This is a genomic window from Thalassobacillus sp. CUG 92003, from assembly GCF_013618635.1.
In the GTDB taxonomy this organism is placed as follows: domain Bacteria; phylum Bacillota; class Bacilli; order Bacillales; family Halobacillaceae; genus CUG-92003.
On the sequence record NZ_JABLSJ010000010.1, the window covers coordinates 112,987 to 158,896 of the forward strand.

The following is a 45,910-nucleotide window of genomic DNA, read 5'->3' on the forward strand; positions in this document are numbered from 1 at the left end:
CTTTAACGAAACCTTGAATGAAAACCCTGAGATTGACCGCGCGCGCTTTCATCGATTTGTAGAAGAGACATTCGAAAAAGCGGCCGAATTAGAGATTAAATGGGCGCATCACATTATCGGAGACAGTTTCCCAGGCATCCCCATCAATGACCTGGAGGATTACATTTACTTCATGGCTAACAAGCGTTGTAAGCTATTGGGAGCGAATAAACCATTTGAAGGTTATTCAGAGAACCCATTGAAATGGCTCCGTGCTTATCAAGAGGTTGACGAAGGGAAGTCGGATTTCTTTGAACAGAAATCCCGACAGTATACGAAAGTATCCGAAGATAATGGGTTTGATGAATTATAGAAACGCCCACATTTCAATTCGTCCAGCACGACAATATGCTGGACAAACCAAACAAAGCCGCCTGGATTTTAATCATCCTGGCGGCTTTGTTGTTATTTTGCTATTTTCAAATGCATTCTGATCCGGTCAAGCCCTCAGCCATTTCCATATTTCTGCCGGCGTGGCGTTCTTGCCATACATCAGAATCCCCACTTTGAATATCTTGCCAGCAAGTTTCATGAACAGCCATACACTTACCAGCAGAATCCCGAGGGAAACCACGATCTCTGTCCATGGCCACGTTTCTAGTAACGAGAGCCGGATCAACAACACACCTGGAGCCGTGACAGGAATATAGGACCCTACCACAGCAGCTATACCATTCGGATCGGCCAGAATCGGCCCGATAAATATAAACGGTAAAAACGGCAGCATCAGCACAAGACCTTGAAAATTACTTGAAGAATTGACGTCTTCAACAGTTGCGCCAAACCCTACAAACATGGCAGCAAACAATAAATATCCGGCGACCGCAATCAGAATGAGCAATAACAATTCAGGAACGAATAAATACTCGATAACTGGAATGTCGTCCAAACGCCAAACCGCAATCGGTAGAGCAACGGCAGCCCATACAAACACCTGAGTCAGCCCAAGCCCGAAATAGCCGATGATTTTACCTTGCATCAGCTCGCCGGGTGTCAGAGAAGATAACACGATTTCCGCTACCTTTTCCTTTTTCTCCTGGGAGGCGCTTTGGAAGATCATCATCCCTGTCATGAGAATTGAAAAAAGAATGATACCTGCAAACGCGCCAGGGACGACTCCCTCCATGGGATCCTCTGCCACTTGCTGATTACCCTCCGACTGTTGCTCTGGTGCTCCGCCTGTATCCTCCACTGATACCGAATTCAAGGTAACCCCGTTTGTAATAACGTCCATTTCCTGCTCTGTTAAATCTAATTGTTGTAGTTTCATAGACTGCAAGGGTTGCTGCAGCATTCTGATTTCCTGTGAAAAACCGTCGCTCATCCCTTTGCTTGTGTAGACTGGGATATCACCCTCTTGAAGAGCCGATTCCGTCACAGGGATGTAGGCTGTGTTTTCAGTCCCTTCCAACCGTTCCATCATCGCTTCTTCATCGGAAGGAGCACCTTCTATGTTCCAATTCATTTCATTACGCTGATTGAGTTGTTCGATTTGGGACGTCACACCGACTTCATCTTCAATGTACACCGTGACAGGATCATCTTCGCTGTCCATCCCGGCCAAAAGGGTTGGTAAGGTAGCGAACAAGATAAACAACAGCGGGGTTAGAGCCAAGGAAATGAGAAAGGACTTATTGGTGATATTACGTTTATATTCCCATTTAGCAACTTTCATACTATTACGCATGGTCAACACCTTCTAACTGGTCCGAGTGGTTACCTGTCGCCACATCAACAAATATTTCGTGCAATGAGACACGATCTATCGATAATTCTTGGATATCTAACTCTTCCGGGATGTTTTGCAGCCAACGTGTAATGTGGACATCCTGTACCAAATGGATGACCAAGCTATGCGCATCCTGCTCCACACGTTGGACCTGCGGAAGCTGTTCCAAAACTGCACGGTCATTTTCGCCATAGATCGTACACTTGAAGTTAGCATACTGCGCCTTAACGTCCGCCAACGCCCCCGAGATCACTTCCTTCCCCTTATGCATCATGAACAACCGATCACAAAGCTCCTCAACTAAGTTCATTTGGTGGGAGGACAGTAATATGGCAGTGCCGCCATCAGCTAGTTCCTGTATTTCACGTTTGAAAACTTCCTGACTGACCGGGTCCAAGCCCGAAAAGGGTTCATCCAGTATTAATAACTCCGGCTCATGGGTGATCGCCCCAATGAATTGCACTTTTTGTGCCATCCCTTTTGATAACGCTTCGACTGAGGTATTTTCTTTTCCTTCCAGGTCAAATTTAGCTAAATAGTGCAGGACACGCTGTCTCGCTTTTTTGCTGGGGTAATCCTTGAGTTCAGCAAAGTACAGCAGAATATCCATTACTTTAACGTTTTTATATAATCCACGTTCTTCGGGTAAATAGCCGATTTTGTGACGAGGGATGGTTTGATTATCATGGTTATGGAAGATCACGTCCCCTTCATCTTGATACATGATTCCCATAATACTGCGGATCGTTGTTGATTTCCCAGCCCCGTTCGGCCCTAATATGGCCATGACCTCTCCTTTATGTACATCGAACGAAATATTCTGCACGACGCGCTCCGATTTAAAATGTTTCCCTAACTTGCTTACAGACAGTATTGCTTTTGACATGATCCCTTCTCCCTCTCTAAATGAATGCAATGAATTTTTCATTATAAGGTATTACGTTTCCACCATCTTACACGTTTCAGGAAATTAACACTTTGAGCCCTCTTTTTTTCCTCTACAAGACATCTTGACTAGGTCTATTAAACCGATTTCATGTTAGGTTTCTTCACATAAATTAAAATTAACGGTTGATTTTTCTGAATAATTAGCCTATTATTATTTACATAACATTAAATGTTATAAAACCTAACATAAATGAGGGGAGGAGCATTACGATGAAAAAAATTGAAGCTATTATCCGTCCTGAAGCCTTTCAAACACTAAGACAAAGGTTAGACGATCACAATGTGAAAGGGTTAACCGTCTCTGAGGTTGCCGGATGCGGCCAACAACAAGGTCAGCAGGGCGTTTTTCGGGGGAATCGATTTGAAATAAAGCTTTACCCGAAGGTGAAAGTTGAAATGGTAGCTGAGGACGATGAAGTTGAAACCATCGCGGACGTCATTATGGATACATGCGCAACGGATCAAGTGGGAGATGGTAAGATCTTTGTTTCCGCTATCGAAAATGTCTATCGTATTCGCACACGGGAAACTGGCAAATCAGCACTAATCTAAACTGAAAGGTTGATGACGAATGAAGAGAAAGATCGCTTTATTAATTCCGGCATTATTACTCCTTCCTACTCACGTATTCGCCCAAACCAGTGTAACCCCAGAATCAGTCTTGCAATCTGTTGATATGGTTTGGATTATGATGGCTGCCTTTTTAGTCTTTTTCATGCACGCCGGCTTCGCCATGGTGGAGGCTGGATTCACTCGGTCTAAAAATGCGCTGAACATCTTAATGAAAAACTTTATGACCATCGCAATCGCATCGGTTCTCTATTTCCTAGTCGGGTACGGCATCATGTTTGGTACCTCAGGGAGTGGCTTTATCGGGGTTGACAGTTTTGCTTTAACAGGACAAGAAGATCAAATTGGATTCTTTGTGTTCCAGGCTGTTTTCGCTGCCACGTGTGCTACCATCATTTCAGGTGCTGTAGCAGAACGTATGAAACTAAGCTCTTACTTGCTTCTGACCGTCATGATGACCGGGTTCATCTATCCCGTTGTCGGTCACTGGGTTTGGGGCGGCGGCTGGTTGTCTGAAATCGGCTTTGTCGACTTTGCCGGCTCCACCGTTGTCCACTTGACAGGTGCATTAGGAGCTGTCGTAGCTGTTATGTTCTTAGGACCACGCCTCGGAAAATATACAAAAGGTAAAGTAAATGTGATTCAAGGTCATAATATACCAATTGGAGCACTAGGCGTCTTCATCCTGTGGTTTGGCTGGTTTGGTTTCAACGGGGGGAGTACCCTTGCAGCTGATCCGGAGTTGATTCCGCACGTTGTGTCCACTACACTGCTGTCAGCTTCTATGGCCATAATTGCCTCGGCTCTGTACTCTTACGCTAAATTCAAACAAATTGATGCATCACTGACACTTAACGGAGCATTAGCTGGCCTTGTCGGTATTACGGCTGGTTGTGCAAATGTATCACCAGTCGGGGCATTATTTATTGGATTGATTGCAGGAATTGTACTCGTCGAAGCTGTTCAGTTCATGGATCAAAAAGTCAAATTGGACGACCCAGTCGGCGCTATTGCTGTCCATGGCATTTGCGGCATTTGGGGAACACTTGCTGTTGGTCTCTTCTCTGTTGAAGGCGGACTCTTCTACGGAGGGGGCGTAGAATTGGTCGGTATTCAAGCACTTGGAGTGGCTGCAGTCATAGCATGGACCATGTCTGTAACAGGTATCGTTGTCTTTTTGATGAAAAGCATTGCAGGCATTCGTGTTTCCCGGCAGGAAGAAGTGTCAGGGCTTGACTTCGCCGAACACGGATCAAGCGCGTATGAATCAACCGGCGGCATCTTCAATGAAAACAACGACGTCGACCCTGGTCAAGACTTCGGCGTTGGTTTACTCAACCGATTAGACGGACTTGGATCAAATAAATCACGCACCAAAACCACCCATTCATAGTTCTGGGGACGAACCTTTTTTCCTGGTTCGTCCTATTTATTTTAATAAAAATACGAACACTTGTTCTTATTTCTTGTGAAATATGGTATTCTTATACATAGATACCGTTCCAGGAGTGAGGTCGGCTAGTCCCCGGAAAGGGGGTGATGCCTCTTATGAGCACGTACGAAGCCTTGATGATCACGTTAGCTTTCTCAACCTTCATTATTACGCTGCTCGCGTTGATCCTTAAATTGAACAATAAAAAATAGACCTCCCATTAACCCGAAAAAGTTGAGTGGGAGAGGTCTATGCATTGAATAAAGGCCGATCCCATGGGGGAACGGTATCGTGAGACCGCAGTGGCCGCTGCGGTCTTTTTCATCATATGTCTGTATACTTTCTATCATACCACAAAAACGTAAAATTGAAATGCTTGTTCGCCATCCAAAACATGGATTCGTTCGTTTAGACTAGGCCACGGTCAATCTTTATGCACTAAATGGTAATCAATTTTCACTAAAGGAAGCCCGAAAAAGGTCATCGTCTGTCGTGCGGTTAACCTGCCCTCGTCCTCCAATTCAACATGGAACGATTCGTTTAACAGCAGGCGAAAAGTCCAATCCCCTAAGGTAAAATAAATCCCTTCATCGCCGTTCGCTTTCTTTCTTTTATAGCTTGATAACACCAAATTGCCGCCCTTTTGGTTAATCGGGCGAAGCACACCAGTCATCACACCTAAGGGAAACGGAAGAGCAATGTTCATATACGTCTCCCCGGCGTGATGATGGGTGGCGTACAAAGCTGTAAATATAGGATCACCAGTGGCTTTGTTTTTCCTTAACCAGGCACGTACGTTACCCCGTCCATCTTTATGGTCGTTAATAGGTGTGATGTCACCTTCCATGGCCATTTTATCAGCGGGCAAATTCACTTGCCCCATTTTAGTGGTCATTTTTGCGATCAAGGGATGAAGCATGTGGAAAGGCTTCTCCCACTGGATATCAGCTGTCATGTGATAGCGGGTGGTATACATATAGAAGTCGCGAATATCTCGATGCAGCGCGTCCGGCGAGAAATATTCACTTTGAAAGACTCCCCAATCGTCCACGAGCCCATGCCTAACCTGATGTTGAGCGTCCCATTTCTGCTTGTAAATGATATGATTCCCTATATAACCACTTCCTCTAAGCTGACTCACAGGAAAAGCCGTGAAAACATGCCGCTTGATAGGATGTACATTTCGCCAAATCAAAACAGACAAAAATGAAAATCCGAATGCATTGACAGCGCCATGCCACCTCAACATTTCCGAGATGCTCAACCAATGTGACTCCGTCATCAACCCCATTCCATAAACGGCCGCCAGACCGATGGTGAGCAATAACAAGCCTGACGATAGTTGCAGCCCCCACTGCGCCCAACCTCGAAAGTAAACCGAATTCCAAATCCACCAGGTACATAACCACACAACGAGACACGTATATACCCCTACGGCCACCATTTCGACAGGCTGCCCCTGGTGCAAACCCAGCGCGACGAGGAAAGGCCCGATGATAATGCCGACACCCAGGTACGTAAATGGTTGCTCCGTCATAGCTGTCGAGTCCCGATTCATCTCAGCACGCCAGCGTCCGTAAAAACCGACTACCAACGGAATGACAAAAGCAGCATAATGAAAATGAACAGCTGTCAGTTGGACGATAACGTCTGAGTAAGGGAGCCATAGGGCTGCTTCACTTTGATAAAGCAACAACCACAGGCCCCCTATCGATATGTACATAAGACCAACATCAATAACGGCTTCTTCCACAGGCTTCCACCCTCTGCCTAACAATCGCATGGCCCCGCCAATGGCAATTAACAACGTATAGATGAACCATAGCAACGCCCACCAAAATGCTTCTTGGCCGGGTAGCAACGTCAGTGAAATCGTCCCCGCCCCAGCGAACGGCAACGAACAGACATTTACATTTTGCAGCCACTGTTCAGCACGGTTTACGTCTGCATCGTGGCACACTTCACCAATCAGCAAGGGCACAAGCACAAAAAAAGCAAACGCAAGGGCAGCATCTATGATTGTCACATGGAAGACAGACCCCCACACGCATATGAACAAGATGCCTACAACAGCATTAAGTCCTCCATTTGCTCCCATACTCTATTTCTCCAATCTCTGTTATATTTACAGGGCTTTATCGCCATATGTCGAACATCATTATAGCAATTACGTGACCCATTCTGATTGATCTGTTTATTTTTGCCGTTTGTGAAACCCTACCCTTGCGAATATCGACTTATAAGATGAGTCGGACGTAAGTGGTGTGCCGAACGACCAATTATGTAAAGCTGCTAGCTGGCCCAAAGGAGGTCCACTTTGACAAATCTTAATGGTAACCCATTAAAGGAACGCCATAACAACTCGAGCTTATGTGTTGCATTACGCGCAATGAATAAACATAATATGACCATGTGGTTGAAATACGCACTGCCTCTCGTTGCACTCATCTTAATGACTGCATGCTCTCTTCCAGGGCAAAAAACGCCGCCTTCTGTAAACCAGGCCGAACCTCATTCGGAAAAACACGTGGATTCCGATTTGAAGCACCACCGTACATCCCATCCATTCGAGAAACCATCCGAATCAGCACGAGAACTCCGTTTCCAACCACTTGCGTTCACATTTGAAGGAAAGACATTTTATCAAACCCAGCAAACCGTTACTGCTACTGAATTAGGGGACGTCGTTGGCGAAGTCGATCAAAATCAAACGACTCACTCAACGGCACGAAGCGCTTTAGGTTCCAAAAAGGTCTACACGATTCATAATAAAGACCCCGATCAGTTCCTTGCGATGCGAGGCTACCATAACGGGATAAGACCTGCCGATACTGAGCAGGGCCAAACCGGTTATTTCGTTTTCTCAGTCGATGAAAGCATTCCGCTCGCTCGATAACGGATTTAGCCTATCACCTGGTCCCGCTCATATTAACGCCTTGGCTGTCAAATATCCCCTCAATTCATCAAGCGCTTCATAAATGGTCGATTTTATAGTCGGGTTATAAAACACGGCCGCCGGGTGATAGAGCGGGAATATAACTGATGATTGCTCCGTCTCCACATATTCTCCTCTCTCCTCGTCTAATTTTTGCAACTGAGTGGTAATGGGTGTCCCTAATACATCAGAGAGTTTATCCTGTCTTCCCGTTAACCGTTGATAAGCAACCCCACCAAGCGCAATAATGACCGACGGGTTTATCGTTTCAATCTGGTAATCGAGGATCGGAGCATGAGCAAAGATTTCCTTTGCATTCGGTTTGCGATTGGCTTTGCGCATGCCTCCGCTGCCTTTTTTATTCGTTTTCACCCATTTATATGGTCTGCTCCTCACCACACTCGTAATGTACATATCGTCACGTTCGATGCCTAAATAATGCAATTGTTTGTCCAATTCATTGCCAGCACGCCCCACGAACGGTTCTCCTTTTTCCGCTTCTAATTCACCTGGGGCTTCACCGACGACCATAATCTCAGCGTCTTGTCTGCCGCCGCCTAGCACAAACCCTTCTGTATCGAAAGGCTCCATTCTTTTTTCAGCTTTTCGCATAACCTCTTGAGGAATTTCCATTTCATATTACCCCTTTTTACTTTACTACACCTATTCCTCTTTCCCTAGCCCTTTACACCTATAAGTCATCTCACATGGCACAGGAGTGAGTATATTAGTTTTCAATAATTTACAACTAGCGTATCATAAAATACGTGAAATTCACTGAAGGAGAGATTGGAAAACCATGAAAAAAATGGGGCAAATGATTGTTAAATTCCATAAATTATTTCTATTTACATGGCTGGTCGCAGCCGTTCTATTAGGTTATTTTGCGATCCAATTGCCCTCCTTGCTCGAAGGAGATGGCTTTCGGACAGATGGAGAATTCGAACAGGTTGACCAGACATTGGTCGAGCAATTCAATTTCCCTGAATCAAGCATTCTTGTTCTCTTTGAACAAGAATCCGGCACGTCTGACGAAACGTTTGAAACAACTGTAGACGAAACAATCCAAGACATAGAAGAGCTGGACGTTTCGGACCGTATCGATTCGCCACTGAATGACGAGGAGATGCGGAATGGCAATTCAGCCTATGCTGCTGTGCATTTTGACGAAGAGCCGTCAAACATGCCTGAGGTGATTAAAGACATAGAAAATATTACCAGCGACCAATCGAACGTGACGGTCACTGGGCAGCCTGTCATTTCTGAGGATATCAATAAGGCAAGCCAAACCGACTTAAAAAATGCTGAGTTAATCGGGATGCCTGTTGCTTTAATTGTCCTGGTTTTTGCTTTCGGGACGTTGTTAGCGTCCTTACTGCCTATGATTATCGCAGCTGTTACCATTATTTTAGGCTTTGGCATTCTCGCCTTGATGGGGGATGAGATCCAGCTTTCCATCTTCATCTTAAATATCGCCCCGATGATCGGGATTGCGTTGAGTATCGATTTTGCTTTATTGTTCATTAACCGTTACCGAGAAGAATATGAAAAACAAGAAAAGGGTGATGCCCTTAAAACGACCATCGAAACGGCCGGACGCTCCATTATCTTTTCGGCTGTGTGTGTATTTATTGGATTAGGTGCTATGAGTGTCATCCAAGTTGATATATTTATGAATATCGCAATCGGCGGAACCGTGGTCATAGCGTTAGCAGTTTTATCATCACTAACCCTTTTACCTTCTCTCCTTTATCTGATAGGGCCGAGAATCAATAAATGGCGGCTCATTCCCGCAGCAAAAGATGCGACACCACGCTGGAGAACGTTTGCCCGGCGGGTTATGAAGCGCCCGATTACCATTACCGCTACAGCGCTCGCTTTGTTATTCATCGGGATTATTCCGGTTACGAATATGAACCTTTCCATTCCTGATGTGGAAGCTTTACCGACAAGTTACGATTCCCGCGGAGCCTTTGAAACGATTCAGGACGACTTAATGACCAATGGTGAAAGCACCATCTATGTCGTAGCTGATCGCAGCGGCGATTGGTTGAACGAAGAAGGTTTAGACAAAATGAAAGACTTGCAGGACACATTTGCTGACCATGAACACGTTCAGTCTGTCGATACACTTTATAACGCGAGTGAAACGGAGACCCCCGAGGAGCTCACTGCTGCGCTCGAGCAGCCTGAAACGCGTCAATCATTAGAACCCGCAATCGAGCAATTTGTACAGGATGAGCAGCTGATGATTCCCGTGAATTTATCTGTGGAAGCAAGTTCCGATGAAGCACAAGACTTAGCCAAGGAATGGAGCCAGAAAGACTGGGATGTGGCGATGGATTTCGGCGGCCAGCCGAAATTCAATCAGGAAATCTATGATGAGATCTACGATAAGCTCGGACTGACCCTGGCCATCATCATCTCATCAACGTTCCTCATCCTCATGATCGCTTTTCGGTCAATCATCATACCATTAAAGGCGATTTTAATGAATATTATCGGTCTGGCTTCGACATTCGGCATACTCGTGTGGCTGTTCCAGGGTGGACATCTAGGCTTAGAACCGTCAACAATTGCCTTGATTCTGCCTGTCATTGTGTTCAGCCTCGTCTTTGGTCTCAGCATGGATTATGAAGTCTTTTTAATTTCCCGAATCCACGAATTTTATCTGGAGACAGGCGATAACAGCTATGCCACGGTAGAAGGGTTGGCAACAACAAGTAAAATCATTACCTCAGCCGCGCTGATTATGATTGTCATCACGGGAGCCTTCGCCTTTACAGGGGTCGTACCCGTTAAACAAATTGGCATCGGGATCGCCATTGCCATCTTAATTGATGCCACGATCATCCGGCTGTTGCTTGTTCCTAGTCTCATGAAGTTATTAGGCAAATGGAACTGGTGGTTTCCGTTCCGGTCCAGCCGTAAAGACAAGAAACAACCTTCTCGTGCCCATTAATCTCTCTCAATAAGCACGCTGTCAATAATATATCTGGGGGCTTCCTACCTTGGAAGCCCCCCTTTTTTTTTGCCACCATGGTTCTCACGCATGAAGTGCTCTAGTCACAACAAGCAGCTCATCCCATGTCACCACCGCTTCTTACAAAGAGGTGGTCCTTGAATTTTTTTTCACAGTTGATGTAATCTTTTATAAAACTAAATCTCCCTTCCTTTCAGGATCTACCGTATTTATATAATAATCTTCCGCTTTCCAATATCTGTTTCGGAATTTCTCTACATTCTGTTGTGTATCCTGACTCTCTCGATTAAATCGTTCTTCTTTCGAACATTTTAAATAGACGACATAATCGATATAATCTCGCCATTCTTTTCGTTGGAGGAAGACACCTTCTACGATGATCAGCGCACCCTCTGATTCTCCTCTTAAGTTTTGGAATAATTCCCTTTGCAGCTTTTCGACATCCCATTGTAAATAATAATACTCATACCATTCTTCATACCCTGTATGATAGCGGCGCGCGTGATCAACGATATAATCATCGATATGGTATATAACAATCGGATAAGGTTGATCTATCAGAGAACTTTTCAGCTTATGTGCAAAGGTTGTCTTACCCGAACGACTTAGACCATCCACTCCGAGGATACACCTTTCGCCATTCTCCATGGAGGACAATTTACGAACCAATTGTTCTGTCTCCAAAACTGTTCCTCCTTCTTGATCTATTTCTCATTGGAACTCCCGTAATAAGGGGGCAAAACCCCAGTACTCCCTTTTGTTGTTAAGCTGTTTCGGTTAACTTTATAAGCTGTCGACCACGTCCCTTGATTCGAACCCTTACGCCAATGCTCCGAAAAACGAACGATATACACCTCATCCCTTATTTCTTCGGCCTCTGTTTCCCTTACGACGTGATAGCCTTCAAATTCACGCGTTCGCTTACCGATTTCTTGCGGGAAGACTGTGCTTTCATCTTCTATTACGTTGTCCACAGCATCTTGCTTTGTAAAAGGGGGCAATGAGGGAGAACTTAATTGCAATAAGCCCCACGTAATAATTAAGCAACCGATTGGGAGAAGGATAAACGCTCTCCTTGTCTTGTTCTCCCTGTTTCTCTTATTAAGCCACTTATCAATGATTCCATAAAGAACAGCAGCTGCCATACCGCAATAAGCCATGAACCATTCCTGAAAGAATAGTCCGTTTCCTAAACCGAATACTCCAAGAATTAAAATATGTAACCAATCCAGGTTCGGAAACCATTTTCTATGTAAGCATGCTATGCCGGCTGAGACTATGTTTCCATAGATTAAAATAATGGCCCCGACATAGAGAAAATTAAGTAAGAACCAACCAATGAATTGGTTACCGAGATTATAAACAAGGTTATGGTCTTGCGCTATGTAAAATAATCCTAGCACGTACGAAACCACCGTACTAGAAAAGAACGTTACAATAAATTTTCTAACCATAAAAGCTTCTATTTTTGCATACATGACCTTCCCCGATTCCACTCCTTCACTAGTTTAAAAAGAATGCCGCAATGAAAAATACGATGATGATCATAATGACAAGTATGCCTGTGCCTTTCCAACCTAAGCCCCCAACCAAATCAGAAAGTATCCCCCCATGACCACTGCCAGCCGGATTTCTTTTTAATTCCTCCTGCCTCATTCTTTCTCTTTTTCTCTCAGGTGTTTCTTTATCTTGGCTCAAGTGCTCATCTCCCTGAATTGTTTATCGGTAAAAAGTCAAAGATTTCCCCAGACTCGATGGAATCCACTAGTTGTTGAAGCCAGTAACAGTATTGTTTATATTCCTCTAATTGTTCAAGATCTTGCCTGGCTCTTTCCAGTAAATGTTCGTCGTCTTTCTCATTTTCAATAACCTCGAGAAGTTGATCCTCTGCTTGTTTGATAGCGAATAGATTTATGTCAGCTTCCCTTTTCCATTTACCTCCGAAAAATCGGTTGAAATAATTGAAAAAGTTTTTCTCAGCCACAAAATGGTCCTTCCTGGAACCTTTTTGCCATACTTTCCGGACGATGTTAATCTCCTGTAAATTGCGAACCGCAGTGCTCATACTAGGTTTTGTCATACCAAGCTCGTCTTTCATTTCATCAAGGGTCATGGGATTCTGTTTAAAATACATGGTGGCATAAAGTCGACCAATTGACGGGGTTATCCCATATAAATCCATCGTTTCTGCAATCGCATTAATGACTTCCTTCTCGGCTTGGTTAATTTTTGATTCATTAGATAGCTGTTCGTTTTCTGCCATGGTCCTCACCCTTTCGCTTTTCTTTGTATTAAAAAACCAAATATGTTGTCATTCAACTCTTACTTTAATTGTATCATTACACTTTCCGCTTTACTTTCTATAAACTAAATCGCTATTAGAAAACGCTTACTCCTTGGTAAGAATTACTTTATTCATTAAAGAAAAGGTGACTATTATGATTCAATAATCGCCCGCTTCATGATTTGTTGTTTTGCTCCCTGTATGGCCGATTTAAATTCAAGGTATTTTAAGTGAAATTCTTGCAAACACCTTCGTTAATTAAATAAATTTCCGAACAGTAATATACAACTTATAAAAACAGCCAAACCAATTGCTATTACAACTGTGAATAAACTTCTCGTCATGCCTTTCCAGTTCCTAATACCTGCAAACCCCCATACGCCAACAAGAAATGTAACTAACGAAAAAGTTAAAACGATTGTTAAAGGATGCACCCACATTATGGAATTACTGAACCAACCTGAGAACGATACTATTAGAAATAAGAACACACAAATAAATGAACCGATAAATGACCAATAGTGGATCTTCTCTAGCACCTTATCCTCCTCCAGAATATAGCCTATTTATTTTCGACTAACTGCCCTCAGTGAAACAAGTTTAAATACCGTTAATCTTCGCTTCTTTTTATGTGAACCCATTTCCTTTTTTTTGACTCAATTTCGATATTACCCCTTGCTACGACCTGTTCATTCAATGAAAAAATAATTAATAGTTTTGTAAGGATTTCTTAAGTAATCTGTAAGTCCTGCCTCGTACACTTAAATCAAATCGAAAGGAGGTAACGTAAAATGAAAAAGTGGATGCCAATGATTGGTCTTATGTGTGTATTGGTTTTATCTGCCTGCGGGACAAGTGGGGAGGACAACAATAACGGGGAGGAACAGATGGATAACCAAGAGCAGGAAAATATGGAGAGCGATGACATGAACGAAGGTGAGATAAACGACAGCGACTCTGACATGGAAAACGAAGATGATATGGGCGACAGTGACTCTGACATGGAGAGCGAAGACGACATGAGCGGCAGTGATGAGATGGATAATCAGTAATTGAATTAAAAATTCCCTTTTCCGTTCATGCTATGATATAGAAAAACAACGAACGTTAAGGGGTGAAAACATTGGAGAAGAAGTCCGTGCTTATTGCCGATGATGAAGGTTCCATTGTCGATGTGTGCAGGCGTTATTTAGAACGTGAAGGCTACGACATTTATACAGCTGCAAACGGCAGAGAAGCTTTAAATATGTGGAGAAACCACCACCTGGATTTAATGATTCTCGATTTAATGATGCCGATTGTCGATGGTTGGCAGGTTTGCGAAACGGTCCGTGCCGAAGATGAGATGCCGATTTTAATGCTTACAGCTAAGTCAGAAGATTATGATCGTTTGTTTGGCCTGACCATCGGGGCGAATGACTATATGAGCAAACCTTTTAATCCACAAGAATTGGTATTGAGGGTTCGCTCGATTTTTCGTCTGATCAGCTCCCAAACATCGGACTCAACATCGAACACTAACTTTAGGATTGAACGTGGTGGGATTACTTTAGATACAGGGACACGAGAAGTGATTGCGCACGAAAAGCCTGTCTCTCTGACCGCGAAGGAGTTTGACCTTCTGTTATTGCTTGTCTCTCATCCGCGGCAAGTGTTTTCCAGAAGCCAGCTCCTTCAGAAGGTTTGGGACACCGATTACGATGGGGACACGACAACGGTGACGGTCCACCTTCGCCGTTTACGGGAGAAAATTGAACAAGATCCCTCCCACCCCTCTTTACTGGAAACTGTGTGGGGAGTTGGCTACAAGTTTGACCCGGGGGAATCATCATGAAAATAAAAACTATATTCCTGCTCGCAAATGGCAGCAGTATTTTGCTCATGACGACTTTCTTAATTATTTGCTATTTCTATATGATTTTGTCGGTATCGATGATTGGCTGGCTTTCCCTGCTCACCGTGCTATCTGCTTTTATTTCTTTTTTGGTGTATTACTTGCTTACGTCTCCCGTAGAACGCTCAATAAAACGGTTAGCCGGAGAAGCTTCTCATATCAGTGAGACTAATTTCGGAACAAATATTCCAGAAGAAGGACCTGTGGAAATCCGCTCTCTGACTCGACAATTTAACGAGATGAGCGCCCGGTTAAGTCACTCGTTTCAGGCGATTCAACAAGCAGAACAGTCAAGACGGGAACTCGTTGCGAATATTTCGCATGATTTAAGGACCCCCATGGCTTCCATTCAGGCCTTCATACAGGCGATTCAAGACGGCATCGTGGAAGACCCAAAATCCAAAGCTCAGTACATGCGCACTATCTCTCTTGAAGTCGAACGTCTTGATCAAATGATCCAGCAGTTATTTGAACTTTCTGTATATGATTCTGGAACAATGCAGCTTCATAAAGAATGGACGGCACTCGATCAATGGCTGCTTGAAGTCATGGAACATAAGCGGTTTATTTTAGAGGAACAGGATAGAGACGTGCACATTGACTTCCCAGAAAGAATAGAGGACGTATATATGGACCGTGAGAAAATGAAGCGCGTTTTATTAAATCTGCTGGATAATGCCCTCCGTCACTCGGAACCAGATACGGCTATTAGTATCCGCTTCTGTCAGCAAGACCGGTTCATTGTTATAGAGGTGGAAGATAAAGGAGAAGGCATAGAAACTGAGCATTTAGCTCATATATTTAAGCGTACCTATCAAGTGGAGGCTTCGCGAAATCAACAGTATGCCGGAACTGGACTTGGACTCGCTATTGCTAAACACATTGTTGAAGCTCATGATGGGACGATTAGTGTGGCAAGTAAATCAGGGATTGGATCCACCTTTACCGTACAGCTGCCTAGATAAGGACGGAAGGAGTGTTAATAATGGATAAACACGTGTTGTTCAAATTGCAGAATAAATTCGGACAAAAACTGAAACAGATTCACCATTGGAACGCTATCCTTTTTACTATTCTGGCTGTAACCGGGTTTGTGCTCGTTTCCTCAAGTTTTAGACAGTGGTTCCCCCAATTACGGATTTGGGTTCGAGAGGGCCATGTTTGGATTGGATTCCTCAGTATACTTCCTTTGTTCCTGTACGGACCTAAACTTGCTAAACATTTGAAGACTTTGAGAAAACGGAAACATAATCGGACCAATTTATACTTTGTGCTATTTGTGCTGATTTCTCTCATTGTTTCAGGATTAGTTTTAACGTTTCACAGAAAGGTCGGCCCAGGATTAAGTTCTATTGCCCTCGTCATTCACGACCTCTTCACTTACATTGGTGTCCCGTACTTAATTTACCATAGTATTACCCGGGCTCAATGGTTTAAAAATTGGGAAAAGCTTCGACAGAAAAAACAGCAGGAGAAACATATGGTAATTGAAGAAGGCAATCCGATCATGGATCGCAGAACCTTGCTGCGCAGAGGAACAGGAGCGACGATCGCCCTTATCTTTACCCCCTTTATTTATCAATGGCTTAAGCCTTATTTTGCTTCTTCTATCAGTTCGAGTTCACCTTCTTCGACACTGCCGCTCACTGAGACCTTCTCTCCCCTTCCCGATCCCTTACCTAAATCAAAACCGCCCGTCGGTGGAGGAAGACAAGGAAACTTTCGATATTATACCGTGACTCAGATGCCTGAAATTAATGATAAAACCTTTTCTTTCAAAATAGACGGATTGGTCGAACAGTCTCAGGAGTGGAACTGGGAACAGTTTGTGAACCTAAATCGTAACGTTCAAGTCTCTGATTTCCACTGTGTGACTGGCTGGAGTGTCTATCATGTGACGTGGGAAGGCATCAAAATGAAGGACTTGCTGAATAAATTCGGGGTTAAGGAGGAAGCAAATTATGTGAAATTCTATTCGCAAGACGGTGTTTATACGGATACGCTGACTATCGAGCAGGCAATGGCTGACGATGTGCTCGTCGCGATGCTTATAGACGGAGAATTAATTGATAATAAAAATGGCGGTCCAGTGCGCTTAATCGTGCCAAAAATGTACGCTTATAAATCTGTTAAATGGCTAAACAGGATCGAGTTAATTGAACAAGAGCACACCGGTTACTGGGAACAACGAGGCTACAAAAAAGACGCCTATGTTAATGCATAACGAACAAAGCTATAAAAATAGCCTCAGCATTTAGCAGCCGAGGCCATGTTCATTATTTCAGCTCAAAGACGAGATAAGTTGCTACAAAATAAAATACAATAATCAAAAGAGACGGGATAAGGTAGACCCACATCCTTCGCTTATGCCTTCTTGTAATGCTATAAAGCAGTAATAGAATAAAGAGAATGGATACGGCCGCTGTGATAATATTTGCCTTGCTGGCTTCATGAAGCAGGTTCCCTTGAAAATAGATGCCATCCGTAAAAGCCAAGATCATAAGGTTAAAAGCATTACTGCCTAGCAGCGAACTGATAGCCAAATTGAAGTTTCTCATTTTCAAGGCGGTCCCCACGCTTACCGCATCAGGGAGTGAGGTACTCGCCGCCACTAGAAATGAGCCAACGAAGGATGCCCCTAAACCTGTCATCACAGCTAAACGATCGGCTACTATTGTCAGGATGCTGCCGAGGACCATGATCCCAATCGCTCCGGCAATAAAACGCACCATTACTTGCTTATATGAATAACGGTCAAAATAGCCTTTTCCTCGTGATATTTTGCGCCCTTGATACTCAGTCCGATTATTTATATAGTGAGCGCCGACAAAATAAATTAAAACGATCAAAATGGACGTATAACTTATATGAAAGAAATGACTCGGTAACGTTAACGTGAGTCCTAACATAACGGCCAGCGTTATGAGAATAACGAGCCATCCGTAAAGCTTACTTTCTTGAGTGGCATAACTCATGATTTGATGCTTGCGATAGACGACATCAAATATGGCTAAGCCCATTATATTGAATAAATTACTGCCGACAAGATTACCCACTGCGATATCCGGACTATCAATTGCAATGGCCGTCACACTTGAAGTCAATTCCGGCAAGGAGATGGCCACCCCAATAAGAAAGCCAATAAAGGCGTAGGACGTGCGTGTTTTTTCTTTAACGCCCTCTGCATAAATAGCCAAGCGCGAGGCTGCAAATCCAGCCCCTCCCCCAACCACAATAAATAACCCTAACATCAAAAGTATATCCATCCGCGAACTCCTAGAGGTAGATTTATGAACGCATCATATCACATGTTAATACCTCAATTCATTTCCACTCCATGCGGTCATATAAACACACAATGACAATATGTAAAAAAAAGGAGAAGACAATGCCCCTCCTTTTATAATTTAGATCTATTTGCGCTGACGATTTACCGCTTCACGTATGTGGTACAACTCCGCATACATAGCAGATAGAAATACACATATGATACTGAGGAATAATGCAACGACAAAGACAGAGCCGTCTAAACCGAAACCAAGGACTGCGCTGAAACCAATGATAACGCCAACAATGATGCCTATAGCTATAAATTGCAAAATTTTACTGAATGTGACCGAATACATACCATCACCTCTCCCAACTGAACGTTCATTTACTATTACCTTACCCAATTTTGTAAGGAATCACACAAAAAGCTGGACATCGATCAAGGCGATGTCCAGCTAAGGATAATAGGGTAGTCTTGTATTATTGTTTTTGGTGATGGGTTTTACGGATATAGATACCCGCTGCACCTAACGCAGCCATAATCGAGGCAAAGGCCTAAATGTCCGCATTAGAACCGGCCGAGCCACCCATGCCGGTATCTGGCATCTCTGATGGCATCTCTGAAGCGAACTTGTCAGGGTTTTGGGCTACAAAACCGGAGGATAGGGCTTTAGATGCTGCAAACATATGCGCATAAGATTCTCTTAATGTTTGATATGTCATTTCATAATCTTCAGCTGCGTACTGATCGAAGGTGTTGAATAGATAGTCAGCATGCTGTTGGAGACTCGGCGCAAGTGCATCGGCTTGAAGTTCACCGCCCGTCGCCTCTTCAAGGAACATAGCGAAGTTATCACGGTAATCTTCCAACGCTTTCATCGCTTCTTCCTGTTTTGCTTCGTCTTCAGCTGCCGTACCTTCTACATAGGCTACGAAATCTTCAATGTGCCCGGTCCATATCTTATTGAATTCTTGACCAGCTTCTTCTCCGTAGATGGAAGAAATGGCAGCGGTCAGATCATCTGTATTATTGGAAAGAGCTTGAACCGAAGCATCGAAATCTTCAGATTCATCCAGGCCATTCTGCATAGCCATGGAAGCTAGTCCAGTGTGTTCGCTCAATAGATGGTTCAAATTGGAGCGAAGATCAGCTGCCGGTGTCACGGCTTTTGTATTGTTGAATTTGTCAGGGAACTGATCGACAACGGCGCTCGATAAGCCTTTACTTACACCATACATATGATCAATCGCTTCACGTTCTTTCGCATAGGCTTGCTCGTAATCCCCTGCTACATAGCTGTCAAAAGCACTAATCAGTTGGTTTACGTGCATTTGAAGTCCTTCAGCAAGCTCATCGGATTTTAGGCGATCATCCGTCGCACCAGCCATGAATTTTGAGAAATCCTGGCGGTACTGATCAAGCTCATCTAAAGCCAGCTTTTTCGCTTCTTCATTTTCGTTGCCTGTTGCTTTAACGTAGTCTACAAAATAACCGATATGTTCAGACCACATTGTTTTGAACTTCTCCCCTGCTTCGTCCCCATATACAGAAGCTACAGCCTGCGAGAGCTCATTCGTATTGGCGGATAATGCATTGGCGGAAGCTTCAAAATCAGAAGCACCTTCTGCACTTTTTCGCATCGTTTCTACGGCAAGATAAGCATGTTCACTGAATAACTTGTCCAATGAAGCCCGCAGTTCAACAGCTTCCGTTTCCACTGTCGGCATATTGTGCTCATCTGCATTCACCACGTCCATCGAGGTAGGCACTAACAAAGCTGCACTTAACGGTAATGCCAAAAATGTTTTTTTCATGTTCATGATTAAAAATCCTCCCTTATTATGATGATTCACTTAGCTATCGAGGAGGATTACAAATTGGATCACTCGTTTTCCAAAAAAAAATTAAAATTCGGGACTTTTCGTCTTAGACTTTTAAATAGCTCGATGCCTATTTTTACCACCTGAGCTCTCTCATCCAAAGGCCACACTATTAACGACATACATAAACATCAGCCATAAAAAAAACAAGCAGCCTAAGAATAAATCAGGCTGCTTGTATCACGTTTACAATTCTGAACTCATCATAACTTCGCCTTGAGGAGTTTCACTATTGGCATTCGGTTCCTTAGAAATAGCAATCGCATCCCAATCACCTTCACTTTGCAGTTGGGCCATTGAATAGGCGACAGCTCCTTCACCTTGCTGATTCGATTTAAATGAACCGGCGCGATAAGGCTGATCATCGTTAATTAGCCAAACTTGGTAAACTTCATCTCCCTGCAAGGGGTCGAGTGAGCCGGCTTGAACCACCAACATGTCTTCTGTCCCTTGATTGATCATGGCAGCTGTAGCATTTGCGTTCGTCCCTTCACCTTGAAGCTGGACACGCTGCAGCACTTCATCAGTGGATTCCACGGGTGGTGCTTCGTCCTCATCAGACTGAGTCGTTTGAAACACAGCGTACATATTGCCCATTAAGGAGAATATCAGTCCAGCAGCTAACACTGGCATGAGCCACGCTGGTTTATCCAGTTTTCGCTTTTCTGCTTGCTTTTCTTTATAACGGTCGACTGACGATGAACTCTTATCTTCATTCGCCTCCGGTTCCTCATCGGTCGTTTCACCGGCGGTAAATGCAGCATCCAACACATTCTGTTTCATTTCAGCCGGGGGTTCAACTGGTTCAGATGCTAAAGGAAGATGCTCGGTCAGTTCTCGTAGTTCCCGTAATTCTTCCTGACAATCTTCACACGTTTCTAAATGTGCTTCAAATGCCTGCGCTTCTTGCTCTGTGAGGTGACCATTAAAGTAATCGATAACTTTCTCGCATTCTTTATACATCGTGAACGCCCCCTTTCTCTTGGATGTTCGACAGTTCACTGTTTAAATGCTTTAACGCTAATCGTATTCGCCCTTTAACTGTTCCCAGCGGTAGGTTACATTCCTCCGCTATCTCTCTTTGGGTCAAGCCTTTAAAATAAAATAAATCCACCATTATTGTTTGCTCTTCTGCCAAGTTGCGAATCGCCTGACGTATGAGTTGCCCCTGTTCACGCCATTCCGCCAGGTCTTCAGTTGAAGGATCCTGCTCTTCAGGAATGTCAGTTTCCTCTTCCAACGAAACGTTCTCATCCTTACGCTTTCGAATCAAATCAATACATGTGTAGCGCGTCACGGTCACGATCCAGGATGAAAACTTTCCTTTCTTTTCCTGATATACAGCCTTATGTGTCCATATTTTAATAAATACTTCTTGCAAAACTTCTTCTGCTAATGTTGCGTCCCCTGATAACTTAATGGCAAAGGAATACAGTAGTTTTTCATATTTGTCATAAATTTCTTCTAAAGTACCTTTGTCACCATCTGCTATCAGAGCATAGAGTTCTTTATCAGTCCTGCTCATAGCACACTCCTCACCGGTGGATACTGCTATCTTAGCATATTTCGAGCTGTTTTTTCGCTACGAAAGGTTATGCTGCCTAGCTATCGGACACTAAAGCCATTCGGATCACCTGCGCCTCACTTTTCCATTAGCAAGCCACGAGGAAATACAAGTTAGATCCCCATCCAGTCCAAGCTCTTATACCAGAATATCTCGGGATCCAAACATTCAAGAAATGTCAACCTTGAGGATTAAACTTAGCTTTCCATTTAAATACATATTGATGAAAACACGGTAAACACTACCCATATGCCATATAAGGAGGGATCGGCTATGCCACACTCAAGGAAGTCGGAAGAACCAGAACTTATTGTGTTTAAGGATGAATTTGGACGAGACGTGGAATATCATGTGGACGCCATTATTGAAATGGACCATAAGGAATATGTCCTTTATTCAGGAGGCGGCGACATGCTATTCAGTCGTATTAAACATATCGGCGATGACGTTGAACTGTGTGATATTACTGAAGAAGAAGTTAATGCACTTGCGAAGGCTTATCAAGAAGGGATCGCCATGGAGAACGAATGATGGTGAGTTTAAAACACATGTACCGCAATTTCGTGTTTATAGGTGTTTAATCCGTGGAATTCATTCATTTAATAAGCAGGGACTGGGTTTTACACTAATAGACCTTCCATGTACTGGGGGTCTTTTTTGTTGATGATAAGAACTGAAGGGCTTTTATCTTCTGCCCTATCCCCTATTATTCAAAAATATCAGAGAATTTATCAAAAATACTTTGAACTTTCCGTACATTGTATGTTAGAATTCCTTACATAGGATAGTAAAAGTTATCTTTCCCCTCCAGGATAGGGTGAAGATCTTATATCAAACTTAAAAAGTGAGGTATCGGAATGACGTACACGAAAGAGACAATTAAACAGGAAATCAAGGAACAAGGAGTCGAATTTTTACGGTTAGAGTTCACAGATATGCTCGGCGATACGAAGAATGTGGAACTCCCAGCCGCAGAAATCGATTCCGTACTCGAGGAAGAGGCGATGTTTGACAGTTCCTCGATCACTGGATTTTCTGATATTCAAGAGAGTGATATGTACTTAGTCCCTGACTTGGATACGTTCAAGGTGTTACCAATCAGTGTAACCGATGACCATATCGCACGTTTTATTTGCGACATCTATAAACCAGATGGCACCCCGTTCGAAGGTGATCCGCGTTATATTCTGAAAAGAGCTATGAAAGAAGCCGAAGAAATGGGTTATACAGTCAATGTAGGACCTGAACCAGAATTCTTCCTCTTCAAATTGAATGACGAAGGCTACCCAGTACGCAAGATGAATGACCGCGGCGGTTACTTCGACGCGTCTCCAATTGATAAAGGCGATAAAGTGCGCCGGGATATCGTGAGAACCTTGAAGGATTATGGATTTGAGATGGAAGCCTCTCACCACGAAGTTGCTCAAGGGCAGCATGAGATTAACTTCCGATTTGATAATATGCTGAAAACCGCTGATAATATCCAGACTTTCAAAGGTGTCGTTAAAGATATCGCGACGAATCATGATTACCATGCTACATTCATGCCGAAACCAATTGCTGGCGAAAATGGTTCCGGGATGCACTGTCACTTATCCTTATTCACAGATAATGGCAGCGCATTCTATGACGAAAACGGCAAAGATGAACTCTCGAGTACAATGAAGCATTTCATTGCCGGGATTCTTCATCACGCAAGCGGCATCACCGCTATCACGAACCCTTGCGTCAACTCATTTAAACGCCTTGTACCAGGGTACGAAGCTCCAGTCAGTGTGGCTTGGTCCCACTCTAACCGAAGCTGTATGATCCGCGTGCCAACTACCCGCGGCAATGGTACACGCTTCGAAGTACGTAACCCTGACCCGACCGCCAATCCTTACTTGGCACTAGCCGTATTGATACAGGCAGGTCTTGAAGGTATCCGCAACAAGTTAGCACCAGGTGAGCCGGAAGGCCGTAACCTTTATGAAGTTACTGACGACAGCGTTCCAACGCTCCCTACTAACTTAAAAGAAGCGATCAAAGCCTTGAAGAAGGATGAGGTATTGATTAAAGCTCTTGGCAATCATACGTCCAAAGTCTATATTGAAGAAAAAGAACAAGAATGGACGAATTATTCCTTGCAAGTTACCCAATGGGAAGTCGAGGAATACATGAACAAATAAAAGCGCGATTGACCTGCTCCTACTGAAAGGAGCAGGTCTTTTTATGTTTCATCTCCTAGCGCATGATGATAGCATAAAAGCATGACTGACAAAGGAGTATGCTGTATGAATAAACAACTCGACCATATTGGTGTCGCGGTTCGTCAGATTGAAGAGAGTATCGCATTTTATCAAAATGTGTTAGGCGCAACTTTAATCGATCGCTACATCAGTGAAGCAACCGGCGTTGAAAGCGAGATTGCCATCATGGATATCAATGGCGCCCGAACAGAACTACTTGCACCGACCAATAACACCACCTCACCGATTGCGCGCTTTATTAAACAAAAAGGTAAAGGCGTCCATCATATCGCCTATCGCGTTGAGAATTTGGATGATGCCCTGGAGGAATTGAAGCAGCAGCATATTCGGGTGCTCCATAATTCGCTCCGCACCAATAAACACGGACGGCGATTGATTTATTTGAACCCGGCTGATACAGAAGGCACCATTATAGAGTTTTGCGACTACCCCCATGCGTGAAGCGTGCGGGGATTTTTATTTGTTTTCAACTTCCTGCGATTTGTAAGCAACTTTTATCGTTTTCTTGTCAACTTTGGGCGAATTCGGGGCAAAACAGCACGCATTGCAAACGACATCATGCTGTTTCCAAGCAACTGAGCAAAAATAGGCCCCGGTTCCAGTATGATAAGCTGAATCCGGGGCTCTCGCGAATCAGCGCAGCGTCAAACTGCTGAGCTGCCCATATTAAATTTCACATGCATACGTTTCAATTGTTCCTCGCAAACGCTGAGCTTCCTTGTACGTACAGCGATTGTGAACAACTTCAAGACCGGCTTCACTAGCAATTTGAGCGGCTTCAGGCGCAATCACGCCTTCTTGCAGCCAAAATACTTTCGGCTTAATCGTGGCGGCTTCCTTCGCAATTTCAATAGCAGCTTCCGGGCTCCGGAAAACTTGCACGATATCAACGTCAAACGGAATCGAACTCAAATCAGGATAGGCTTGTTCCCCAAGCACTTCGTCCTCTCTCGGATTGACCGGTATAATCTGATAGCCTAACCGCTGCATTTTCCGTGCCAAGCGATGGCTCGGCCGTGACGGTTTTCTACTCAAACCGACTACAGCAAGTCGTTTTTGCCGCGTTTCTCCTTCAGGCTCTGATTTGACATTCGGGGACTGCAGCGCCCATTTAATAATGCCTTCATCATTTTCCGTGATGGATTGACGGCCTTCATTGTTGCCGGTTGCAATACCGATGGCCCGGTCTAAATCGTTAATCAAGTCCTTGGTCGATTCAATCCCTACCGACAAGCGAATCAGCTCTTCCGTTACGCCACTTGCTTGCAATTCTTCCGTGCTCAACTGCTGATGCGTGGTGGAAGCGGGGTGAATGATCAAAGACTTCGCATCCCCGACGTTTGCAACGTGCGACCAGAGCGCAATGTTATCAATGACCGCTTTGCCATTGTCACGCCCGCCTTGGATGCCAAAGGTCACTAATGATCCGTAACCTCCATCCAAATATTTTTGTGCAAGGTCGTGAGCAGGATGATCTTTCAAGCCCGGATACGTCACCCATTCTACAGCGGGATGGCCCTGCAGATACTCGGCAATTTCAAGGGCATTGTCATTGTGACGCTCCACGCGCACGTGAAGTGTTTCTAAGCCTTGAATCAATAGAAACGCATTTTGCGGACTCAAACTAGCCCCAAAATCGCGCAACAATTGAACACGGAGTTTCGTGCTGAAGGCGAGTGTTCCGAAATCCGATGCATAGACAATGCCATTATAGCTGGGATCAGGTTCCGTAAAAGCCGGAAACTTGCCGTTGGTCCAGTCAAAACGACCGCCATCGACGACGACGCCTCCCACAGTTGTGCCGTGACCTCCGATCCATTTCGTTGCGGAGTGGATGACAATGTCCGCCCCCCACTCAATCGGCTTACATACATGAGGTGTCGCGAACGTGTTATCAATCAACAGAGGCAGGTCGTGGTCATGGGCAATGGCTGCGACTGCTTCAATATCAAGCACGTTGAGGCTCGGGTTACCAATTGTTTCACCGAACACCGCTCTCGTTTTGTCATTGATCGCCGCTCTGAAATTCTCAGGATCACCCGGATCCACAAACTTCACATTAATCCCATAGCGAGGCAACGTGACCGCAAACAAATTGTACGTCCCTCCGTATAGATTCGAAGCGGCTACAACTTCATCACCCGCGCTGGCAATATTCAAAATAGACAAGGCGATAGCCGACATTCCTGAAGCTGTTGCTACAGAAGCCACCCCATTTTCCAGAAGCGCCATACGTTTTTCAAATACCTCTACCGTCGGGTTACCGATACGTGAATAGATGTTACCGGGTTCATCCAATGCGAACAGGCTTTGGGCATGCTCGGTATCATGGAAAACATAGGATGTCGTTTGATAGATGGGAACCGCACGCGACCCCGTCGTAGGGTCAGGCGCCTGCCCGCCGTGAAGTGAAACAGTTTCTAAGTCATAGCTTTCAAAAGACATGATCTCGTCCTCCTCTAAATATTAAAACCCCTCTTCCATATAAGAAGAGGGGTGAATGTCATCATTCCTCCTCTTATCTGCCGGATATCTCAATCCGTAGGACGTAGCACCTTTTCAGGCACACAATCACCTGAAGGTTGCCGGGCTTCGCAGGGCCTAATCCCTCTGCCGCTCATGATAAGAGTCTCGATTAAATTTTATTCATGTAAAGCATTATAAGATAAAAGGACGCATACAGTCAAGAATTTTTAGAATATTAGTTTATTTGACCTCTGCTGCGGTAAGCGCATGTTGGAGTTCGGCTTTAATATCTTTTACGTCTTCAATTCCCACTGACAGCCGGACAATCTGTTCATCTATCCCAACAGCCTCTAACTGCTCATCGGTTAACGAACGGTGCGACGTCTTAATGGGATACGAAACAGTGGTTTCAACGCCTGCAAGCGTCGGGGTGATTTTGATCCATCCGAGCGACTCGAAGAAACGTTCTACCGAAATATCTTCACCCAATTCTAGCGTGATGATTGCGCCATTACCTTTTTCCGACACGTAAGCGGGGTAATGGACATCTTCCACGAGAACCTCCTCACGCAGAAAATCCGCCACAACTTGAGCGTTAGAGGATTGTTTGCTCATTCTCAGAGACAGTGTCTTCAGACCTCTTTGGGTCAGCCACGCTTCATGAGGACTTAAATTAGTTCCTAAAGCGACGACTTTTTGTTCAGCTTCAGCTACCAACTGTTCTCGTCCGACCACCACCCCGGCTGTTATGTCGCTATGACCACCCAAATACTTGGTTGCGCTATGGGCAATCAAGTCAACTCCGAGCTCAAATGGATTCAAAAGATACGGCGTTGCAAATGTGTTATCCAGCATGGTATAGAGTTGATAGCGATCAGCTAAGGCGACCAGTTCATACACATTTTCCACCCGTAAAAATGGATTGGTGAGCGTCTCGCTATATAACAATCGTGTGTTCGTTTGAATAGCCGCTTCAATGCGTTCCAACTCAGAAAAATCCACTAACGTCACCTGGATACCAAATGCGGGTAACTCTTTTGATAATAGGTGATGCGTCCCACCATAGACGTCCCAAGCCGCGACGATATGTTCTCCAGGTTTAACGGCTGCAAGAATACCTGCTAGAATAGCTGACATACCCGAAGATGTCGCGACACCGCGTTCGGCCCCTTCTAATTGCGCAACTGAGGCCGCTAATTCGTCTGTGTTCGGGTTCCCCATACGAGAATAAAGATAATCAGACTCCCCTTCGAAATACTTCTCAAGCTCGTCAAGGTTAGCAAAACTGAATGCAGAAGTTTGATAGATGGGCGTCGTCTTACTTTTTACGACACTTCGTTGATTCAACGTACTATGTACAACTTTGGTATCAAATGAATGGCTCATCATGATCCTCCCTTCACGTAGCGAACCCTGGCTTTGTTCGTCTATTAAAAAATCCTCTTTTTCAACAAGAGGATCTACTGCAGCGAACACGTTCGCATACCTTATAAAGCATGTTAGACTACTATGATTATAGAGGCGGGTGTATCCACTTGTCAAAAACGGCAGCCCTACATCCGGGCGACATATTCCAACAAAGCCTGCACAATAAAAGGAAGATAATCCGGGTGATGAGGGCAAATATTTTTCTGATTCAACTGATAGGAGCGCTCAGTCATAATTGAATATGCCGTTACCATTGATTCTTTTTTAGATAAATAAGCAAGTAAATGTTCAGCATCCACTTTGACGACATCCTGAACCTCGTCCCCCGGTCTGAAGGCCTGTTCATCAATCACTTCAAATAAAAACACATGACAAATCTCCCTGTCGAGGAGGCCGGGTGCTGTTAATTCTTCTTTTATGAAACCTTGATACACTAATTCATGCTCTAAAACAATGAGACCTAATTCTTCGTTAACCTCACGCAAACCCCCGTCAAGCACATGTTCGTCAGCTTCGATATGACCCGCTGCTGTAATATCAAACATGCTAGGGAAATCTTTTTTATCATCGGAGCGTTTCTGGAAATAAAGGTAGGACTTCTCCCCTTCCACTTTATATCCCCAGCCGTGAAACGTTTCATGCCAATCGCCTTCTTCATGCACTTTGTTTCGCGCTTTCTCTCCTACCGGTTTCATGTCTGCGTCAAAAATGGTTAATACTTCTTCCATAGGCCCTCCTTACCCTTCCTTGGACGGCCTGTGCAAGGAAGAAGTTATGTCTTAGCATGCATTATACCATGGCTTTCATTTTTATATAACATCTAACACATATTCTTCTACTTCATGATCGGGCAGCGGCTTACTGAAATAAAATCCCTGAAACTCTGTACACTTACGATGCCTTAAATATTCAATATGCTCATGGGTCTCGACCCCTTCGGCAATGATGCGCAATCCTAAACTTTTTGCCATCGCAATGATGGCATTGACAATCGCAGCATCGTTGGAAGCTTCACCTATTTTTGATACAAATGAGCGATCGATTTTGATGGCATCGACCGGCAGGCGGCTCAAGTAATTCAACGATGAAAAACCGACGCCGAAATCATCTAAGTGAATTTCGATGCCTTTTTGACGCAACGTGTCCAGCACCTCAATGCTTTGCTCAAAATCATGAAGAACCATCGTCTCGGTTATCTCAATGATTAGATTTTGGGGTGAAAGATTCGCTGCTTTTAGGGAATTCAATGTCTTTTCAATCAAATGCCGATCGTTGAACTGCTGAGCCGACAAGTTCACAGAAACCTTCAAATCAGGACGTCCATAGCCCCTCTTCCACTTTGTAATTTGTCTGCAGGCCTCTTCAGTCACCCACTCCCCAATTTGAGTAATCAACCCGCTTTCCTCCGCCAATTCGATAAAATGATGCGGAGACATCAAGCCGATGTTGGGCTGCTGCCAGCGAATCAATGCTTCAAAGCCGAGAATTTCACCTGACTCTACATCCACTTGAGGCTGGTAGTGCAACACAAACTCATCATTATCTAACGCATGGTATAAAGCTTGCTTTCGCTGCATTTCTTGATGCAGTTCCTCACTCATATTACGATTATAGAATTCGTATGTATTCTTGCCCCTCTCTTTAGCCCGGTACATGGCAGCATCCGCGTAACGCAGCAGAAGATCCCCCGTCACGGCGTCATCGGGACAAAGGGCGAGCCCTAAACTGGCGGTATGATAATATTCTTTATATTCTACGAAAAAAGGCTGCTTCATCGATTCTAAAATTTGTTCAGCATTTTCTGCTAAATCCTCTGCCCCGGTTATGTGAGGAACCAGCACAAGGAATTCGTCGCTGCTAACCCGTGATAGTATCGCATCCGTGTCTGCAAAAATCCGCTGCAAATGCATGGCAAACTGTTGAAGCAGCTCGTCCCCCCGGTCATGCCCCAGCGTATCATTCACCATTTTAAAATTATCCAAGTCGATGAACATTAATCCGAATCGGCGTGTACGGCCGTGATGATGGGCCACTTCCTGTTTCAACAGCTCAATGAAATGATCCCGGGCAAACAAGCCGGTCAATGCATCGTACTTGGAAAGTGCATGCAGCTCTTGTTCGACCTGCTGCACATAAAGGTCGCTGACCACACGTCCCGCCACCATTTGGAAAACCAATCGCATGAAGTCCACTTCTTGCAGAGGTTTATGATCAAATACTGATATGAACCCGACCGTTCCACCTTCCTGGCTGATCAACGGCGTTCCAATATAAGACTCATACTTGCTTTCAACTTGGGGAAAATGCGATCCCAGCCCTTGATTGATCGTGAGCGAAGACCCCTGCGCTGGTGTACGGCAAGGCTTTCCCTTTAACGGATAAGAAAAATGACCGTCCACTTTCCCGCTCTGGCACATCGCCATGATGTCAGCCACCTCAGGTGCGGTATCGCTCATTTTCCCGATCAGAACCGTTTCCACGCTGAACTGCTCAGCTAAATAACGCGTCAGAAACTGCAGAAACGATTCCCCAGATTCACTTTTCCGCTCCCGCTCCAAATCAATAATCATGTCTCTTATGCGACGTAATTTTATCTCTGTCTGTCTCTCCTGTTTCTCAAAACCGGTAAAACCAATCACAGAATCATGAGCATCAAAGACAGACGCCACCTGATCATGGTCATCTGGAGCACAGCCACCTGACTTAGCCCTCTCTATTTTACGACTTAAGTTTTTTACATCATCGGAACCGACATAAGAACCCAATTCAGCTAACGTTATCGAAGCCTCCATCAGACCTGTCTGTTCACGAAACGATTTATTCAAACTGACCATTTGGCTTTCCAAATCGAAAAACCATACAGGCAAAGCAAGTTGTTTAAGGATATTCCACGGATGCTTATGATCCAATATTCTCACCTACTCCATCCCACTTAAGATGTTCACTCTACTCACTATATCGGAATAACCAGCTATAATTGGAGTATATTTGAAAATTTGTATAAATAATTGAGTTGACCCCTTGTTTACCAGCAGCTTAAACAGGAAAAATACATGAATGAACGCCTCCCTCTAGCAGACACTAATCAAAACAACAGAAGAAGGTGATCGAATGTCCCATCAAAACCGAAAGAGAGGCAGAGTCCAAACAAGTAACCAAATGGCAAAAGTCTTTAGCCAAAGCATGAACTTCACCCGCCAATATGTACAATCTAAAGTGGACAAAGCGCAAAGCGAAGGAGCCAGCCTCGCGCAACATTATAATTCCCATCGTGAAAGTTAACCCCCTTGCCGTGCTGTCGGCAAAGGGGCATTTTTTTCTTCTATAAGTAAAAAAAGAATTAGTGCAGGGCCTTGCTTGGGCGATTCTCACCTCTACTTGGGCGATTATGCTCCTTCCTTGGGCGATTCTACACCAACTTGGGCGTTCGCACGTTCACTTAGACCGCCAGCATTCTTATGAAGGTTAATTATTGTATCTTTGTTCAAAGAAATCATCTTCCAGTTGATAGTCCCCGTTATCAGGATCAAATATGTAGGTGCGATACTCTTCTTCTGCTTTCCCTGCAATAATATAATAGGTGTCTTCTCCTCTGATATTCACTGTGTCATCCTCTTCTTGCTGAAATGATGCAGGCTTAAGATTTTCTTCTGTTGTAACGATTTCTTCTGCTTCCAGAAATGTATAGTCAGGGAGCTCGACCCAATACAAATAGGGAGCGCTCAGCAAAAAGATGAAACTCATAATTAACATGACATTTTCGCTTTCCTCTATTTTCAAATTGAGTTTCCCGGCTACGCCAAAGCAGGACCCGACGATAATTCCGAGCAGAGCCCCGTAATACGAAATCATATCGGAAAAATACTTGTAAGGAAAAACGAGTAATACAAACAGCACGAGCTCAACGACAGCAATAACAATAATCAAAATAAAGAGTTTTCTCTTCTCCTCCATCATATCCCCCTGCGCTTTCCAGTAAATATGGTAACTATTATAAAAACAATCGACAAATTTTACAATAGTATCCAGATTCCCTAACAAAAAAGAGCCACCCTGCTTCGTTAAGAAGCGGGTAGCTGCTTGATATTATAACGTGGATGCAAATTGCTTGATAGCACTATTGAATGTGTGCCAGTGAGTGGCAGGTAGCTGGTGAAAGCTGTCGTCGATCACAACCATGCGCGCATTCTCACAGACGCGAAAATAACGGGCATGTGCGTTGATCCAATTTGAACGCCCCCCATATAGGAGCAGGATCGGCATGGTCAATTCAGTTAACCGGTCCGTGCAATCGTGGTGCAAACATTCCTTATAAAAGTGATACCAGACGTCTGGATCAGCTTTAAGTATATGATGGCGCACATTGTCCCGAACCAATTGTTCCGAAAAGTGTGAGGTACATAACATTTGAGCTAATAGCTCCGGGCTTTTTTCCAGGCAGTACATACCGAGATGGAATTCTTTCCGAAGTCTCCAGGTGGCGACCTTGGGAAACCCTCCTGATAATACCAGGGCCTTCACTTTTTGAGGATACTGCAAGGCGAACTCCATTACAATCGAACCTCCGCATGAATACCCGCACAGGATGGCATGAGAAATATTCAACGTGGTCAACAGATGATTGATTTCCTGCACGTAGAAGTCAATGCTTGGCTTCTTCTCCCTCACATCTGAATCTCCGTGACCGCTCAAATCAGGCATAATCAAGCGGTAGTCAGACGCTAAAGGATGCTGGTACGTAAATGCTTTTCTCCCCATACCGGGCGGATGAATCCATATCATCGGCCATCCTTGGCCCACATCATCAAAATACAATTGGTTTCCTTGTAAATCCCTAATCGATGGCATCAAATCATCCCTGCTTTGTTAAGTTATGTGAAGTCTTAGCTTAACCTAACAAAGATGGATTATCATGATTATTCCACTCTCGGCCGAGTCGGATCGCATTCGGGATGAGGTTGGTGTGTAGATTGAGCGAGTTTATGAAGGTAGTAGCATTCTTCGCGCAGCATATGATCGGCCATTAAAACGGGAAACATGCCAAGCACTTGCTTGGAGATCCCCATTTCTTTCAACTCCTGCAAAAAGGTGCGAAATAATTTCATTTCGATGGCAGTCTGTTCATTGAACCGCTGGAGTGCGGGGAAGGCAGCAATGTTGGAACGCAGATACCCGGTTAGTTCCACTGCTTTTTGATAAAATTGATCAAAGTCTTTAACAAATCCTGCACTTTGCTGCTTGATAACCGCTTCCACACCATCCATCTGATCATTAATTGCACCCGCATGACCAGAGGCATCCATTAACCAGAGCATATGGTGATGCAATTCATGAAACACAGGTGGTGATTGACCTTTACTGAAGTAGCCAAGAACAAGCAGGTATTCCTCTAATTCGTTGACCATATGATTCAAAAAAGTAGGCGTTAAATGAATAAAGACCTTATCAGTCAGCATCCGCTTTAATAAGCCTAGTTTAAACGTTCTGAATTGTCGCGTCAGTTCACCGGCTTCATGGGTTAAGGATTCCACATTATTGGAATTAAGATCACGTGCCTCTTTAAGTAAACGATCAAATTGAGTGATGAACTGGCTGGTTACTTTTAAGTTCTCTTCTTCATCAGGGTATAGCGCACTATGGATGAACCGGGCATGGTCCCCCATAATTTGAAGCCAAAACTGATGTTCAAAAGCCGCATCCTGCAAATAAGATGGCAAAGAATCGCTCCCTTCTGTTCATTCTCTTTACCACCTTATTCATTCATTCCTTAATTTAGACAGCCATTCACCTTTACAGGATCGATTGAAATTGCACCTTTTCCTTATGCGATAAAAATTCCTGTTTCAACAAAGAGTAGACGATAGTATCGTGGTATCTTTCGCCATCAAAGTCTGTTTTTCGCAATTGGCCGTCCTTATGAAATCCATAGGCTTCGAGTAGTTTTTGTGATGCTTCATTCTCTGCAAAAATGTCGCCAACGATACGGTTCAATGACAAATCCACGAACCCAAATTCCAAAAACCTCGCCATCACTTCTTTCGTCACGCCTTGCTGCTGAAATTCACGGCCGATCACCACACCCATTTCAGCCTTTTTGTGCCACAGATTCAATTTATGGAAGCGAAACACCCCTACGATGCGACCACTGCTTTTTTCGATGATGGTCCAGGGGATTTCTTTATGCTGATGATAATCATATAAACTTTCTCGTATGTCTTTCTTATATTCTTCGATGGATTGCACGGGATGAGGCGTTATATATTTCATGGTCTCGTCATCGTGAAAAAAATAAAATAACTCGGACGCATCCTCGATTTGCAACCCGCGCATCCTATAATGGCTCGTTTCAAGTTCAGGTATATTATCCTGCAGTAAGACAGGCACATTTTGCTGCATGAATGATTCTCCTTCTGTCCTTTGTTTTGTCCTTTACAAAATCGTCGGACATTTTCATTAAATACGATAGGAGCAAGATTGTAAATACTTTTGTTTGGATGATATTCCCTTATTAGAAAACGGTGTCGTTACCCTTCCGCTTGCACAGAAGGTGTCGCATCTTTTGTTAAGGTGAAAAAGATGACGAAACCGATAAATGAGGTGATAAACAAAGTAGCTCCCATAGGGACCGCTGTTGTCTCATCCAATCCAACAAGAGGCGAAACGATGGACCCGAATAATAAAGGAAGCATGCCGAGCACGGCGCTGGCACTTCCGGCACGATGCCCCTGGTGTTCCATCGCGAGTGTAAAGGTGCTGGTTAACACCATACCCATCGAGGTCATGTATATAAAGATTGGGATGACCAGCAGTGGCAGAGGTCCTTCGATGATCGTCATGATCAACAGGAACGAGGTGGCACTGACTGCCGTAATGACAGCCGCTCGCAACAGTTTCCTTTCGTGAATGATTCCTCCTAGACGGCCGATGATGGTACTTCCGGAAATAATCGCCAAGCCGTTAATGCCAAATAACACACTAAAGACCTGGGGGGAGACGTTATAGATCTCCTGATACACAAAGGGCGTACCTGATACGTAAGCAAAGCTGCCTCCGTGAACGAATCCAATCGTCAATGCATAACCAATGAAGGAGCGATCCTTCAGCAAGCTCCCCATGGTGCGAACAGAGTTGCCGAGTGAACTGGGCAAGCGTTTCTCTGGAGCGAGGGTTTCCGTCAATTTCAAGGATATGACCAGCGTTATGATCAGGCCCAGGAGACACAAAAAGTAAAAAATGGTATGCCAGCTTGCAAAAGGCAATAGTAAAATGGCGCCGCCTGTCATAGGGGCGATCATCGGGGCCGTAGCATTAATCACCATTAATAAAGCGAAGAATTTGGTGAGCTCCCTTCCGCTAAACACATCACGCACGACCGCACGGGAAAGCACAACGCCAGCTGAAGCTGTAAATCCTTGTAGAAATCTGGCCAGCACCAACACATAAATATTCGGGGCGAGGGCACAGAAAAGAGACGCCATCGCAAACAAGAAAATGAAAATCAGCAAAGGCTTTTTTCTGCCCTGGGCGTCGCTGATCGGCCCTACCACGATCTGCCCGAACGCAAGTCCGATCAAACACGTCGTTAAACTAAGCTGCACGAGCGTCGCGCTTGTTTCTAAATCCTCAGCAATACCGGGAAAGCTGGGTAAATACATATCTATATTAAGCGGACCTAATACGCCAAGCATGCCGAGAAGAAAAGCTAAGCCTAGACGTTGTTTTCCTGTTGGATTATGTAGCATAAATCTCAGACACCTTTCTCTTATGACGTTCAACTTCTAAACTATGATTTTATCTGTTTTCTCACCATAATGCCATCTTTAAAACTGATGTCAGAGGTGAACCTACCAATCTCCATTAAAATACCCGCATCAGCTTACGCGCTGATGCGGGAGATGTGAGATGTTCTATTAGGATGGAAATCCGAGAATGGATTTTTTCTCTAGATACTCATCAATACCATAATCGCCCCATTCTCTTCCGATGCCGGATTGTTTAAAGCCGCCAAATGGTGCAGCAAAGTCCATTTCTGCATCATTCACTTTGACGCGGCCGGCGCGAATACGTGTGGCTACCTTGCGGAGGGTATCCGGGTCTTTGCCATAGACATAACCGGCTAAGCCGTATTCGGTGTCATTCGCAATGTCAATCGCTTCATCAATGGTGTCATACGTTAGAATCGACATGACAGGACCAAAAATTTCATCTCGTGCGATCGTCATATCATTTTTTACATCAGTAAAGATGGTAGGCTTTACGAAATAGCCATTCTCAATTCCCTCTGGCTTTCCTAATCCGCCGGCTAGCAGGGTAGCTTCTTCCATGCCCTTTTCAATGTACGACTGCACGCGGTCGTACTGTTTTTCAGCGACGAGCGGTCCTACGTAGTTATCCTTCTGTGGATCTCCTACCGGAAACTCTGGCAGAACGTTTTTCACCGCTTCTTCAAACTCCGCTTTCATGGACGATGGGATGAGCATGCGGGTTGCAGCTGAACAAACTTGCCCTGAATTCAAAGCAATATGCTTTACGGCCGCCTTTGCAGCTTCATCTACATCAGCATCTTCTAAGACGACAAGCGGCGATTTCCCGCCAAGCTCAAGCGCGACGTTTTTGATTGTTTCGGACGCGTTTTTCATCACTTTTCCACCGACAGCTGCTGACCCTGTAAACGAAACAAAGTCAATGTCTGGATGGGAGCTAACGCCGTTCCCGATCGTTTCCCCTGTTCCATTAACAAGGTTGAAGACGCCTTTTGGCACGCCTACTTTGTCAAAAATCTCAGCGAGGATGATGGCTGCAAAAGGAGTCAGTTCGGCAGGTTTTAAAACGACCGGGCTGCCTGCAGCAAACGCGCTGGCAATTTTAGTGGACGTCTGGTTAGTTGGGAAGTTCCACGGTGTGATGAGACCGCTGACCCCCACGGATTCCTTTACCACGGTATGATCACCGCGATCGTCCATAAATGAGAAGTCTTTCAGCGACTCTGCCGCTTGAGCGAAATGGTTGTAACCCATGTTATAGTGTACTTTCTCAGAGATGGATAAAGGTGCACCCAATTCTTCGGTCATGACCTCAATCAGTTCATCTTTACGGTTAGCGTATTCTGCTGCAATGTTTTCCAGCATTTCGATTCTCTCTTCTTTAGAGGTCTGAGAGAATGATGGATACGCCGCACGCGCTGCTTTAACTGCTTTATCCAAGTCTTCCTTCGTACCTAAGCTGATTCTCCCCATGACTTGTTCTGTTGCGGGGTTGATCACGTCATATACATCAGATCCGGTCGATTCAACCCATTCTCCGTTTATGAAATGGTTTAATTGTTCACGCATATTATTTATTCTCCTTTTTAAACGAGTATTTTAAAAAAAGACGCAACTATCGTTTCTTTATATTTACTTGTCTAAGACATGTAACCTGAATCGGTGAGATTAAAACATTTCGATACGCTAAATATTTGCTTATTCTGTTTTATAGTGGTGGTAAGCGATAGTTTTCGGCGGGAATTGCGAAGATCATATAGATTTGAAATAATTGTAATTATCTTAGGCAGGGGGAGTTAATGACAAACATAATAAGAAACAAATGACCTCACTCAAAATGGCTGCATACTGGTTTTCGCTCCCGAGGACCTTGCGAAGAAGTCTATTTTGGTTGATTATGTTCATCATTTTGATATGGAGTTGGAAAGAACTATTTTAAATTTTTTCTGAGGAATTGCTAAAAAACGAGACAAAAAAGGAGCTGCTTAAATGCCACATTCATCATATACAGACGATGCTTTATTTTTGCAACTGCTACAAGACGGAAACGAGCCCTTCTCTGGATGGGGACTTCTCCTATTTAACCGAAACAGGACGGCTGCAAACCGAATTATTAAACTGGTCTTATGGCAGCGAAGTCATTAAATTATTGGGAATCAGTGATTCCTTGCTAGATATGGGAACAGGCGGAGGGGAATTTCTAGATCAGGTACGGCCTCTACCTTCTTTGACAATGGCCACAGAAGGGTATGAACCCAATCTTCCTGCCGCCAGAGATTGTCTTGAGCCAAAGGGGGTATCAGTCGTGGAAGTCCAGGAGGATGATCAGCTTCCTATCGAAGATGAACGATTCAATTTAATCATAAACCGACATGAATCCTATGATCCGAAAGAAGTAGATAGAGTGCTGCGACCGGGAGGGTATTTTTTAACACAGCAGGTTGGAGGGTCCAATGACCAGGAGCTGAATGAAGCATTGAGTGCTCCGTTGAATGACGACTACCGTCATTGGAATTTAGAGTATGCTGTTAACGAATTACAAACATCAGGTTTTATATTCTAAAGGCTTGTGAAGCATCCCCTACGCAACGATTTTATGACGTGGGTGCCATTGTTTATTTTTTGAAAGCCATTCCGTGGCAAGTGCCTGACTTTCAGGTTGAGCTCTACAAGGACACGCTCTGTAGCATCCATAAAACCATTCAAGCAAAAGGGTATTTCGATGTAAAACAACATCGCTTTTTGATCGTATCTAAAAAATCAGCGTGACTGCCATGGGGCGTTCTTCTTTAATTAAATCACTGTCACGTGTGAACTCCGGGGCAATCTCATGACCTTGCTCGTTGTAGTACGTTTTCTCCATTTCCAAGTCTTCTTCCATTTCACTCGGAAGAGGTTTGTATGTGATGAAGAAAGGAGCATCAGGGATCAGCATCCTCATGTGCACATTCGCTTCCTCATTTACGCCTTTCATGTAAGCCATTTGTTGGTTCGGATTTTTGCCCGCTACTACCATGAATTTACCATTCGTCGTCTTGACTTCCTTGCATGTTATGACAGAAGACCCGAAACCGGCCTGGGTAAATTTATATTCACCCAAGACGCCTTGTTCTAAAATGATAAAACCTGCGCTCTCATCTTTTAACTCTACTACACTAACAAACGTTTTGCTGTCTTCGATCTGTACCGTTTGATGAACTTTTTCTACTGAAATATCGTTATAATGCCCTTGTTTTAACCACCGGGCCACCTCTTGCTGATAACTTTCAGCGTTAAGCTCAACATCATAGTAATAATTCTCATATATAAAAAAGACAGCTAATGTAATCAATGACACCGTTATGAACCCATAAGTGTATTTAAGCATATGTACACGCCCCCGTTTTGACTTACGAGTGCAAGCTGAATCAAACATTCAGAGAAACTTCATCAGCCTGATCGTTTCAGATGATGATTAAGCTGATTTCTCGCTCGTTTCAGCCTTGTTTTGACCGTATTCTCATTTGCATTCAAGCACTCGGCAAGCTGTCGAATTGAGTAATGTTGGAAATAGTACAGGTTGACCGTATCTCGATACGAGGCATTCAGCCCCTCCACAGCCTTCCGCAATTGATGATTTCTTTCTTGTGTTTCCAAAAATGTTAAGGGGTGCTCTTTCTCCTTCACCCAGACAGCCAAATAAGCATCATCCCATAAGGTCACCTTGCGTTTTGTATAGCTTCGAAGGTAATCCTTGCATTGATTCAGCATGATTTTATAAACCCACGTCCTCAAGCAAGCACTTTCGCAAAACGTATCAAACTTTTCGTACACTTTAATCAGCGTTTCTTGCACCATATCCTCAGCAATCATCTTATCCTTGACCATACCTCTTGCTGTTCGCAATAGTTCCGCTCCATAGTGTTCCATGATTTCCTGGACAGCATTTTCTCTTGTAATTTGGACCATGCTTACCACTCCATTCAATTTCCCTTCACTCAACACGTTCTAAAAAGCGTCTCTGGTTCTTTTATCACTGCTTATTTCATCCTACTACAATATGAAAAATTACAAATCACATAAACGTACCAAAAATATTGGCTGTTCAGGAAACGAATTTGCCTAATATGAATTTCATTGAACGTTTTTCAAAAAAATTAACTGTAACCTATTCTTAAATAAAACTATTTACCTAGAAACCGGGTTGTGATATAGATAGTATAAGGGACTTTTAAACATGGAGAAGGTTAAAAAGGGGTCTGAGCATGCATATAGGGCGAAGAATACATGTGTTACGAAAACAAAACGGGATGACCTTACAGGAGCTAGCAAGCGATGACTTTTCTTCTGCACACATCAGTAAAGTGGAGAATGGAAAAACGAGTCCAGGTGAAGGGTTTTTACGAAGAATAGCTCAACATTTTCAACTCCCAGCAGATTATTTTATTAATCATCTACTCAGGGATATTGAAGTCGAGCACGTACTGAGTCAGCTCCAATATGCGGCCATTAACGATATGGAGAAAGCCGATGAATTCATTGATATGATCGATGAAGCTTACTATACATATATGAGTCCTGTGGTGTCAGAACTCTCTTTTTTGTTATTAAAAAGTGCGGTCCTCTATAAAAGGGAGGAGACAGAGAAAGCCGATGAAATTTGGGAGACGTGCCTGTGGCCCTATCTGGAAGGGCAAAACATAGACGCTCTGCCTTCTCAGGTGCAAAAAGCCTACTTCTATTCATCCGGCACAAAAAAATTCGAGCATCAAGAATATAAACAATCGACAGAGGAATTTGAGCGCTATTTTGAACTTGAAGCATCCATCAACATAAAAGCGTCTTTATTATATAACATGGCGCTTTGCAACTTTCATTTAGCCGATTTTGAAGCGGCACTCGAGAAGGCAGAGCAGTCCCTGTTGTTCCATCAGAGTGTCGACAATCATGAAGATGTCTGTTTAACGTATAACGTCATTGCTGTTATTCATAAACAGCGGAAAGATCTCACACGGACCCTTGAAGTTTTGACCAACGGAGAAGAATTAGCTGCTGCAGAAGGTTTCGATTTGTTACTTTCGCGGATCTACCACAATAAAGCACTGGTGTTAAGAGATATGGGCGATCAGGATCAGGCAATCTACTACTTCAATGTCGCCATTCGCTTAAAAAAGGCTAATGGCAACCAGAACGTGATGGTGACGTTCCAACCCTTTTGTCGTTTTTATATTGAATTGGGGCAATTGGAGAATGCGCGCGTCCTGTTTGAAGAAGCGCGAGAGTATGTTGAAACAGATGAAGAGAAACACTTATTATTAGAGGCTTTCCTGGATTATTATCACCTCACTGGGCAGGAAGAAATCTATTTTAACAGTCTCAAAACATGCATTACTCATTTTAGAAAAATGAATACGACTGAAAAATTGGAAAGTCTCTATCATAAATTAGGGGATTATTATTACATTCGCGGCAAATATAAATATGCGGCTGACAGCTATATCGAGGAAGTCCGCTGCTTAAAAGCTTAGCTGCTGCGTGATTTATGACACATAACCTTTCATACGCATGACTTTTCCATCAAATTCCGGGTACATGTCGACCAACCCACTTTTCTTATAAAAACGGCGCGCACGTTCATTGCTTGGCGCCACGCGTAGATGATATTCCTTCACCCCACATGAATTAAAGAAGGACATGGCATACTCATGCAGAATGTGCCCTGCCCCCTTCCCCCGAGCTGAAGGGATTAAATAATATAAGCTGACATAGCCAATTTGAATACCTTGAAACACTTTAATTTGCAATTCCAGCTGGCCAATCGGCTCGCCTCCCTGCCATACCAATACAAACCCGTTAGGGAAACGTTTCACCTTCTCGCTCATCCATTTTATATAGGCCGCCTCACTTCCGAAGTCATCAGTGTGACCGAAGCTGGCAACAAAAGAATCCTTGCGAAATTGGATGATAAGCTTTCTCTGTCTGGCAGGATCAATCGTATGAAATGAAATCATGAATAATCCCTTCTCTCTATTTTCATCTAAATATTTGCAATGGTAGTTATGAGATAAGCTTCTGTATCAGACGAAAGGTTCCGTGGTGGGCAAAGTAAAGAGGAGAGACTCGCTTTCTGCCAACCGAAGACAATGATTCCCCGTGAGAAAGCGAGTCGTTACAAGGCAAAAAGGTTAAGCACACGATAAGCTTGTCAAGCGAGATGAGGAATTGCGCTGACATCTTGTAATTCATATTGACCTGATTCTGCTTTGAAAACCGTAATGCTCGAACCTGCTATATCAGGCGTGTCCCACATTTCTTTCAATGGCCGGCCTTTGATAAAATTAATCAGGCTTCGAATGGCCACTTGATGCGTCACCACCAGAACGTTTCCGCTTAATTGATCCGTTTCAATCCGTTCAATAGCCTTGCCTACACGCTCTTTCAAGTTATGCAGGCTCTCCCCGCCCTCTGGCTGGTACTCTTCCGGCTGGTTACGGTAGAGATGCAGCAATTCACGATCTGTTTTTTCAATTTCATTGTACGTCATCCCAGCCCATTTTTGGTGATTAATTTCTCGTAAGTCTTCTTCATAATGAACAGGGATGCGACGTGAACCTCTTATATAATCAGCCGTTTCCACAGTGCGTGTACTCGGACTTGCATATAAAGCTTGAAATGGAGTCTCACTTAAATACTCACTTAATTTCTGGCACTCATAACGCCCATGTTTAGTCAATGGAGAATCTTCCTCGCCTTGTATGCGGCCTTGTTTGTTCCATGAGGTTTCTCCATGTTTGATGATATAAAGTGTAATCATATCCATCCCCCTTCCCATATTCAACACATGTGTTTGAATATAATTTCCATTATAGGACCGCAGGGAATGAATAAAAAAATAAATGCTCAAAACTATACCGTATATACAAAATGCACTCATATACAGAATAAGGTTCCACTCACAACTATCGCGGGCTTTAGGTCTCTCTGTATAACGGTTTGCCAAATAAAAGTCTATTTTAATGAAAAGTTCAGCGTGTTAATTGAATATTGTGTTTGCTTACCACATCTTTAAAAGCAGGTCTTTCATTTCCATCACGTCCGATCACATGGGTGGCAGTTACTAAGGAATTTAAAACAGCTTCTTCAGTTGCCTCACTGACAGCACGAAATGCTATATCTATATCTTCTTCATGTATCATAGGGAGGGAAATACAAGCCGAAGGTTGTTCATGAGGCACTTTAGTAGCAGTTGAGAAACCAATGACAACCTCACCACTTCCCGTTGTAATCATCGAGCCCGTACGAGCCAATCCTGTTAAAGTTCTTTTTAAAATTCGATTTAACTGCCTTTCAGAAACAGGGAGGTCCGTTCCCACAACGATCATAATTGAACCTTTGTCCTGTTCTTTACGAGATTGCAGTATAGCAGCTTTTAATTCCTCTCCCACAGCTTTTCCATTCACTTTCAAATCACTTAATATCCCAAAATTAGATAATACTAACACACCTATTGTATAATCTCCATGCTCCATTCTCATCCTTCTCGAGGCAGTTCCAATACCGCCCTTCAATGAATAGCAAAGCATACCTCTCCCTGCTCCGACACTTCCTTCTTCAACGACTGTTGTGGCATTTTGTAATGCTTGAAAGACATGGTTTTTCGTAATAGCTCTAGCCCGCACGTCGTTTAACAACATATCATTACATTCACCTATAATTGGATTTACTGTTCCTGTCGTTCTACCAATCTCAGGATTATGTTCTAGCATATATTCAATTAAAGCATCCGAAGCTGTTCCAATACTTAAGGTATTTGTTAAAACGATCGGGGTTTCGAGTGTGCCCAACTCATTGATTTGTACTGTTCCCATTGTCTTGCCAAACCCATTTATGATGTGGCTAGATGCAATTAACTTTTCCTTAAATAGATTCCCTTGATGGGGCAAAATGGCTGTAACACCCGTTTGAATGTCGTTATGACTAAGCGTTACATGACCGACAGTGACACCTGCAACATCTGTAATTGAATTGGATTGACCTGTTTCCAGCTTTCCGATATTCACTCCATAATCTCTCATTCTTTTTTGACTAGACAAAACCTCACCCCCTCGTCCATAAAGTCCAATTACCGTATATCACTACTTATCGACCACTCTATAAGCGAATTCATAAGCCTATTACCCTTTAATGATAAAATCATACCCGCTTAATGGGGATTTGGTTGATAAATGAATCATCACCCCCGTGACGAAAGAAACGAACCCCCACACTAAGGCAAGGTAGTGAACGTAAGGTCCTGGCACGACATAGATAAACAAGCACCCAAGTGCGACGCCTAACATCACGAGTATGAAATACCAATAGTCTAAATGAACCCAGCAAAGAATAAGCAGGTGAGCGGCATTAATGATACAGATGACAGGAAGCAGCATATCTGCATTCAGTTCTTTAATGAGTAACAAAACAGGTAGGCAAACGACGATGACACAAGAAGCAAATGCGACTAATGAAGCATACTGATTCGGTTTCGCAGACATCTTCATCCCTTTGAATAACAGAACGCCAAATACGGGAATGAGCAAGCCGCCCCAAATATAGAACTCTACGACAGTCGTATCGGACAGGAAATAAGTTACTATAAATGCAAGGATCCAAAACCCAGATCCTGCAATCAGCATAAAGCCTCCACCACGGTAGTCTTTAATAAAATCATAGCGATCCTGATTGATTTCAACATCTTTAGGTAAAAATGGTATTCTCACAGTTCTCCTCCTCTCGTTAACTTTAATCATCCTCTTTTTCTAATACCGGAATGACCCTTGCTAGTGAATAAATATTTCGACACTGACTCAAAGCAGCTTTAGTAACAAAAGAAAGTTGAAACATTCGACACATTTCAAGACTTTCATACCTATCAAAATGGTAAAATGACATTAAAATAGGAGGGATAACAATGCCACAAACAAATCAAACTATTGTTCCGCATTTATGGTATGAGAAAGAGGCAATTGAAGCAGCAGAATTTTACACGTCTATTTTTCCAGACTCGACGATCACGAATAAAACAATCCTTCAAGACACACCATCAGGCGATGCCGATTTAGTGTCTTTTGAGTTGTGGGGAGAAAAGTTCATGGCGATCAACGGTGGACCTTTTTTTAAATTTAATCCGTCGGTGTCTTTCATCGTAAATTTTGACCCGTCCCGAATAAACGATGCCAGTGACCAATTAACTCAAGTTTGGAACAAGTTATCCGAAGACGGTACGGTATTAATGCCGCTTGATCAGTATCCGTTCAGTGAAAAGTATGGGTGGCTCCGAGATAAGTATGGTTTGTCCTGGCAGCTCATCCTTACTAACACCCAAGGTGACGAGCGGCCTCCCATCGTACCTTCGTTCATGTTTGTTAATGAGAATTGCGGAAAAGCAAAGGAAGCAGTTAATTATTATTTATCCGTATTTAAAAACTCAAAGGAGGGTCTCATCGCCCATTACCCTAAAGGCATGGAGCCCGACAAAGAAGGAACCGTCATGTTTGCTGATTTCATGCTCGAGAATCAGTGGTTTGCCGCAATGGACAGCGCAAGAGAGCATTCGTTCAATTTCAACGAAGCCATTTCATTCATGGTCAATTGTGATACGCAAGAAGAGATTGATTACTATTGGAGCAAGCTATCTGCCGTTTCTGCATCTGAGCAATGCGGCTGGTTGAAAGATCAGTTTGGAGTATCCTGGCAGATTGTGCCGAGCGACATGGACGAGATGATGCGGAAAGGCACACCGGAACAAATCGCGCGTGTGACACAGGCGACTCTTAAGATGAAGAAGCTTGATCTTGTTGAGTTACAAAAAGCATACAATGGGTAATAGATCCAATTCTCTGTATAGGTGATTTAGCTATCCTAAGGCGAGGCTTGAGTAACTTTGCCTATAAAGTCGATTTCTTACTTACGGGAAATCGACTTTTTTATGTTGAAGTAAAGGAGAAAGGCCCTATTCTCACCTACCCGAATTACTAAATAAGGGGTTTGACCATCGTATAAAAACTGCTCCCAGGAGGATAATCTTCAATTTCCCAACGTGATACCCTTTCACTTCATAATAAGAACGGGCTTGAAATTAAAAAGTGGGTAATAGAGCCTTATACATAACCCTTCTTAACCTATCTATTAAAATCACCTTGATTTTAATAGTGGGTATTTTATAGTCATTACAATACCTATAATTAACTCAAGGAGTGCTAAACCCAATACATATAAACCAATTGAAGGAAGCGATAAAATCCCCAAAACAAAGTGGATGACCATGGAAATATATAGACCTAATGGTTTTTTTGCAATAACACTATATATTGCATAAACTACTCCAGCTAGAATAATTCCTATGACAATCCAAGTTGTCATAAAATCCCCCCTATGTCTAAGCCCCCCCCCGTTAAAACATGAGGCCACTGAAATACTGTCCTGTTTTTTGGTCTGAATAAAAAAAGAGCGATTTT

General features: G+C 43.7%; 45 protein-coding genes, 1 pseudogene and 1 riboswitch (1 of these 47 cut by a window edge). Of the genes and pseudogenes, 16 read left to right on the forward strand and 30 right to left on the reverse strand.

The annotated features are described in order from the left end of the window. Positions 1–352 carry the end of a ribonucleotide-diphosphate reductase subunit beta gene (locus HOP45_RS15315; protein ID WP_181350249.1) on the forward strand. The gene continues 689 nt to the left of window position 1, outside the view, so the window shows 352 of its 1,041 coding nt (coding positions 690–1,041); its start codon lies off the left edge, out of view; the stop codon is at positions 350–352. Between the two features lie 126 nt (positions 353–478). Here HOP45_RS15315 and HOP45_RS15320 read toward each other — a convergent pair whose 3' ends face one another. Further along, entirely contained in the window at positions 479–1,726 is a 1,248-nt protein-coding gene (locus HOP45_RS15320; RefSeq protein WP_181350250.1) for an ABC transporter permease, read from the reverse strand. After that, a complete protein-coding gene (locus HOP45_RS15325) occupies positions 1,719–2,654 on the reverse strand; it encodes an ABC transporter ATP-binding protein (protein WP_181350251.1) in 936 nt (311 codons plus the stop codon). Before HOP45_RS15325 ends, HOP45_RS15320 begins: the two co-directional genes overlap by 8 nt. 272 nt (positions 2,655–2,926) lie before the next feature. Between HOP45_RS15325 and HOP45_RS15330 the strand changes: the two genes are divergently transcribed. The 3 genes from HOP45_RS15330 (at position 2,927) to HOP45_RS15340 (ending at position 4,930) form a co-directional block, all read left to right on the forward strand. After that, complete coding sequence (locus HOP45_RS15330; protein WP_181350252.1) at positions 2,927–3,268, forward strand: P-II family nitrogen regulator; 342 nt, start codon at positions 2,927–2,929, stop codon at positions 3,266–3,268. A 19-nt stretch (positions 3,269–3,287) separates the two neighbouring features. Further along, a complete protein-coding gene (locus HOP45_RS15335) occupies positions 3,288–4,679 on the forward strand; it encodes an ammonium transporter (RefSeq protein WP_181350253.1) in 1,392 nt (463 codons plus the stop codon). Between the two features lie 155 nt (positions 4,680–4,834). Continuing rightward, positions 4,835–4,930 carry a putative holin-like toxin gene (locus tag HOP45_RS15340; protein WP_181350254.1) on the forward strand — a complete coding sequence of 32 codons (96 nt, stop codon included), beginning with the start codon at positions 4,835–4,837 and terminating at the stop codon, positions 4,928–4,930. Between the two features lie 212 nt (positions 4,931–5,142). Here HOP45_RS15340 and HOP45_RS15345 read toward each other — a convergent pair whose 3' ends face one another. After that, positions 5,143–6,816 (reverse strand): YndJ family protein, encoded by a 1,674-nt coding sequence (locus HOP45_RS15345; protein ID WP_181350255.1) that lies wholly within the window; start codon positions 6,814–6,816, stop codon positions 5,143–5,145. 219 nt (positions 6,817–7,035) lie between these two features. Here HOP45_RS15345 and HOP45_RS15350 point away from each other — a divergent pair, with 219 nt between their 5' ends. Beyond that, a complete protein-coding gene (locus HOP45_RS15350; protein ID WP_181350256.1) occupies positions 7,036–7,614 on the forward strand; it encodes a hypothetical protein in 579 nt (192 codons plus the stop codon). A 27-nt stretch (positions 7,615–7,641) separates the two neighbouring features. Here the strand turns inward: HOP45_RS15350 and HOP45_RS15355 are convergent, their stop codons facing one another. Further along, a complete protein-coding gene (locus HOP45_RS15355) occupies positions 7,642–8,286 on the reverse strand; it encodes a uracil-DNA glycosylase (protein WP_181350257.1) in 645 nt (214 codons plus the stop codon). 166 nt (positions 8,287–8,452) lie between these two features. On the opposite strand from HOP45_RS15355, the gene HOP45_RS15360 reads away from it, so the two are divergent. Continuing rightward, positions 8,453–10,615 (forward strand): MMPL family transporter, encoded by a 2,163-nt coding sequence (locus tag HOP45_RS15360; protein ID WP_181350258.1) that lies wholly within the window; start codon positions 8,453–8,455, stop codon positions 10,613–10,615. A gap of 189 nt (positions 10,616–10,804) precedes the next feature. Here HOP45_RS15360 and HOP45_RS15365 read toward each other — a convergent pair whose 3' ends face one another. From HOP45_RS15365 to cudC, 4 genes are all read right to left on the reverse strand, one after another. Continuing rightward, a complete protein-coding gene (locus tag HOP45_RS15365) occupies positions 10,805–11,320 on the reverse strand; it encodes an AAA family ATPase (RefSeq protein WP_370458047.1) in 516 nt (171 codons plus the stop codon). Positions 11,321–11,340: 20 nt separating this feature from the next. Further along, a complete protein-coding gene (locus tag HOP45_RS15370; RefSeq protein WP_181350259.1) occupies positions 11,341–12,039 on the reverse strand; it encodes a hypothetical protein in 699 nt (232 codons plus the stop codon). A gap of 100 nt (positions 12,040–12,139) precedes the next feature. Beyond that, positions 12,140–12,334: a DUF6366 family protein gene (locus tag HOP45_RS15375; RefSeq protein ID WP_181350260.1), complete on the reverse strand. Its 195-nt coding sequence runs from the start codon at positions 12,332–12,334 to the stop codon at positions 12,140–12,142. A gap of 4 nt (positions 12,335–12,338) precedes the next feature. Then, complete coding sequence (gene cudC / locus HOP45_RS15380) at positions 12,339–12,899, reverse strand: choline uptake/conversion transcriptional regulator CudC (RefSeq protein ID WP_181350261.1); 561 nt, start codon at positions 12,897–12,899, stop codon at positions 12,339–12,341. Positions 12,900–13,711: 812 nt separating this feature from the next. On the opposite strand from cudC, the gene HOP45_RS15385 reads away from it, so the two are divergent. The 4 genes from HOP45_RS15385 (at position 13,712) to HOP45_RS15400 (ending at position 17,038) form a co-directional block, all read left to right on the forward strand. Beyond that, positions 13,712–13,972 (forward strand): hypothetical protein, encoded by a 261-nt coding sequence (locus HOP45_RS15385; protein ID WP_181350262.1) that lies wholly within the window; start codon positions 13,712–13,714, stop codon positions 13,970–13,972. 71 nt (positions 13,973–14,043) lie between these two features. After that, positions 14,044–14,754 carry a response regulator transcription factor gene (locus tag HOP45_RS15390; RefSeq protein ID WP_181350263.1) on the forward strand — a complete coding sequence of 237 codons (711 nt, stop codon included), beginning with the start codon at positions 14,044–14,046 and terminating at the stop codon, positions 14,752–14,754. Continuing rightward, positions 14,751–15,779, forward strand: a complete 1,029-nt coding sequence (locus HOP45_RS15395) for a HAMP domain-containing sensor histidine kinase (protein ID WP_181350264.1) — start codon at positions 14,751–14,753, stop codon at positions 15,777–15,779. The genes HOP45_RS15390 and HOP45_RS15395 overlap by 4 nt, the downstream gene beginning before the upstream one ends. A gap of 20 nt (positions 15,780–15,799) precedes the next feature. Next, positions 15,800–17,038, forward strand: coding sequence for a molybdopterin-dependent oxidoreductase (locus HOP45_RS15400; RefSeq protein WP_181350265.1), 1,239 nt, complete (start codon positions 15,800–15,802; stop codon positions 17,036–17,038). Positions 17,039–17,090: 52 nt separating this feature from the next. Here HOP45_RS15400 and HOP45_RS15405 read toward each other — a convergent pair whose 3' ends face one another. The 5 genes from HOP45_RS15405 to HOP45_RS15425 all read right to left on the reverse strand — a co-directional run bounded on the left by HOP45_RS15405 (position 17,091) and on the right by HOP45_RS15425 (position 21,490). Beyond that, entirely contained in the window at positions 17,091–18,080 is a 990-nt protein-coding gene (locus HOP45_RS15405) for a sodium:calcium antiporter (RefSeq protein ID WP_181350266.1), read from the reverse strand. Positions 18,081–18,227: 147 nt separating this feature from the next. Beyond that, a complete protein-coding gene (locus HOP45_RS15410) occupies positions 18,228–18,440 on the reverse strand; it encodes a hypothetical protein (RefSeq protein ID WP_181350267.1) in 213 nt (70 codons plus the stop codon). Positions 18,441–18,639: 199 nt separating this feature from the next. Then, positions 18,640–19,905, reverse strand: coding sequence for a copper amine oxidase (locus HOP45_RS15415; protein WP_181350268.1), 1,266 nt, complete (start codon positions 19,903–19,905; stop codon positions 18,640–18,642). A gap of 246 nt (positions 19,906–20,151) precedes the next feature. Beyond that, a complete protein-coding gene (locus HOP45_RS15420; protein WP_181350269.1) occupies positions 20,152–20,928 on the reverse strand; it encodes an anti-sigma factor in 777 nt (258 codons plus the stop codon). Beyond that, positions 20,921–21,490 (reverse strand): RNA polymerase sigma factor, encoded by a 570-nt coding sequence (locus tag HOP45_RS15425; RefSeq protein ID WP_181350270.1) that lies wholly within the window; start codon positions 21,488–21,490, stop codon positions 20,921–20,923. The genes HOP45_RS15420 and HOP45_RS15425 overlap by 8 nt, the downstream gene beginning before the upstream one ends. Positions 21,491–21,802: 312 nt before the next feature. On the opposite strand from HOP45_RS15425, the gene HOP45_RS15430 reads away from it, so the two are divergent. The 3 genes from HOP45_RS15430 to HOP45_RS15440 all read left to right on the forward strand — a co-directional run bounded on the left by HOP45_RS15430 (position 21,803) and on the right by HOP45_RS15440 (position 24,219). Beyond that, positions 21,803–22,060, forward strand: coding sequence for a DUF1292 domain-containing protein (locus HOP45_RS15430; protein WP_181350271.1), 258 nt, complete (start codon positions 21,803–21,805; stop codon positions 22,058–22,060). A 326-nt stretch (positions 22,061–22,386) separates the two neighbouring features. After that, the gene (gene glnA / locus HOP45_RS15435) at positions 22,387–23,697 is read left to right on the forward strand and encodes a type I glutamate--ammonia ligase (RefSeq protein WP_181350272.1); all 1,311 of its coding nucleotides are present in this window, start codon (positions 22,387–22,389) and stop codon (positions 23,695–23,697) included. Positions 23,698–23,802: 105 nt separating this feature from the next. Continuing rightward, complete coding sequence (locus tag HOP45_RS15440) at positions 23,803–24,219, forward strand: VOC family protein (RefSeq protein ID WP_181350273.1); 417 nt, start codon at positions 23,803–23,805, stop codon at positions 24,217–24,219. Between the two features lie 225 nt (positions 24,220–24,444). On the opposite strand, the gene HOP45_RS15445 is transcribed toward HOP45_RS15440, so the two are convergent. From HOP45_RS15445 to HOP45_RS15490, 10 genes are all read right to left on the reverse strand, one after another. After that, positions 24,445–26,223: a PLP-dependent aspartate aminotransferase family protein gene (locus HOP45_RS15445; RefSeq protein ID WP_181350274.1), complete on the reverse strand. Its 1,779-nt coding sequence runs from the start codon at positions 26,221–26,223 to the stop codon at positions 24,445–24,447. Between the two features lie 70 nt (positions 26,224–26,293). Then, positions 26,294–26,407: riboswitch (SAM riboswitch) on the reverse strand. Positions 26,408–26,484: 77 nt separating this feature from the next. Continuing rightward, the gene (locus tag HOP45_RS15450) at positions 26,485–27,630 is read right to left on the reverse strand and encodes a trans-sulfuration enzyme family protein (RefSeq protein WP_370458048.1); all 1,146 of its coding nucleotides are present in this window, start codon (positions 27,628–27,630) and stop codon (positions 26,485–26,487) included. A gap of 167 nt (positions 27,631–27,797) precedes the next feature. Beyond that, complete coding sequence (locus HOP45_RS15455) at positions 27,798–28,400, reverse strand: NUDIX hydrolase (RefSeq protein ID WP_181350276.1); 603 nt, start codon at positions 28,398–28,400, stop codon at positions 27,798–27,800. Between the two features lie 81 nt (positions 28,401–28,481). Beyond that, complete coding sequence (locus tag HOP45_RS15460) at positions 28,482–30,590, reverse strand: putative bifunctional diguanylate cyclase/phosphodiesterase (protein WP_181350277.1); 2,109 nt, start codon at positions 30,588–30,590, stop codon at positions 28,482–28,484. A gap of 547 nt (positions 30,591–31,137) precedes the next feature. After that, complete coding sequence (locus tag HOP45_RS15465; protein WP_181350278.1) at positions 31,138–31,626, reverse strand: hypothetical protein; 489 nt, start codon at positions 31,624–31,626, stop codon at positions 31,138–31,140. Positions 31,627–31,758: 132 nt separating this feature from the next. After that, positions 31,759–32,520, reverse strand: coding sequence for an alpha/beta fold hydrolase (locus HOP45_RS15470; protein WP_181350279.1), 762 nt, complete (start codon positions 32,518–32,520; stop codon positions 31,759–31,761). Positions 32,521–32,588: 68 nt separating this feature from the next. After that, positions 32,589–33,389, reverse strand: coding sequence for a DUF2935 domain-containing protein (locus HOP45_RS15475; RefSeq protein WP_181350280.1), 801 nt, complete (start codon positions 33,387–33,389; stop codon positions 32,589–32,591). A 73-nt stretch (positions 33,390–33,462) separates the two neighbouring features. After that, positions 33,463–34,068, reverse strand: a complete 606-nt coding sequence (locus tag HOP45_RS15480; protein WP_181350281.1) for a GNAT family N-acetyltransferase — start codon at positions 34,066–34,068, stop codon at positions 33,463–33,465. A gap of 128 nt (positions 34,069–34,196) precedes the next feature. Continuing rightward, complete coding sequence (locus tag HOP45_RS15485) at positions 34,197–35,414, reverse strand: Bcr/CflA family efflux MFS transporter (protein WP_181350282.1); 1,218 nt, start codon at positions 35,412–35,414, stop codon at positions 34,197–34,199. Positions 35,415–35,582: 168 nt separating this feature from the next. Then, positions 35,583–37,004, reverse strand: coding sequence for an aldehyde dehydrogenase family protein (locus HOP45_RS15490; protein ID WP_181350283.1), 1,422 nt, complete (start codon positions 37,002–37,004; stop codon positions 35,583–35,585). A gap of 420 nt (positions 37,005–37,424) precedes the next feature. On the opposite strand from HOP45_RS15490, the pseudogene HOP45_RS15495 reads away from it, so the two are divergent. Then, positions 37,425–38,204 (forward strand): annotated as a pseudogene (locus HOP45_RS15495) (class I SAM-dependent methyltransferase). Here the strand turns inward: HOP45_RS15495 and HOP45_RS15500 are convergent. Next, entirely contained in the window at positions 38,188–38,802 is a 615-nt protein-coding gene (locus HOP45_RS15500) for a hypothetical protein (RefSeq protein WP_181350284.1), read from the reverse strand. The pseudogene HOP45_RS15495 and the gene HOP45_RS15500 sit on opposite strands and share 17 nt — an antisense overlap. Positions 38,803–38,864: 62 nt before the next feature. After that, positions 38,865–39,383, reverse strand: coding sequence for a sigma-70 family RNA polymerase sigma factor (locus tag HOP45_RS15505; protein WP_181350285.1), 519 nt, complete (start codon positions 39,381–39,383; stop codon positions 38,865–38,867). 296 nt (positions 39,384–39,679) lie between these two features. Here HOP45_RS15505 and HOP45_RS15510 point away from each other — a divergent pair, with 296 nt between their 5' ends. Next, a complete protein-coding gene (locus HOP45_RS15510; protein WP_181350286.1) occupies positions 39,680–40,942 on the forward strand; it encodes a helix-turn-helix domain-containing protein in 1,263 nt (420 codons plus the stop codon). A gap of 12 nt (positions 40,943–40,954) precedes the next feature. Here HOP45_RS15510 and HOP45_RS15515 read toward each other — a convergent pair whose 3' ends face one another. From HOP45_RS15515 to HOP45_RS15530, 4 genes are all read right to left on the reverse strand, one after another. Then, positions 40,955–41,425, reverse strand: a complete 471-nt coding sequence (locus HOP45_RS15515) for a GNAT family N-acetyltransferase (protein WP_181350287.1) — start codon at positions 41,423–41,425, stop codon at positions 40,955–40,957. 194 nt (positions 41,426–41,619) lie between these two features. After that, the gene (locus HOP45_RS15520; protein ID WP_181350288.1) at positions 41,620–42,228 is read right to left on the reverse strand and encodes a histidine phosphatase family protein; all 609 of its coding nucleotides are present in this window, start codon (positions 42,226–42,228) and stop codon (positions 41,620–41,622) included. Between the two features lie 211 nt (positions 42,229–42,439). After that, positions 42,440–43,507 (reverse strand): DmpA family aminopeptidase, encoded by a 1,068-nt coding sequence (locus HOP45_RS15525; RefSeq protein ID WP_181350289.1) that lies wholly within the window; start codon positions 43,505–43,507, stop codon positions 42,440–42,442. An 81-nt stretch (positions 43,508–43,588) separates the two neighbouring features. Beyond that, entirely contained in the window at positions 43,589–44,173 is a 585-nt protein-coding gene (locus HOP45_RS15530; protein ID WP_181350290.1) for a DUF7010 family protein, read from the reverse strand. 191 nt (positions 44,174–44,364) lie between these two features. Between HOP45_RS15530 and HOP45_RS15535 the strand changes: the two genes are divergently transcribed. Next, the gene (locus HOP45_RS15535) at positions 44,365–45,279 is read left to right on the forward strand and encodes a VOC family protein (RefSeq protein WP_181350291.1); all 915 of its coding nucleotides are present in this window, start codon (positions 44,365–44,367) and stop codon (positions 45,277–45,279) included. Between the two features lie 308 nt (positions 45,280–45,587). Here HOP45_RS15535 and HOP45_RS15540 read toward each other — a convergent pair. Continuing rightward, a partial coding sequence (locus HOP45_RS15540; RefSeq protein WP_219914642.1) for a hypothetical protein occupies positions 45,588–45,910 on the reverse strand: 323 nt, incomplete at its 5' end.

Excerpts from the sequence above, each read along its gene's own strand:
- HOP45_RS15320 (WP_181350250.1), bottom strand. The coding sequence starts at position 1,726 with ATGCGTAATAGTATGAAAGTTGCTAAATGGGAATATAAACGTAATATC.
- HOP45_RS15325 (WP_181350251.1), bottom strand. The coding sequence starts at position 2,654 with ATGTCAAAAGCAATACTGTCTGTAAGCAAGTTAGGGAAACATTTTAAA.
- HOP45_RS15330 (WP_181350252.1), top strand. The coding sequence starts at position 2,927 with ATGAAAAAAATTGAAGCTATTATCCGTCCTGAAGCCTTTCAAACACTA.
- HOP45_RS15335 (WP_181350253.1), top strand. The coding sequence starts at position 3,288 with ATGAAGAGAAAGATCGCTTTATTAATTCCGGCATTATTACTCCTTCCT.
- HOP45_RS15340 (WP_181350254.1), top strand. The coding sequence starts at position 4,835 with ATGAGCACGTACGAAGCCTTGATGATCACGTTAGCTTTCTCAACCTTC.
- HOP45_RS15345 (WP_181350255.1), bottom strand. The coding sequence starts at position 6,816 with ATGGGAGCAAATGGAGGACTTAATGCTGTTGTAGGCATCTTGTTCATA.
- HOP45_RS15355 (WP_181350257.1), bottom strand. The coding sequence starts at position 8,286 with ATGGAAATTCCTCAAGAGGTTATGCGAAAAGCTGAAAAAAGAATGGAG.
- HOP45_RS15360 (WP_181350258.1), top strand. The coding sequence starts at position 8,453 with ATGAAAAAAATGGGGCAAATGATTGTTAAATTCCATAAATTATTTCTA.
- cudC (WP_181350261.1), bottom strand. The coding sequence starts at position 12,899 with ATGGCAGAAAACGAACAGCTATCTAATGAATCAAAAATTAACCAAGCC.
- HOP45_RS15385 (WP_181350262.1), top strand. The coding sequence starts at position 13,712 with ATGAAAAAGTGGATGCCAATGATTGGTCTTATGTGTGTATTGGTTTTA.
- HOP45_RS15395 (WP_181350264.1), top strand. The coding sequence starts at position 14,751 with ATGAAAATAAAAACTATATTCCTGCTCGCAAATGGCAGCAGTATTTTG.
- HOP45_RS15400 (WP_181350265.1), top strand. The coding sequence starts at position 15,800 with ATGGATAAACACGTGTTGTTCAAATTGCAGAATAAATTCGGACAAAAA.
- HOP45_RS15405 (WP_181350266.1), bottom strand. The coding sequence starts at position 18,080 with ATGGATATACTTTTGATGTTAGGGTTATTTATTGTGGTTGGGGGAGGG.
- HOP45_RS15410 (WP_181350267.1), bottom strand. The coding sequence starts at position 18,440 with ATGTATTCGGTCACATTCAGTAAAATTTTGCAATTTATAGCTATAGGC.
- HOP45_RS15415 (WP_181350268.1), bottom strand. The coding sequence starts at position 19,905 with ATGAACATGAAAAAAACATTTTTGGCATTACCGTTAAGTGCAGCTTTG.
- HOP45_RS15420 (WP_181350269.1), bottom strand. The coding sequence starts at position 20,928 with ATGTATAAAGAATGCGAGAAAGTTATCGATTACTTTAATGGTCACCTC.
- HOP45_RS15425 (WP_181350270.1), bottom strand. The coding sequence starts at position 21,490 with ATGAGCAGGACTGATAAAGAACTCTATGCTCTGATAGCAGATGGTGAC.
- HOP45_RS15430 (WP_181350271.1), top strand. The coding sequence starts at position 21,803 with ATGCCACACTCAAGGAAGTCGGAAGAACCAGAACTTATTGTGTTTAAG.
- glnA (WP_181350272.1), top strand. The coding sequence starts at position 22,387 with ATGACGTACACGAAAGAGACAATTAAACAGGAAATCAAGGAACAAGGA.
- HOP45_RS15440 (WP_181350273.1), top strand. The coding sequence starts at position 23,803 with ATGAATAAACAACTCGACCATATTGGTGTCGCGGTTCGTCAGATTGAA.
- HOP45_RS15445 (WP_181350274.1), bottom strand. The coding sequence starts at position 26,223 with ATGTCTTTTGAAAGCTATGACTTAGAAACTGTTTCACTTCACGGCGGG.
- HOP45_RS15450 (WP_370458048.1), bottom strand. The coding sequence starts at position 27,630 with ATGAGCCATTCATTTGATACCAAAGTTGTACATAGTACGTTGAATCAA.
- HOP45_RS15455 (WP_181350276.1), bottom strand. The coding sequence starts at position 28,400 with ATGGAAGAAGTATTAACCATTTTTGACGCAGACATGAAACCGGTAGGA.
- HOP45_RS15465 (WP_181350278.1), bottom strand. The coding sequence starts at position 31,626 with ATGGAGGAGAAGAGAAAACTCTTTATTTTGATTATTGTTATTGCTGTC.
- HOP45_RS15470 (WP_181350279.1), bottom strand. The coding sequence starts at position 32,520 with ATGCCATCGATTAGGGATTTACAAGGAAACCAATTGTATTTTGATGAT.
- HOP45_RS15480 (WP_181350281.1), bottom strand. The coding sequence starts at position 34,068 with ATGCAGCAAAATGTGCCTGTCTTACTGCAGGATAATATACCTGAACTT.
- HOP45_RS15485 (WP_181350282.1), bottom strand. The coding sequence starts at position 35,414 with ATGCTACATAATCCAACAGGAAAACAACGTCTAGGCTTAGCTTTTCTT.
- HOP45_RS15490 (WP_181350283.1), bottom strand. The coding sequence starts at position 37,004 with ATGCGTGAACAATTAAACCATTTCATAAACGGAGAATGGGTTGAATCG.
- HOP45_RS15500 (WP_181350284.1), bottom strand. The coding sequence starts at position 38,802 with ATGCTTAAATACACTTATGGGTTCATAACGGTGTCATTGATTACATTA.
- HOP45_RS15505 (WP_181350285.1), bottom strand. The coding sequence starts at position 39,383 with ATGGTCCAAATTACAAGAGAAAATGCTGTCCAGGAAATCATGGAACAC.
- HOP45_RS15510 (WP_181350286.1), top strand. The coding sequence starts at position 39,680 with ATGCATATAGGGCGAAGAATACATGTGTTACGAAAACAAAACGGGATG.
- HOP45_RS15515 (WP_181350287.1), bottom strand. The coding sequence starts at position 41,425 with ATGATTTCATTTCATACGATTGATCCTGCCAGACAGAGAAAGCTTATC.
- HOP45_RS15520 (WP_181350288.1), bottom strand. The coding sequence starts at position 42,228 with ATGATTACACTTTATATCATCAAACATGGAGAAACCTCATGGAACAAA.
- HOP45_RS15535 (WP_181350291.1), top strand. The coding sequence starts at position 44,365 with ATGCCACAAACAAATCAAACTATTGTTCCGCATTTATGGTATGAGAAA.